This is a genomic window from Streptococcus taoyuanensis, from assembly GCF_029589235.1.
In the GTDB taxonomy this organism is placed as follows: domain Bacteria; phylum Bacillota; class Bacilli; order Lactobacillales; family Streptococcaceae; genus Streptococcus; species Streptococcus taoyuanensis.
On the sequence record NZ_JARQVW010000014.1, the window covers coordinates 1 to 57,264 of the forward strand.

53 protein-coding genes, 1 pseudogene and 1 riboswitch are annotated in these 57,264 nt (G+C 42.3%); of the genes and pseudogenes, 16 read left to right on the plus strand and 38 right to left on the minus strand.

What is annotated here, in order from left to right:
- Positions 1–261: 261 nt before the first annotated feature.
- The 4 genes from P5Y91_RS08445 to rhaB form a co-directional block, all read right to left on the minus strand.
- The gene (locus P5Y91_RS08445; RefSeq protein ID WP_003017649.1) at positions 262–1,413 is read right to left on the minus strand and encodes an iron-containing alcohol dehydrogenase; all 1,152 of its coding nucleotides are present in this window, start codon (positions 1,411–1,413) and stop codon (positions 262–264) included.
- A gap of 150 nt (positions 1,414–1,563) precedes the next feature.
- A complete protein-coding gene (gene rhaD, locus P5Y91_RS08450; protein WP_014713877.1) occupies positions 1,564–2,388 on the minus strand; it encodes a rhamnulose-1-phosphate aldolase in 825 nt (274 codons plus the stop codon).
- A 43-nt stretch (positions 2,389–2,431) separates the two neighbouring features.
- Positions 2,432–3,697 (minus strand): L-rhamnose isomerase, encoded by a 1,266-nt coding sequence (gene rhaA / locus P5Y91_RS08455; protein ID WP_118396487.1) that lies wholly within the window; start codon positions 3,695–3,697, stop codon positions 2,432–2,434.
- A 12-nt stretch (positions 3,698–3,709) separates the two neighbouring features.
- Positions 3,710–5,155 carry a rhamnulokinase gene (rhaB, locus tag P5Y91_RS08460; RefSeq protein WP_151191103.1) on the minus strand — a complete coding sequence of 482 codons (1,446 nt, stop codon included), beginning with the start codon at positions 5,153–5,155 and terminating at the stop codon, positions 3,710–3,712.
- A 107-nt stretch (positions 5,156–5,262) separates the two neighbouring features.
- Between rhaB and P5Y91_RS08465 the strand changes: the two genes are divergently transcribed.
- On the plus strand, positions 5,263–6,219 hold the full coding sequence (locus P5Y91_RS08465; protein WP_118396484.1) for a helix-turn-helix domain-containing protein: 957 nt from the start codon (positions 5,263–5,265) through the stop codon (positions 6,217–6,219).
- Positions 6,220–6,404: 185 nt separating this feature from the next.
- Here the strand turns inward: P5Y91_RS08465 and P5Y91_RS08470 are convergent, their stop codons facing one another.
- The 15 genes from P5Y91_RS08470 to P5Y91_RS08540 form a co-directional block, all read right to left on the minus strand.
- Positions 6,405–6,752: a VOC family protein gene (locus P5Y91_RS08470; RefSeq protein WP_118396482.1), complete on the minus strand. Its 348-nt coding sequence runs from the start codon at positions 6,750–6,752 to the stop codon at positions 6,405–6,407.
- 116 nt (positions 6,753–6,868) lie between these two features.
- Positions 6,869–8,644, minus strand: coding sequence for a pyruvate oxidase (gene spxB, locus P5Y91_RS08475; RefSeq protein ID WP_277839254.1), 1,776 nt, complete (start codon positions 8,642–8,644; stop codon positions 6,869–6,871).
- 502 nt (positions 8,645–9,146) lie between these two features.
- Positions 9,147–11,369, minus strand: coding sequence for a heavy metal translocating P-type ATPase (locus tag P5Y91_RS08480; RefSeq protein ID WP_270299873.1), 2,223 nt, complete (start codon positions 11,367–11,369; stop codon positions 9,147–9,149).
- A 10-nt stretch (positions 11,370–11,379) separates the two neighbouring features.
- Positions 11,380–11,751 (minus strand): cupredoxin domain-containing protein, encoded by a 372-nt coding sequence (locus P5Y91_RS08485; RefSeq protein ID WP_151378957.1) that lies wholly within the window; start codon positions 11,749–11,751, stop codon positions 11,380–11,382.
- 18 nt (positions 11,752–11,769) lie between these two features.
- Positions 11,770–12,165, minus strand: a complete 396-nt coding sequence (locus P5Y91_RS08490) for a CopY/TcrY family copper transport repressor (protein ID WP_277839256.1) — start codon at positions 12,163–12,165, stop codon at positions 11,770–11,772.
- 147 nt (positions 12,166–12,312) lie between these two features.
- Complete coding sequence (locus P5Y91_RS08495; protein ID WP_195326682.1) at positions 12,313–12,945, minus strand: SGNH/GDSL hydrolase family protein; 633 nt, start codon at positions 12,943–12,945, stop codon at positions 12,313–12,315.
- Positions 12,946–13,794, minus strand: coding sequence for an HAD family hydrolase (locus tag P5Y91_RS08500; protein ID WP_070675369.1), 849 nt, complete (start codon positions 13,792–13,794; stop codon positions 12,946–12,948).
- A gap of 139 nt (positions 13,795–13,933) precedes the next feature.
- A complete protein-coding gene (locus P5Y91_RS08505; RefSeq protein ID WP_070675435.1) occupies positions 13,934–14,512 on the minus strand; it encodes an HD domain-containing protein in 579 nt (192 codons plus the stop codon).
- A 310-nt stretch (positions 14,513–14,822) separates the two neighbouring features.
- Entirely contained in the window at positions 14,823–15,539 is a 717-nt protein-coding gene (locus P5Y91_RS08510) for a DUF554 domain-containing protein (protein ID WP_070675372.1), read from the minus strand.
- A gap of 22 nt (positions 15,540–15,561) precedes the next feature.
- A complete protein-coding gene (locus P5Y91_RS08515) occupies positions 15,562–17,226 on the minus strand; it encodes a MutS-related protein (protein WP_277839260.1) in 1,665 nt (554 codons plus the stop codon).
- A gap of 3 nt (positions 17,227–17,229) precedes the next feature.
- Entirely contained in the window at positions 17,230–18,573 is a 1,344-nt protein-coding gene (locus tag P5Y91_RS08520; protein ID WP_201089046.1) for a CapA family protein, read from the minus strand.
- A gap of 193 nt (positions 18,574–18,766) precedes the next feature.
- Entirely contained in the window at positions 18,767–18,970 is a 204-nt protein-coding gene (locus P5Y91_RS08525) for a hypothetical protein (protein WP_082160978.1), read from the minus strand.
- Between the two features lie 34 nt (positions 18,971–19,004).
- On the minus strand, positions 19,005–19,940 hold the full coding sequence (gene msrB, locus P5Y91_RS08530; RefSeq protein WP_247923636.1) for a peptide-methionine (R)-S-oxide reductase MsrB: 936 nt from the start codon (positions 19,938–19,940) through the stop codon (positions 19,005–19,007).
- 274 nt (positions 19,941–20,214) lie between these two features.
- A complete protein-coding gene (locus P5Y91_RS08535; RefSeq protein ID WP_345773221.1) occupies positions 20,215–20,571 on the minus strand; it encodes a helicase BlpT in 357 nt (118 codons plus the stop codon).
- A 278-nt stretch (positions 20,572–20,849) separates the two neighbouring features.
- Positions 20,850–21,785 carry a dihydroorotate oxidase gene (locus P5Y91_RS08540; RefSeq protein ID WP_247923638.1) on the minus strand — a complete coding sequence of 312 codons (936 nt, stop codon included), beginning with the start codon at positions 21,783–21,785 and terminating at the stop codon, positions 20,850–20,852.
- Positions 21,786–22,084: 299 nt separating this feature from the next.
- Here P5Y91_RS08540 and gdhA point away from each other — a divergent pair, with 299 nt between their 5' ends.
- On the plus strand, positions 22,085–23,431 hold the full coding sequence (gene gdhA, locus P5Y91_RS08545) for an NADP-specific glutamate dehydrogenase (RefSeq protein WP_118396459.1): 1,347 nt from the start codon (positions 22,085–22,087) through the stop codon (positions 23,429–23,431).
- 281 nt (positions 23,432–23,712) lie between these two features.
- A complete protein-coding gene (locus tag P5Y91_RS08550; protein ID WP_118396457.1) occupies positions 23,713–24,033 on the plus strand; it encodes a hypothetical protein in 321 nt (106 codons plus the stop codon).
- Between the two features lie 41 nt (positions 24,034–24,074).
- Here P5Y91_RS08550 and P5Y91_RS08555 read toward each other — a convergent pair whose 3' ends face one another.
- Positions 24,075–24,923, minus strand: a complete 849-nt coding sequence (locus P5Y91_RS08555; RefSeq protein WP_277839263.1) for a mechanosensitive ion channel family protein — start codon at positions 24,921–24,923, stop codon at positions 24,075–24,077.
- A 137-nt stretch (positions 24,924–25,060) separates the two neighbouring features.
- Here P5Y91_RS08555 and sstT point away from each other — a divergent pair, with 137 nt between their 5' ends.
- Positions 25,061–26,278, plus strand: a complete 1,218-nt coding sequence (sstT, locus tag P5Y91_RS08560) for a serine/threonine transporter SstT (protein WP_277839264.1) — start codon at positions 25,061–25,063, stop codon at positions 26,276–26,278.
- 53 nt (positions 26,279–26,331) lie between these two features.
- Here the strand turns inward: sstT and P5Y91_RS08565 are convergent, their stop codons facing one another.
- The 5 genes from P5Y91_RS08565 to P5Y91_RS08585 form a co-directional block, all read right to left on the minus strand.
- Positions 26,332–27,663, minus strand: coding sequence for an alanine/glycine:cation symporter family protein (locus tag P5Y91_RS08565; protein ID WP_118396453.1), 1,332 nt, complete (start codon positions 27,661–27,663; stop codon positions 26,332–26,334).
- Positions 27,664–27,764: 101 nt separating this feature from the next.
- Positions 27,765–27,859: riboswitch (glycine riboswitch) on the minus strand.
- Positions 27,860–27,988: 129 nt separating this feature from the next.
- The gene (locus P5Y91_RS08570; RefSeq protein WP_118396451.1) at positions 27,989–29,407 is read right to left on the minus strand and encodes a C69 family dipeptidase; all 1,419 of its coding nucleotides are present in this window, start codon (positions 29,405–29,407) and stop codon (positions 27,989–27,991) included.
- Between the two features lie 441 nt (positions 29,408–29,848).
- Entirely contained in the window at positions 29,849–32,188 is a 2,340-nt protein-coding gene (locus tag P5Y91_RS08575) for an endonuclease MutS2 (RefSeq protein WP_277839265.1), read from the minus strand.
- Between the two features lie 73 nt (positions 32,189–32,261).
- The gene (locus P5Y91_RS08580) at positions 32,262–32,816 is read right to left on the minus strand and encodes a CvpA family protein (protein ID WP_021153876.1); all 555 of its coding nucleotides are present in this window, start codon (positions 32,814–32,816) and stop codon (positions 32,262–32,264) included.
- A 10-nt stretch (positions 32,817–32,826) separates the two neighbouring features.
- A complete protein-coding gene (locus tag P5Y91_RS08585; protein ID WP_003005477.1) occupies positions 32,827–33,117 on the minus strand; it encodes a hypothetical protein in 291 nt (96 codons plus the stop codon).
- Between the two features lie 136 nt (positions 33,118–33,253).
- Between P5Y91_RS08585 and rnhC the strand changes: the two genes are divergently transcribed.
- From rnhC to recD2, 3 genes are all read left to right on the plus strand, one after another.
- Positions 33,254–34,153: a ribonuclease HIII gene (gene rnhC, locus P5Y91_RS08590; RefSeq protein WP_118227825.1), complete on the plus strand. Its 900-nt coding sequence runs from the start codon at positions 33,254–33,256 to the stop codon at positions 34,151–34,153.
- 3 nt (positions 34,154–34,156) lie between these two features.
- A complete protein-coding gene (lepB, locus tag P5Y91_RS08595; RefSeq protein ID WP_003008799.1) occupies positions 34,157–34,807 on the plus strand; it encodes a signal peptidase I in 651 nt (216 codons plus the stop codon).
- 67 nt (positions 34,808–34,874) lie between these two features.
- Complete coding sequence (gene recD2 / locus P5Y91_RS08600) at positions 34,875–37,307, plus strand: SF1B family DNA helicase RecD2 (RefSeq protein ID WP_118396447.1); 2,433 nt, start codon at positions 34,875–34,877, stop codon at positions 37,305–37,307.
- A 231-nt stretch (positions 37,308–37,538) separates the two neighbouring features.
- Here the strand turns inward: recD2 and dinB are convergent, their stop codons facing one another.
- The gene (gene dinB, locus P5Y91_RS08605; protein ID WP_118227823.1) at positions 37,539–38,645 is read right to left on the minus strand and encodes a DNA polymerase IV; all 1,107 of its coding nucleotides are present in this window, start codon (positions 38,643–38,645) and stop codon (positions 37,539–37,541) included.
- Positions 38,646–38,905: 260 nt separating this feature from the next.
- Between dinB and pflB the strand changes: the two genes are divergently transcribed.
- On the plus strand, positions 38,906–41,221 hold the full coding sequence (pflB, locus tag P5Y91_RS08610; protein ID WP_277839267.1) for a formate C-acetyltransferase: 2,316 nt from the start codon (positions 38,906–38,908) through the stop codon (positions 41,219–41,221).
- Positions 41,222–42,109: 888 nt separating this feature from the next.
- On the opposite strand, the gene P5Y91_RS08615 is transcribed toward pflB, so the two are convergent.
- From P5Y91_RS08615 to P5Y91_RS08670, 12 genes and pseudogenes are all read right to left on the minus strand, one after another.
- Positions 42,110–42,421 carry a hypothetical protein gene (locus tag P5Y91_RS08615; RefSeq protein WP_277839269.1) on the minus strand — a complete coding sequence of 104 codons (312 nt, stop codon included), beginning with the start codon at positions 42,419–42,421 and terminating at the stop codon, positions 42,110–42,112.
- A gap of 152 nt (positions 42,422–42,573) precedes the next feature.
- Positions 42,574–42,990, minus strand: coding sequence for a DUF1492 domain-containing protein (locus P5Y91_RS08620; RefSeq protein ID WP_277839270.1), 417 nt, complete (start codon positions 42,988–42,990; stop codon positions 42,574–42,576).
- Between the two features lie 71 nt (positions 42,991–43,061).
- The gene (locus P5Y91_RS08625; protein ID WP_277839290.1) at positions 43,062–43,568 is read right to left on the minus strand and encodes a hypothetical protein; all 507 of its coding nucleotides are present in this window, start codon (positions 43,566–43,568) and stop codon (positions 43,062–43,064) included.
- A 91-nt stretch (positions 43,569–43,659) separates the two neighbouring features.
- Positions 43,660–43,920: pseudogene (locus P5Y91_RS08630) on the minus strand (hypothetical protein); the annotation flags it as partial.
- Between the two features lie 390 nt (positions 43,921–44,310).
- Positions 44,311–45,750: a DNA primase family protein gene (locus P5Y91_RS08635; RefSeq protein WP_277839272.1), complete on the minus strand. Its 1,440-nt coding sequence runs from the start codon at positions 45,748–45,750 to the stop codon at positions 44,311–44,313.
- 79 nt (positions 45,751–45,829) lie between these two features.
- Positions 45,830–46,696 (minus strand): primase alpha helix C-terminal domain-containing protein, encoded by an 867-nt coding sequence (locus P5Y91_RS08640; RefSeq protein WP_277839273.1) that lies wholly within the window; start codon positions 46,694–46,696, stop codon positions 45,830–45,832.
- Positions 46,677–46,964 (minus strand): hypothetical protein, encoded by a 288-nt coding sequence (locus tag P5Y91_RS08645; protein WP_061590859.1) that lies wholly within the window; start codon positions 46,962–46,964, stop codon positions 46,677–46,679. Before P5Y91_RS08645 ends, P5Y91_RS08640 begins: the two co-directional genes overlap by 20 nt.
- Positions 46,957–47,298, minus strand: a complete 342-nt coding sequence (locus tag P5Y91_RS08650; RefSeq protein WP_277839275.1) for an HTH domain-containing protein — start codon at positions 47,296–47,298, stop codon at positions 46,957–46,959. The genes P5Y91_RS08645 and P5Y91_RS08650 overlap by 8 nt, the downstream gene beginning before the upstream one ends.
- Complete coding sequence (locus P5Y91_RS08655) at positions 47,282–47,584, minus strand: hypothetical protein (protein ID WP_277839276.1); 303 nt, start codon at positions 47,582–47,584, stop codon at positions 47,282–47,284. Before P5Y91_RS08655 ends, P5Y91_RS08650 begins: the two co-directional genes overlap by 17 nt.
- A 34-nt stretch (positions 47,585–47,618) precedes the next feature.
- Positions 47,619–48,125 carry a hypothetical protein gene (locus tag P5Y91_RS08660; protein WP_277839277.1) on the minus strand — a complete coding sequence of 169 codons (507 nt, stop codon included), beginning with the start codon at positions 48,123–48,125 and terminating at the stop codon, positions 47,619–47,621.
- Positions 48,126–48,345: 220 nt separating this feature from the next.
- Positions 48,346–48,972, minus strand: a complete 627-nt coding sequence (locus P5Y91_RS08665; protein ID WP_277839279.1) for a Rha family transcriptional regulator — start codon at positions 48,970–48,972, stop codon at positions 48,346–48,348.
- Positions 48,973–48,986: 14 nt separating this feature from the next.
- Positions 48,987–49,184, minus strand: coding sequence for a helix-turn-helix domain-containing protein (locus tag P5Y91_RS08670; RefSeq protein ID WP_277839280.1), 198 nt, complete (start codon positions 49,182–49,184; stop codon positions 48,987–48,989).
- Positions 49,185–49,344: 160 nt separating this feature from the next.
- Here P5Y91_RS08670 and P5Y91_RS08675 point away from each other — a divergent pair, with 160 nt between their 5' ends.
- The 8 genes from P5Y91_RS08675 (at position 49,345) to P5Y91_RS08710 (ending at position 56,901) form a co-directional block, all read left to right on the plus strand.
- Positions 49,345–50,010, plus strand: a complete 666-nt coding sequence (locus P5Y91_RS08675) for a helix-turn-helix domain-containing protein (protein WP_277839282.1) — start codon at positions 49,345–49,347, stop codon at positions 50,008–50,010.
- A 226-nt stretch (positions 50,011–50,236) separates the two neighbouring features.
- Positions 50,237–51,052, plus strand: a complete 816-nt coding sequence (locus tag P5Y91_RS08680; RefSeq protein WP_277839284.1) for an EbhA — start codon at positions 50,237–50,239, stop codon at positions 51,050–51,052.
- A 326-nt stretch (positions 51,053–51,378) separates the two neighbouring features.
- Positions 51,379–52,545: a tyrosine-type recombinase/integrase gene (locus tag P5Y91_RS08685; protein ID WP_277839286.1), complete on the plus strand. Its 1,167-nt coding sequence runs from the start codon at positions 51,379–51,381 to the stop codon at positions 52,543–52,545.
- A gap of 166 nt (positions 52,546–52,711) precedes the next feature.
- Positions 52,712–53,470 carry a threonine/serine exporter family protein gene (locus P5Y91_RS08690; RefSeq protein WP_277839287.1) on the plus strand — a complete coding sequence of 253 codons (759 nt, stop codon included), beginning with the start codon at positions 52,712–52,714 and terminating at the stop codon, positions 53,468–53,470.
- Between the two features lie 4 nt (positions 53,471–53,474).
- Complete coding sequence (locus P5Y91_RS08695; RefSeq protein ID WP_277839291.1) at positions 53,475–53,942, plus strand: threonine/serine exporter family protein; 468 nt, start codon at positions 53,475–53,477, stop codon at positions 53,940–53,942.
- 107 nt (positions 53,943–54,049) lie between these two features.
- Positions 54,050–54,274 carry a hypothetical protein gene (locus P5Y91_RS08700; RefSeq protein ID WP_277839288.1) on the plus strand — a complete coding sequence of 75 codons (225 nt, stop codon included), beginning with the start codon at positions 54,050–54,052 and terminating at the stop codon, positions 54,272–54,274.
- Positions 54,275–54,466: 192 nt separating this feature from the next.
- On the plus strand, positions 54,467–55,639 hold the full coding sequence (locus P5Y91_RS08705) for a hydroxymethylglutaryl-CoA synthase (RefSeq protein WP_277839289.1): 1,173 nt from the start codon (positions 54,467–54,469) through the stop codon (positions 55,637–55,639).
- Positions 55,639–56,901: a hydroxymethylglutaryl-CoA reductase, degradative gene (locus P5Y91_RS08710; RefSeq protein ID WP_155167283.1), complete on the plus strand. Its 1,263-nt coding sequence runs from the start codon at positions 55,639–55,641 to the stop codon at positions 56,899–56,901. The genes P5Y91_RS08705 and P5Y91_RS08710 overlap by 1 nt, the downstream gene beginning before the upstream one ends.
- The last annotated feature ends 363 nt before the right edge of the window (positions 56,902–57,264 follow it).

Here is a 57,264-nt window from a genome sequence, read left to right on the forward strand (position 1 = left end):
AGTAGGGCTGTAAAAGCTGATGAAATCAGCGTAGTAGAGCCCACTCAACCACTGCGTCTTGCTCGACAATCCAAAAACAATTGAGAGGCTAGGACTTTTGTCCCAGCCTCTTTTTAAGATCAATATTTTAATATGAACTAGCACTACAATTCTCAGCTAGTTGCACTTGTACAAATGCATGAGAATCATAAATCGCAAGATTAGGATATTTAATAAAAAACTAGGAGATTGATCTTCATCTCCTAGCATATATTCTAATCATTAAAACAACTCTTTATACAAGGCAATTGTTTCTTCCAAGGTTGGCATAAATGGATTGCCTGGAGCACAAGCATCAATAAGAGCATTCTTAGAAAGGTATTCAAAGTCAAACTCTTCTTCTTTAATATCTAATTCTGTCAATTTTTTAGGAATTCCAACAGTCTCAGATAATTTCTCAATTTCAGAGATGGCGTATTCCGCACACTCGGTATCTGTTTTCCCTTCTGTGTGAAGTCCTAGAGCCTTGGCTACATTACGAAAGGCTACTGGCACTCGCTTAGCATTCTCACGCTCAACTACAGGAAGCAACATGGCACAGCAAACGCCATGTGGTAGGTGGTAAACCGCACCTAATTGGTGAGCCATGGAGTGCACATACCCCAACCCTGCATTGTTAAAGGCCATTCCTCCAAGGAAAATGGCGTTCACCATAGCCTCACGTGCTTCAATATCCTGCCCATTTGCCACGGCACGTGGTAAATACTCTTTGATCAATTCAATCGCTCCAATAGACAGTTTTTTGGTAACATCATAGGCACCTGGTGTAACCAAAGCTTCAATGGCATGAGTAAGGGCATCCATACCTGTTGCTGCCGTTAGATCAGCTGGTTTTGAAAGCATCAGCTCTGGGTCATTGACAGAGATAAGAGCCAAGCTATTTTTGTCAACCATGACCATTTTAACTTTTCGTTCTTCGTCCGTAATGACATAGTTGATGGTAATCTCTGCAGAAGTTCCCGCAGTTGTGTTAATCGCTACAACTGGAAGGCCTTTTTCTTTAGACTTATGAAGGCCTTCATAATCCTGTGGCTTCCCACCATTTGTGGCCATGATAGAGATACAGCTTGCCGCATCCTGTGGAGAACCACCACCTACTGAGACGATAAAGTCACAATTGTTTTCTTTTAACACAGCTAACCCATCATAGACATTCTTACAAGATGGATTTGGATCTACATCTTCAAATACGACATACTCGATCCCATCTGCTTCTAGAGGAGCTGTTACCTTCGGCAAAATGTCGCTCGATGCAATATAGTGGTCTGTAACAATCAAAGCTTTTTTAAAGCCCAATTCCTTCACGTGGCTTCCAAATTCATTGATCACTCCACGACCAATAAGGTTAACTGCTGGTACATAAAAAACTGACATTTCTTTTTCTCCATTTTTCTTATATTGATATAATTATAATACTCAAAAAAGTTTTCTTCAACTATTTTGTGATTTTTTTAACAAAAAATTCCATGATAGAAGGGAGGTCCTGCCTCCCTTAGCTTCATCATCTTTTACTGCCCTTTATCTCTAGTCTACATCCAAGAATCCTTGGTGAGGCGTCATGTTAAAGAAGGTTGCAATTTCTTGCAATTCTTGGTCAGTGATGGCTTGTTTAATGACTCCGCCTTGAGCACCAATTTGTGAATAAATCATCGCAGCTTTTTCAATCACCTCAATCAATCCATAAGTTTCATCTAGCGAAGTACCTGATGCGAAGAGCCCATGGTGAGGCCATAAAACCGCTTGAAACTCTGCCATTTTTGCTGCAGTTGCCTTCCCGATCTCAGTCGTACCAGGTGTCATATAAGGGATCACCCCAATTCCTTCAGGGAAGACAACAATCGATTCCGCCTGCATTTTCCATAGAAGACGTGATAAGTGACGTTCTTCAAGGGGTTGAGTAAAGGACAGTGCAATCAAGTTTGTTGGATGGCAATGGAAAACCACGCGTTGATTTGGATTTACCTTCAAACGCTCTATATGGCTCATCAAATGACTTGGGAATTCTGAAGTCGGCTTACCACCGTCATTGAAGCCCCACACCAATTCTGCATGTTGACCATCTTCTGTGATGCGAACTAAACCAAGATCATTTTCTGGATTTCCAGCTACATTTCTAAAGTAACGCCCAGTTCCTGTAACCAGATAGTAATAGCCCGCTAAAGGAGAAGCATCAAAGCCAAGATCAAGCACTTCTGTCACTTCTGTCACATCCTCAAAAGGAGCAACTTCTTCAGCTGTCAAGCGAAGGGAGACATTTCCTCCATTCCGTTCATCCCAATAGCGTTCATAAGACTCTCGCGTTACTTCTCTCATTTTTGTTACATAGACGGATTCTACAAATTTTGTCATTTTTCTCTACTCCTTCTCCTAAGCTCTTTCGAACTTTTTCATCTTATCCGCGTGTTTTCAAAATCTCAGCCTCATAGTCATGGACTTCTTTTAACCAATCCAAACCAACTGGAACATTGTTCTTCAAGCAGAAATAATTCCAAACATCGCTATATGGGAAGTCTTTCAATTCTTCTGTATAGACTAATCGAGAAGTAAAATCAAAGTCCAATTCCATTTGTTTCAATTCTTCTGTTGGCTCTAACATGGCTTTCAAGAGTGCTTTTTGAGTGTTACGAGTTCCAACTACCCAAGCCGCAATACGGTTGATAGTCGCATCGAAGAAATCCAGGCCAATCGCTGTTTTTCCAAGGAGATCATTGCGAACCAATTCTTTGGCAATTTCCTGCAACTCATCGTCCATAATGACTACGTGATCCGAATCCCAACGAACAGGGCGAGAAACATGCAACATTAATCCTTTACTAAATAAGGCAAGCGAAGATAGTTTATTCGAAATCACTTCTGTCGGATGGAAATGACCTGCATCCAATAAAATGGTCTTATTTCGTGTCAAACCATATCCCATATAAAATTCATGAGATCCTACTGTATAGGCTTCTGCTCCTAGTCCAAAGAGTTTGCTTTCAACAGTATCAACATTGTATTGTTCATCAATCTCCTCAGAGAAAATTTCATCTAAAGATTCCATCAAACGTTTACGTGGTGTCAGACGATCAATTGGGTTGTCCTTAAAGCCATCTGGAACCCAGAAATTGGTGTAACAAGTTTCTCCCAATTCTTTACCGAAGTATTCCGCCACTTTACGACTGCGTTTCCCATGCTCTATCCAATACTCTCGAACTTCTTGGTCTGGACTAGCCAAGGTGAAGCCATCCTTCATCATTGGATGGGAGAAGAAGGTTGGGTTAAAGTCCAATCCAAGTCCTTGTTCTTTGGCCCACTTCACCCATTTTTCAAAGTGACGTGGTTCAATTTCATTGAGATCGACTGTTTCATCGGTATCTAAATAGATGGCGTGTAGATTCAATTTATGCTTCCCTGGAATCAAAGAATAAGCTTTTTCCAAATCCTGACGCAACTGTTCAGGAGTGTGGGCAGCTCCAGGATAATTTCCCGTTGACATGATCCCACCAGTCAATTCGCCATCAGGTGATAAGAAGCCCTTCACATCATCTCCTTGCCAGCAATGCATGGAGATTTTAATTCCTTGTAATTTTTCCAATACAGCATCCGTATCTACTCCGATTGCCGCATAGCGAGTTTTGGCCGCCTCATAAGCTTGTGTAATTTGAGTTGCATTTGTCATTATTCTTTCTCCTTATTGATAATAATTCTGTTGAAAATTTTTTAAATGATCGGTTTCCATTGTAAAATCAGGAAAAAATTCCTTCAATGATATCTCTTCTTTTAAGAAAGCACGTGCTTCTCTAAGATTGCTAAAAGTTCCACTTGCAATCAACTGAACCAATAAATTCCCGATAGCCGTTCCTTCACCTGGGCCAGCGATCACTGGTTTTTGAATCACATTGGCTGTCAACTGATTTAGAAGAGCAACATTAGATCCCCCTCCTACGATATGGAGAGCCTCAAAGGATTTTCCTGTCAATTTTTCTAGTCGTTTCCATTCAGCTCCATAAATAAGAGCTAGATTGGAATACACACACATGGTCAATTCGCCTACGGTCTCTGGAACCTTCTGTCCTGTTTCTCGACAATAAGCTTGAATTTCTTGAATCATCTGTTCAGGGTTAGTGAAGCGCTCATCATTCAGATTGACATACTGTTCAAACGGGGCTACCTGACTGGCTTGTTCAGCCATCTCTGCGTAGCTATATTGATAGTCTAAGCAACGAGCAATTTCTTGTACCGTCCACATACCCGTGATATTTTTAAGAAAACGATAGGTTTGATAAGCTCCCCATTCATTGGTGTAATTTGCTTCCTGACTCTCTTTCGTAACGATCGGTGATGTTAATTCCGCTCCAATCAAGGACCAGGTGCCACTAGAGATATAAGCAACATCTTTGCTTGTCGCTGGAACTCCCACAACTGCTGAAGCCGTATCGTGTGTTGCCACAGCATAAACTTCAACATAAGGAAGTTTGTAATCCTTGAAATTTTCTCGAAGTAGAGGTCCAAGATAAGTCCCTGTCTCCACCAAATCGGGAAGTTGAGAAGCCTTTATCCCAGCTAAATCGAGCAAATCGTAATCATAATCTCTATGATGAATATTTAGCAATTGGGTCGTTGAGGCATTGCTAACTTCTGCTACCTGTCTCCCCGTCAGTCGGTAGGCCAGATAATCTGGAATCAAAAGACTAATATCCGCTTCTTCTAACAGTTGAGGATCTTCACTAACATACTGAAACAAGGTATTAAAATTTAAAAATTGAATGCCCGTTTTCTCATAAATGTTCTTAGCAGGGAGCTTCTGAAACACTTTCTCCATTGCTTTTTCAGTCCGTTTATCCCGATAAGCAATGGGTTGTGCGAGGGCCTTACCATCTTTTAACAACACATAATCTACCGCCCAGGTATCAATTCCTAAAGTACAGTTATCTACTCCTAGCTCTTTTGCTTTCTCTAATCCGACGAGAATCTGGTGGAAGAGCTCCTCTATATCCCAACGATCATGCTGATCCACTCGAGTAAATCCATTTTTGAATCGGTGGATTTCTTGTAACTGCCATTTTCCATCCTGAACATCTGCTAGTATCAAGCGTCCACTTGATGCTCCAATGTCCACTGCTATATGATAGGTCATCTCGGCCCTCTTTTCTTGCTTCTTTCTATCTCTATTTAACTATTTTTTAAAATGTGATACAATATCTCTAAAACAGTAGAATAGTATCAAATATACAGGTGAAACAGATGCAACCCCTAACTGACTTCCTCCATCAAGAAACTGAGATTGAAAAGCAACAAAAAAAGACTGGAACCTTCGTTCCAGACTTTTCTGAAATGAAATCCCAAGCCCCTCATTTAACCAATGATCTCTTTTTTCACAATCGAGACATCTACATTAGTAAACACAATCGCTATGCGCCTTATCCTCTTCATTCCCACCAATTTTTAGAGCTCAATTATATCTATAGCGGACATTGTCAACAAATCATTAATGGTCAGACTTACATGCTTAATCAAGGAGACATCCTCCTGATGGATGTGGGGAGTAAACATCAAATTGAGTGCTTGGAAGAAGAGGATATTGTGATCAATCTACTCTTTAAAGATAACAATATTTCCTTACAAAGTTTGGAAGAAATACAAGGAAATAATAGTCTCTTGTATCACCTACTCCTTAGTCGCCATAGCCATCTAGAAATCAGTCAAAATTTTATTATTCTTCGCTCCGAAGAGATTCCAAAAGTCCCCCAACTGCTCCACCGGATGATAGAAGAGTATTTTTTCCAGAAGGATTTCTCCCAAGAAATTCTCAAACACTCTTTAAGTATTTTACTCTATGAATTGGCTCGTTCCTTGCCAACTGCACAGAAAAAGCTCCTTCAAACCCGACAAGATCCTTTTCTGCAAGTCCTTGAATTAATTGATAGAGACTATAGGGGTCTTACCTTGGCAAAAGCTGCCGATCAATTAAAATTTAACAAAAACTATTTAAGTAATCTCGTCAAAGAAAAAAGTGGTCAAACCTTTACCGAGCTGGTGCATCAGAAGAGGTTAATGTCTGCAAAATTATTGATTCAATCAACAGATTTTTCTATTGAAACGATCTGCCAAACCGTCGGCTTCAGTAATAAAACCTATTTTTACAAACAATTTGCCTTGATGTATGGGATGAAACCCTCTGAAATGAGAAGGAAGTCTTGACCACCTCCAATTTTCTCTCCTTTAAACAGTCACTGCTATCAACACTCTTAAGCAACAGACATATTTTAGAATCAACAAAAAGACACCACTCAAAAAAGATCGGACCAATAAATGGCTCCGATCTTTTAATAGTTCATATTCTCATATTAAGAATAATTATGGTTAACGTCAAATGACTAAGCATCCTAGTTCATTCGATAAAAATCAATCACTAGACCAGCAGGACCTTTAACTAATAAGGACTTTGTTCCCCAATCCGTTTCACAAGGACCGTGTAAAATCTCGACACCGATCTCTTTTAAACGTTGGTAATTCTGATTTAGATCCTCAACCTCGATATGAAGAATGATTCCTGACTGAAAATCTTCCAAAGGAATCAAATGATTTTGGGACAACATGAGACAATGACTGCCAATCGTGAACTGAGCAAAACTATCATCAGCATAATCTGCCTTTTTATCCAAGATATGCTCCAAGTCAGCACAGACTTGGGGAACATCTGACACGATAATATCTATTTGATTTAAATTCATTTACTATCTCCATAAAAAGACCGGATGAATCCGATCTTTTTTCTTAATAGGTTTTACTCTATGAAAATCAAAGCATAAAATCTACACTGTTTACTTTTGATTTTCGACGAGAAGAATTATTTAATTGCGCGTGATTGCAAACCTTCTTCTTCCAAGAAGAGGCGGAATGGTACAAGCTCTTCAGCTTCGTATTTTTCCTTGAAGGCTTTAATCGCTTCTTCTGAGTGTTGTTTTGGATCCAACTCAAGTACTTCTACTGGAAGTGGACGGTGTTGTGTAATGCGGGCATCGATCACAACAGTTTTACCTTCTTTGTTCAATTTAACAGCTTCTGCAACAACTGCATCGATGTCTTCGATACGGTCAACTGTAAATCCTACAGCACCTTGCGCTTCAGCGATTTTCGCATAGTCAGCATTAGGGAAGTCACAACCAAACAAGTGTTTGTTTGTGTCTTCGTATTTGTCCTTGATGAAGGCATATTTACCATTTGAGAAGACAACGTTGATAACTGGAAGATCGTATTGAACGTTTGTGATAACGTCTGGGTAGCACATGTTGAATGCACCGTCACCCATGATGTTCCATACTTGGCGATCTGGATTGTCTTTCTTAGCAGCGATACCACCAGGAAGGGCGATACCCATTGTCGCAAAGAGTGGAGATGTACGCCACATGTTCTTAGGTGTCATGTGAAGGTGACGAGTAGATGTTTGAGTAGTGTCACCGACGTCGATTGAGTAGATAGCATCTTCGTCAGCGTATTTGTTAATAGCATTGTAAACTTGATACAATTGCAATTCACCCTCAGTTTTACCTTCGAGTTTGTTCATGTAATCACGCCAGTTTTGGTTGTTCTTAACGTTTGCACGCCACCATGGAGTAGACTCAACTGGGTTCACTTTGTCAAGGATTGCTTTCGCTGCTTGACCTGCGTCACCAAGGATTGAAGCGTCAAGGGCGTGACGTTTACCAAGTTTGTAAGGGTCAATATCCACTTGGATGAATTTTTCAGTGTTCTTGAATGCTTCGTAAACTTCAGCAAATGGGAAGTTTGAACCAAGGAAAAGAACAGTGTCTGCTTCAAAGACCACTTCGTTGGCTGGTTTCCAACCAACACGGTATGCAGAACCTGTCAAACCTTCGTAGTTCCATTCGAAGGCCTCGAAGTTTTTACCAGTTGTAATGATTGGTGCTTTAATTTTACGAGACAATTCAGTGATCACATCACCCGCACCAACTCCACCGAAACCAGCGTAGATCACTGGGCGTTCAGCATTGTTCAAGATTTCAACCGCTTTGTCGATTTCAACTTCGTTCAAAGCAGGAGCGATGAATGAACGCTCGTATGAACCTGAACCGTAGTATGAGTTTTCGTCGATTTCTTGGAAACCAAAGTTTACTGGAATTTCAACGACAGCTGGACCTTTTTTAGAAACGGCAGCACGACAAGCTTCGTCAATGACTTTTGGCAATTGTTCTGCGTAAGCTACACGTTTGTTGTAAACAGCGATACCGTTGTACATTGGGTTTTGGTTCAATTCTTGGAAGGCATCCATGTTGAGTTCGTTAACTGGACGTGATCCAAGGATAGCAAGGAATGGAGTGTTATCCATCGCTGCATCGTAAACACCGTTAATCAAGTGAGTCGCACCAGGTCCACCTGAACCAACTGCAACCCCGATAGATCCGCCAAATTTAGCTTGCATAACCGCTGCAAGAGCACCAGTTTCTTCGTGGCGAACTTGCAAGAAACGGATATCTTTGTCTTCAGCCAAAGCGTCCATCAATGAGCTAAGTGTTCCTGATGGGATCCCGTAGATGGTATCTACGCCCCATGTTTTCAATACGTTGAGCATTGCTGCAGATGCAGTAATTTTCCCTTGAGTCATTCTAACTCTCCTTTAAATCTATTTTGATCCTTTAAAAATGCAGCATAGCGCTTCTACTTCATCTTTGCGATCAGATTTCGTTTTGAAAATGAGTTTTTTCTGACATTTCTCATGAAAACGATTTACAAAACGATTACAGTATTAATTTATCACAAAGCCTATCACATGTATAAGAATTTGCTCAGAGATGCTCAATCCCTATTACATAACAGATGCTGATTTTGAGAAAAATTCACAAACTATAGTAGAATAGGATATTTTATTATAATTTGCATGCACCTCTAATACTTGTAGCTGTAGGAAATCGAACAAAAAGAGGCTGGGACAAAAGTCCTAACCTCTTAATTGTTTTTGGATTGTCGAGCAAGGCGTAGTGGTTGAGTGGGCTCTACTACGCTAATTTCATTAGCTTTTACAGCCCTACTCAACTGTGCGGAGGTGGGACGACGAAATCGAATTCTAACGAATTACCGATTTCTGTCCCACTTTCTTTTTGTTTCATTTAATCAATTTTCGCAACATTGAGAAGCAGTGAGCTAGTCAAAACAGACACAGAACTAAGGGCCATAGCAAGACCTGCTAGTTCTGGATTGAGGGTCAATCCCAGTCCTACAAAGACTCCAGCAGCAATTGGAATCCCAAGGATATTGTAGATAGAGGCCCAGAAGAGATTGAGTAAGATCCGACGGAAGGTCTTTTGACTCATGTCAAAGGCGCGCACAACGCCAAGCAAATCATTTTGCGTGAGCACGATGCCACCGGACTCGATCGCAATATCCGTTCCAGATCCCATAGCAATTCCGACATCGGCGATCGAAAGAGCTGGAGCATCATTGATCCCATCTCCCACAAAGGCTACCTTACTGCTTTCTTGCAGTTTTTGGATGGCGCTAGCTTTTTCTTGAGGGAGCACATCAGCGATCACGGTATCAATGCCCACTTGCTTAGCAATAGCTTGGGCCACCCGTTCATTATCCCCTGTTAACATGACCGTTTTCAAGCCCCGTTCTTTGAGCTTTTTGATCGCTTCTTTTGAGCTGGCCTTCGGAGCATCTTGAATGGCAATCAAGCCAATCACTTGCCCATCCACAGACAAACTGATCACTGTTTTGGCCTGCTCTTGCAACTCTACCATCCGTTTTTCAAGCTCCGGATCCATCAATGTCCCGTCATGAAGTTTGCCATTTCCCAAGGTCACCAACTGCTGGTCGATCTGACCTTGGACCCCTTTTCCTTCAATCGCTTGGAAGTTTTCCACAGGGGTTAGCACCAAACCTTTTTCTTCTGCTCGTGATAAGACCGCTTGCGCTAGGGGATGTTCTGAAAAAGTTTCAAGACTAGCAGCCAGTGTCAAGACACGCGCTTCATCTCCTACAACATCGGTTACAAGTGGTTGGCCAATGGTAATAGTCCCTGTCTTATCAAACACAACGGTTTGAATCTTTTGCACTTCTTGAAGAACGGTTCCATTTTTAATCAGAACCCCCATCTTGGCACTACGGCCGGTTCCGACCATCAGGGCAGTCGGCGTTGCCAAACCAAGGGCACAAGGACAGGCAATAATGAGGACAGAGACTGCATAGAGCATGGCCTCTTGGAGCGACGCGCCCAGAAGCACGGACCAAACCCAGAAAGTCGCAATGGCCAAAATCGTCACCACTGGAACAAAGATACCTGAAATCTTATCCGTCAAATCTTGAATAGGAGCACGACTGGATTGGGCCATTTTGACAAAGTCCACAATTTGAGATAAGAGGGTCTCACTACCGACTTTTTCAGCCTTAAAGAGAATGGTCCCATTGCTGTTGATAGTGGAGCCGATAACTGCATCACCAACTGATTTTTCCACAGGCAAGCTTTCACCTGTCACCATCGACTCATCAATGGTCGTACTTCCTTCTACAATCGTCCCATCAACCGCGATCTTTTCCCCAGGACGGACCCGAATCAAATCACCAATGTGGATATCTTCCGCCGCCACCTCGACATAGTTCCCATCACGAAGAACTTGAGCCGTTTTTGCCTGCAAATCCAACAATTTTTCCACAGCCTCGGAGGCATTGTTACGCATCCGTTCTTCAAAGATTTGCCCTAAGAGGATAAAGAAGATGATAAAACCCGCAGCCTCAAAGTATACTGGCTGACCAGTAAAAAGGGCAAATACACTATAGACATAGGCTACCAGGGTTCCAAGTGCTACCAAGGTATCCATATTGGAATGGTGCTTCTTAAATGAGGCCCAGGCACTCTTGATAAAAGGAACTCCTGCTACCAACATGATCGGCGTTGTCGCTAGAAAGTTTCCCCAGCGATTGACTGGATGGGAGACAAGTCCTGCCCACATCCCGATCATCAAGATTAATAAAGGAAGGGTAAAGATACTAGTAATCCAAAAGCGATCCCGTAAACTTAAGACACGACGGCGTTTTTCCACAACCGTGTAGGAACCCTTTTGCATCTTCATTCCACATGAAAACTCAAGGTCCCCTGTTTCTGTCGGGGTAAAGGATATCACTTTATCCACACCGACTTCCAAAGGCTCTAAAATCCCCTGATCTTCAAACAAAATTTCCTTGTAACAGCCGGAAGGATTGACCCGATGGAAGGTGATTTCAGCAGGGATCCCTTTTTGAAGTTGAAATTCTTTGGGACTATAGCCCTTTTCTGCTGTAATACGGATCTTTTGCACTCCGTTTTCCACAACTGCTTTTTGTTTTTCTACCATACCTACTCCTTTATTCCACAATCATTTGACCATGCATCATGTTCATTCCACATGAAAACCCATATTCGCCCGCTTTTTCTGGCGTAATTTCAATGACATGTTTTTCACCTAAAGGCAAATCTTCATGAACGCCAAAATCTGGAAAGATCACTTGAGCCAGACATGAAGATGGATCCTTGCGATTAAAGATAATCCGGGCAGGAACATTCTTTTTCAGGACAATGGTTTCAGGCGAATAGCCCCCCATGACTTCGACTTCAATTTCTTGATAACCTGATTTCTGACGAGCGTGGCCGCTTACCTTTTCATGCTCTGCAAAGAACCACCAAGCAATAAAGACAACCACAAGTAAACAAACAATACTAATCACAAATCCAAACATAGAATTTCCTTCTTCCTACTACATACAATTGCAAGGTACTGTTTCAACAGCCTCTGCTTTCTTTTCTTCAAGGACCCGCTGCAGCTGATTAAGATCTGCTAGCGTAAAGTCACTCGCCTGAATCAAGTTTTCAAGCACCTGGACAATCCTTTTTGAACAAACCTTGTCCTTCACATCCTCAACCACCAAGTCTAAACTTTGGTCCTGCTTCAACAAAGCCGAGTAGACAAAGGCTTTGCCAGATTTTTCTCTGGTCAGACAGCCTTTCTCCACCAAGCGCGTCAAGAGGGTCTTGATGGTCGACTTCGACCAGTCAAAGCGCTCGGACAAGACGGCGATCAAATCCGTGCTGGTCTGCTTGCCTTCCATCCAGATAATCTTCATGACGCGCCATTCCGCATTGGAAATTTGCATGGCTTCTCCTTTCTGAATCTACATTTGTAAATCTTATGATGCTATTTTACACCTAAGATTTACATTTGTCAACCAAAAGTTTTTAAAAAAACAAATCTTCCTTTGAAGATTTGTCTGGTTGGGCTTTTTTCGCTCCTATTTTTGTCTCTATAATGTCTCCTGCAGAGCTTGGGCTAGGATGCGGTAACCTGCTACACTTAAATGGAGGCCATCAGTCGTATAGGCTTCTGCCAACTGCCCCTTTTCATCCAATAAAGACGAATACACATCGACATAGCTGACCTGGTGGTAGGCCTGGGCCAATTCTTGATAGGCTTGATTGAGGGCTTGAATTTTTTCATTGGTCCGCACATAGACCTTTTGCTTGTAGCGCTCTTCTTGACTCACCGGTAGAACCGAGATCAGGTTGATGTGGGTCAGCGGAAAGTCCCGCATGATCGCTTGTAAGACCGCTTCTAGATTGTCCAAGGTTTCCTTTTGAGGAATTTCTTTTCCGATATCATTGGTCCCGATCAAGAGAAAGATCTGATCCACCGCCGTTCCAAAGACATGGGCGTCTAGATGCTCACGAAGGAGATCCGTCTTATAGCCTCGCACTCCTCGATTGACCATGTGTTTGGGACTTTGTAATAGTTCATGAATGGGGAAATACTCCACGATAGAGTCTCCGATAAAGATCAAACCAGGCTCCTTCAGAGGGGCTTGATTGAGCTCCCGATAGGTTGTTACGATCTTCTCCTGCTCCTTTAAGAGCCAGTCTTCTAACAGTTGTACCGCCATCTATTTCTCTCCCTTCACTTGTTCCCAGGGGGTCAATCCTAGATACTCTTCGATCACCTGGTAGACACCGCCTTCTTGATGGCTAGGCGCTAGATGATTGGCGACAGCTTTGACAGCTTCTTCTGCATTAGCCACAGCATAGGAGTGACCCGCCATTTCAAGCATTTCGATGTCGTTTCCGCTATCCCCAAAGGCCATGACCTGGCTGGCATCAAGCTGCCACATCTCCATTAATTGAGCCAGACCCCAAGCCTTGTGAATGCCTGCTTGTAAGAGATCCATGCTGCCAAAACCGCTCGAAACCGCCATCAGCTGATCTCCAAAAGCCCGCTGGACTTCTTGGCTCACTTGATCGAGACGATCCAAGCCAACCACCAAGCTCATTTTAAGCACCTGATCAAATAGATCTGCTGTCAATTCCGGAACAAACTTCATCCGCTTGTACAAGGCTTCAATCACTTCCGGCTGCATGAATTTCTCAACTTCTGTAAAGACCGTGCCTTCCTTGACAAAGCCACCATTGACAGCTGAGACAACCAGCTGGTCTGAAATTTCTCGCCCCTTAAAATAATCAAGAACCGCCTCTACAAGTTCTCGATCCCAGAATTTTCCTAGAATCATCTGATCATCCTCAAAAATCCGAGCTCCATTGGCTACGACCAGAGTCACCCGTTTGACCAAAGGACCCAAGAGCTGGCGCATGCGATGGATTTCATTTCCTGTCGCAATGACAAAGCGAATCCCTTTTTGATCCAAGTGGTCCAAAAGCCTTTCCAGACGCGGAAGATCCACCTCTCCTCGCTCATCTAATAAGGTTCCATCCATATCTGTTGCAATCAACTTAATCATACAATCTAACCTTTTCCCTTTCAAAGGGTGTAAATTATCTGGTTCCATTATACCACAGATCAAGCCAGTCAAAACCACCCGTGAAAACAGGTGTCTACCTCTTGGGCTGAAGGTTCCTACTAAAGGACAAGGAATCTTCTTATAAATATAAGCCCTTTTCTACACTTTCCTGAATTAACTCTTCTGTCAGTTTCCATAATTCTTCCGATTCACTTTTTATGAACTTTTTCTTTTCTAATACCATCTCTGAACGGATATGATCGGGATTATAATCGACTTCTGATACTTCCAAGTGATTGATCAGTGGTACCAATGCGTCAATCACTCTTGCATATCTTGCCTCAGGACTCTGCCCTTTTTCAAACTCCAACCAAGAATTTTTCATATTCAAATATGTTTCTTCTGGAAGGAGGCTCATTGTTTTTTCTATAGATGCTAGCTCTCTATCATGAGCATGAAGCTTTTTTTCATCATCAAACACCCAAGTATCTCCAGCATAAATCTCACCTAAATCATGGATCAGTAACATAGAAATCACCTTTTCCATATTCAATTTTTCAGGATAATAATCTTGAAGAACCATCGCAGCTATCGCACCCTGCCAGGAATGCTCAGCGCTATTTTCAAACCGTCCATCAAGGGTTCTATTAAACCTTGTTACCGACTTTAATTTCTCGATTTCTTTAATAAATTTAACTGTCTGATTCAAATCACTCATGGCGACTCCAACCTCCCTATTCGAAATTACGACTATCATACCAAAAATCGGATTTTCCATAAATGAATTCCCGTATTTGCAAAAGAAAAGGAAAATAATTCAGATTGGATACAAAATTATCTTAGAAACTTTCCGTTGTGAGAAAAGTGCCTGAAACAACAACGTTTCAGGCACTCGGAATTATTGAGACCCTAGGCTCAATAATTAGTCATGGAACTTCGTAGAAGTTCGCTGACGTCCGTACTCACCTAAGGAAAGTTTTTAATATGACTTTGTCTTAAATCTGAAGCTACTGCTTAGCTTCTATTTTTCAGCCAACAAAGGCCCAAATAATGGCAATCAGCACTGCCGGAAGGAGATTGGCGACCTTGATTCGTTTGCCCCAGATGAGATTGATCCCTACACAGAGAATGAGGCTGGAGCCAACTAGGGACAGATTCGAAAGGGCTTGTGGAGTCATGATCGGTGCGATCAAATGGGCCAACAGCGTGATCAAACCTTGAAGGATCACAAGTGGAACCACCGCAAAGATTGCGCCTTTTCCTTTTGAAACGGTCAAGACCAGAACGATAACCATATCCAGAATAGCCTTGGCCAACAAGGTCGAGGTGTCGCCTGTCAGGCCATCCTGGACAGCTCCGACCACCGCCATAGCCCCGATACAAATGGTCAAGGCCGTGGTCATAAAGGCATCAACAAAGCTGGTATCGCCTTGATTGCCCGTCTTTTCCTTTAGCCAGGTTCCCAGACGCTCAAAGCCCTCCTCAATCTTCAAGAGTTCCCCGATAACGGTCCCGATCACTAGACTCAGAATCAACATCATACTGCCGTGACTTTCCACATGACTTCCATGCACCACCAGCATCTTTTCCAAGGTCCCTGCGATGCCCAAGACAAAAACAGCAACACCCGTCACTTTCAGAAGGGTCTCATGAAAATCTTCTGATAAACGTTGACCGATGAGCAATCCTAAAAGCCCACCAAATACGACCCCTAAAGCATTATAGAAGGTCCCTAAACCGATCATTTACAAACTCCTTCGTCCATTTTCATTCTTTTTCAATTTCTTTCAAAGACCAGTGTCCCGTCTCTTCATACTGGTCAATCAAGTCCTTGGCTGTTTGCGTAATCTCCTCTGGATAATGCAGACTTTCTAGCGTATTTACCGCATTCTTAGTCACAGCTGACCCTGGCTTAATCTGGTAGTCAAAGACGATCTTGCCATCCACATAGCGACTGTCAAAATGGTAATTATCATTGACCTCACCAGAAGCTGCGACCAGCTCAATATCATGACTGGAAATCATGTAGAGGCAGTTTTGAGCAGCTAACCAGCGGACAATTCCAAGGCCTGATCCGATCCGCTCGATGGTATTGGTCCCCTTAAAGAGCTCGTCAATAAAGAAGTAGTGAAAACCTGGCTCTTTCAGATGCTGAATCATGCGCAAAATAGCTTTACTTTCGGTGATGAAGTAGCTATCTCCAACTTCAATATCATCGCTCACATCCATAGCCGTTAGGACATGACCGTAAGGAAGGGCCAATCTTTCTCCATAGGCAAAGCCTAATCCTTGAGCCAGAATGGCGTTGATGGCGACAGTTTTCAAATAGGTCGATTTCCCAGAAGCATTGTCCCCACTGATGACCATATTTTTTTGAAAATGCACATCATTCGCAATCGGATTGGACAGCAAAGGATGATAGAGCGTCTCACCTTCAATCCCACCCGTCTCTGTAAAGACCGGCTGACAGACCACTTCAAGATCCCGCTTGTGGCGCAAGAGGCTAATAGCGACTTCCATCTCCCCTAGCAGATCCAGAAGCTTCTGGGCCTCTTTTTGATGAGCCTTCACCTGATTGTAAATATAAACCTGAGCGATCTGCGGGAGTAAAAAGAGGACGTTGAGGTAGAGGAGAATAATTTCCATTTCCGAAGTCCCCGTTGGACTCTGCAAGACACTGGCAAGGATCCGCGTTTTCTTAAAGGGTTTGACCGCTTGCTTCAATTCTTCTTGTTGTGGCAAGGCTAGATGGCTCAAGCGTTCTGCCGAAGCAAAGATGCGGACCAGATAGCTAACATTGTCCAGACGGATTTTGTTGGACCAATTGCGCAAACTCGAAAAGACGATATTAAAGACCACACTGATAATCAAGAGGGTGATCGCCCCAACTGGTTCAAAGGGAATGGCAAAGAGGCAGACAATGGGAAGACAGGCCAAGGCTAGATAGAGGGGTAAACCTGCATAATGCTTGCCGGGATTTGCGACAATGCTCCGCGCCATGTTGTGGTTTTTCTTGCCCAGTTGGTTGAAAATGACCTGGACCTTGAGGCGCAAATCAGGATGCTCTTCAAAGAAGGCTTCTAAGTCATGGAGCTGATCCTGAGGCTGGAATTCCAGCAGGCGCATCTTTTGATAGAGAGCCTCTGCTCCAAGGCTCGATTGGGTATAGTTGAGCTGATCAAAGACCGCATCCAAAGCCAAATCATGCCAGGTCTGATCATCCACTTGGCTATCGATCGTCTTTCCCTTAGCTGGATAAGCCAGACTATCTATCAAACTTTCTTCTGTGTCTTTCTTGCGAAAGAAAGGCGCTCCATCCCAAGCCTTCTTCAGCTTTTGCTTGAGGCGGATAGCCGTAAGAAATTTGGTTGCCCAAATCACCACTATCAAACCTAGGATCCCAAGCGGGAGCCAGTTCACATTTCCTTCCATGCTCTATTCCTTTCCACTCTGAGGCCAGTCCAAGTGAACATGTTCCTTCATTTCTCGGTAGGCCGTGTCCACTCTCTCCTTGGTCTCCTCATCCAGCTTGTCGCGGTATTTGCCACCCTGGATAAAATCTTCCAAAATATAGGTCTGGTACTTGTACAAGTCATAGCCTTCAGGAGAATAGGTTCCCTTCGGAGTCCGACTAACCCAGGTTGGATGAGCAGTAGCCGTCTTAATCCGTGTCTTGCGACCAACCTTTTCGATGGTCACATCCATCAAGACCCCTCGCTCTGTCCATTGGGCAGTCTCTACGTCCCCCATCGTTTCCAGACGCTGATTGGAAAGGAAATTCCCCATCGAGTAGATGATGAGCTTGTTTTGACCATCTTTATTGACCACTTCAGCAGGCTCTACAACATGGGGATGACCGCCAAAGACGATATCAGCTCCCCAAGAAACCATCTTGTGGTAGAGTTCTTTTTGCTCTTCTGTCGGCTCCAACTGGTACTCGATTCCCATCTGAGGCATGACAATAGTAATATCTGCCTCTTGCTCTGCCTTTTGGATCTCCGCCTTCATCCGCTCTTCATCCAGATCAGACAAGACATCCGCCTGCTCTTCTGGAGTGAGCGTCGTTTCCATCCCATTAAAGCCGTAAGCATAAGCTAGAATAGCAATCTTGATGCCATTCACTTCCTTGATCACCAAGGGGGCCTGGCCTCTCTTTTCATGCGTGTAGACACCGACAGGTGTGATGCCTGCATCTTCAAAGGCCTTGGCTGTCGAATAGACCCCTTCTAGACCTGAATCCAAGATATGGTTATGTCCCAAATCCATGACATCATAACCAGCATCCTTGATGGCTGGTACGACTTCGCTCGGCGCATTAAAAAGAGGATATCCTGACAAATAATAATTGGGGTTAATGGTTCCCTCAAAATCGCCCAAGGCTAGATCCGCTTTTTGTAGCCAGGGTTTGACATACTCATAATTTTCATGAAAATCATAGCTTCCATCTTCTTTTTGCGCGCTCATATAAAGCAAATCATGGTAGAGCTGGTCTCCATTAGCCATGATCCGCGCTGTATGAGGAATCTGATCAGCCGGTGTTTTTGCCTTGTACACAACCTCTGGCCGTTCGGTTGCGGTGATCGGAAAGCCTTGGAATTTTTGCACCCACAAGATAGCATTGGCCACGATGAAAACAACAGACAAGAGCACATAGACAAACTGTTCATTGGTCAGCTGAATCCTTGAAAAGAGACGATCAAAAGCCCAATCAAAGGCTGCCGATAGCTCTTTTCCCATCGTTTTGATGGTTCCTTTCACACTCTCCCACTTCTCTAACATTCCTACCTCTTCTTCGTATCTAATTTCTCCAATGATCCGCCAACAGATTGAGCTGTCATTGAAATACTTTCTCTTCATTGTATCACAATTTTTAAGAAGAGAAAAAAGAGAGCAGGACAGAAGCGCCATTGTTTAGAACCGCTTCATCGTCCTGCTCCTGCACAGTTGATTAATTCATGTAAATGATCGATCATCACTTCTTATCGTTTGATTTGGACAAGCTAATCGCAACCATGACAAGACTTAGGAAAAAGGCCGAAAGCAACCCTTTTGTCGTCCGATTCATAAAAGGTTGATGGAATACAAAATGATTATAGGCAGTAAATCCTAATCCAATCAGAGTTACCATAGCCGAAAGTGAAAAAATTGTTAACCACAAATTTCTATTTTTCATCATAAACTCCGTTTTTCGATCTACTAGAAAGGCCCTCTTATTTCAAAGCCTTTAACAAATAACCATAACCTTCTTGCTCCATTTCCTCTTTTGGAATAAAGCGCAGAGAGGCCGAATTGATACAATAGCGAAGGCCACCTTGGTCTTTGGGTCCATCGGTAAAGACATGACCTAGATGGGCATTGCCTGAGCGGGAACGAACTTCGATCCGCTCCATCCCGTGGCTATGGTCCTGGTAATATTGGACAACATCTTTGGCAATGGGACGAGAGAAACTTGGCCAGCCACAGCCAGACGCAAACTTATCCTTGGCAAAGAAGAGAGGCTCACCAGTCGTAATATCCACATAGATGCCCTCTTCAAAGGTCTGATCATAGGCATTGTGGAACGGACGTTCCGTCGCACTTTCTTGGGTGACTTGATACTGCTCTGCTGTCAGTTTCGCCTTTAGGGTTTCTTGATCTGGCTTCTGATAGGCTGCTGGATCAATCAAGGGCTGCTCAGCATCCGTCACATCGATATGACAATAGCCTCCGGGATTCTTCTTAAGGTAGTCTTGGTGGTAGTCCTCAGCTAGGATGTAGTGGCGCAAAGGCTCTTGCTCAACAGCTATTTTACTGCCCAGTTGCTTCTCTTCTTCCGCAAACACTTGGGCAATCACCTCACGATCTGTCTCGTCTGTATAATAGACACCGGTCCGATATTGGCGGCCTCGATCATTTCCCTGCTTGTTAATGGACAAGGGATCGATCACCCGGAAATAGTAGAGCAGAATCGCTCGTAGGGTGATTTTATCTGGATCGTAGATGACCTGAACGGTCTCTGCATGATCCGTTTCCTTGATCAGTTGGTAATTGGTTGTTTCTACCTGGCCATTGGCATAGCCCACCGTCGTCTCTTCTACACCGGGGATCCGTGAAAAATATTCCTCTAAGCCCCAAAAACAGCCACCTGCTAGATAAATCTCTGCCATCTTTTTCCTCGCTTCCTGCATTCCCCACAAGGAACGCTTCTTATCTATTAGCTCCATCATAATCCAAGAGCCTCAGATTTTCAAGGATTCTGCATCAAAAATCCCTTCTACTATATGTAAAAGGGATTCAATCCTTCTTATTTTTCAAATAAGAAAAAGAGCGAGTAATAGAAGTTCCAAAACGATAAGGTTAACTGATGTAGAAAATCATGAAGGACTACCATGACCAACACCTCCTCTGAATATCTGTGGACAAGCACCAGGCTAGTATCAACTACAACACCACCGTCGGTCCGTAGACCTGTAACTGAGGCTTCACAACCTCGTAATGCCAGTGATCATAAGCTCGCCAATCTTGAAAGGCCTCTTCGTTCAAAGCTAGCCCACCCAGACCAATCAATAGACTGGCGGTCTGATAAAACTTTTCCAACTCAATCAACAGACGATTGTCTACCCGCCTAGCCTTTCGTAAACCTTTCAACATCTGATCTAGATTTTCTCGAAATCGAAGGGTATCTGGACTAGGGGTGAATCCCTTAGAAAAGGCTGTTTGAAGAAGGGTGATCGTCGTTCTTGCCTCTTGAATCACATCCCTTTCTTCCATAGAAATCACCTTCCTTTTCACCTCCATTGTACACCTTTTTCTCTCTATAAAAATGGAAAATTCCTAAAACTAGGAACAGAATGAGGTTGGGTCAAAAGTCCTAGCCTCTCAATTATTTTTGGATTGTCGAGCAAGACGCAGTGGTTGAGTGGGCTCTACTACGCTGATTTCATCAGCTTTTACAGCCCTACTCAACTGTGCGGAGGTGGGACGACGAAATTGAATTCTAACGAATTACCGATTTCTGTCCCACTCTCATAAAAAACTTCCCCAAGTTTCCACTTGAGGAAGTTCTTTTCGAAAGATTAGTCAATGTAGTGCAATTTCCCACGGAAGTCTTCCAGGCTTTGGTATCCTTTTTCTTCCATGATGGCTTTGAGCTCCGCAGTGATGCGTTCAAATGCTCCTACTCCTTCTTTATGCAGCGTCGTTCCGATTTGCACCATACTAGCCCCACAAAGGATATGCTCAAAAGCATCGCGACCAGTCAAGACACCACCTGTCCCCACAATCTGAATTTCTGGGTTCAGACGTTGGTAAAAGGCATGGACATTGGCGAGAGCCGTTGGCTTGATGTATTCTCCACCAATCCCGCCAAAGCCGTTCTTCGGACGGATCACCACGGATTCATCCTCAATGTAGAGGCCATTTCCGATCGAATTGACACAGTTGACAAACTTGAGCGGGTATTTGTTAAAGATCGCTGCTGCCTGATCAAAATGAACGATATCAAAATAAGGTGGCAACTTGATCCCTAGAGGTTTGGTGAAATAGGCAAAGACCTCAGACAAGATCCGGTCAGTCGTATCAAAATCATAGGCAATCTGAGGTTTTCCAGGGACATTGGGACAAGATAGGTTCAACTCTGTCAAGCCTTTAAAATCACTGTCTTGCACCTTTTTCAAGATGGTATGAGTTTCTTCAGGAGACATGCCGACGAGAGATAGGAAGAAAGTCCGATCAGGATCCGTTTCTTGCAACTCCAATAAGTAATTCAAATAATAGTCCAACCCTTGGTTAGGTAGCCCCATCGAATTGATCGAACCAAGCGGCACATCTTGGTAGCGTGGCTCTGGATTACCAGCACGGAATTCTAAGGTCGCTGTCTTGGTCACAAAGGTCCCCGCAGCTGAGTTCTTCACTTCTTCCAATTCCTCAGTGGTCATACAGGCTACACCTGCCGCATTCATCAAGCAGTTGTCAAATTCAAAACCAGCAATTTGCGTCTTTGTCGTTACCATCTTGTACTCCTTTTTTGAAACACCACCAACAGAATCGTTCGGGATGCTCTCTACTTTCTTCTTTCATTATACCATCACTTGGAAGCTTCCGGACAAACAAAGCTAAAAATTCTTCCAAACATTCGGACTTTCCTAGTCGTGATAAAATTTTCAGAAAATTCAACTTTTTTCTTTACAAGCCAAAAAAAGTCTGCTATAATGATCCATGTAAAAAAACATGACATTGTTTGTCAACTGTCTCAAAGCCACTCCCCTAGCGGGTTTGCTGGTTTTCGTTTCATTCAAAAAGGAGAATTAACATGACAACTGCTAAAGAATATATCCAAAGCACTTTCGAAACTGTAAAAGCTCGCAACGGCCACGAAGCTGAATTCCTTCAAGCTGTTGAAGAGTTCCTCAGCACTTTGGAACCTGTTTTTGAAAAACATCCTGAATACATCGAAGAAAACATCTTGGCTCGTATTACAGAACCTGAACGCGTAATTTCTTTCCGTGTTCCTTGGGTTGACCGTGAAGGAAACATCCAAGTAAACCGTGGTTACCGTGTTCAATTCAACTCTGCTGTAGGTCCTTACAAAGGTGGTCTTCGTTTCCACCCAACTGTTAACCAAGGGATCTTGAAATTCCTCGGTTTCGAACAAATCTTCAAAAACGTCTTGACTGGTCTTCCTATCGGTGGTGGTAAAGGTGGATCTGACTTCGATCCTAAAGGAAAAACAGACGCTGAAGTAATGCGTTTCTGCCAAAGCTTCATGACTGAATTGCAAAAACACATCGGTCCTTCTCTTGATGTCCCAGCCGGTGATATCGGGGTTGGTGGACGTGAAATCGGATACCTTTACGGTCAATACAAACGCCTTCGCCAATTTGATGCTGGTGTCTTGACTGGTAAACCTCTTGGTTTCGGTGGTAGCTTGATCCGTCCAGAAGCAACTGGTTACGGTTTGGTTTACTACACTGAAGAAATGCTCAAGGCCAACGGCGACAGCTTTGCTGGTAAGAAAGTCGTGATCTCAGGTTCTGGTAACGTTGCTCAATACGCTCTTCAAAAAGCAACTGAACTTGGTGCAACTGTTATCTCTGTATCTGACTCAAACGGTTACGTTATCGACGAAAACGGTATTGACTTCGACCTTCTTACAGACGTGAAAGAAAAACGTCGTGCACGTTTGACTGAATACGCTGCTGAAAAACCAACTGCTACTTACTACGAAGGTTCTGTATGGACTTATGCTGGTAACTATGACATTGCTCTTCCATGTGCAACTCAAAATGAAATCGATGGCGATGCTGCAAAACGTTTGGTCGCTCAAGGTGTGAAAGTTGTCTCTGAAGGAGCAAACATGCCAAGTAACATCGATGCCATCAACGTATACAAAGAAAATGGTATCCTTTACGGACCTGCTAAAGCAGCTAATGCTGGTGGGGTTGCTGTATCTGCTCTTGAAATGAGCCAAAACAGCCAACGTCTTTCATGGACACGCGAAGAAGTGGACGGACGTTTGAAAGACATCATGACCAACATCTTCAACACTGCTAAAACAACTGCAGAAATTTACGGACTTGGTAAAGATTACCTTGCAGGTGCCAACATCGCTGCCTTTGAAAATGTCGCAAACGCGATGATTGCACAAGGTCTTGTATAATCAATCGATATTTTTCTTTGAGACCTTCGGGTCAAAGCCTCTCAACTCCTGAAACCAATGTGTTTCAGGAGTTTTTTGTAGCTACTGATCTCTTTAAGGACAATTGGTTCCAAGGGAGGAAAATCATTTTTAAAGAAGGGAATCTTAACCGTCATTAGTGGTGAGAAATTTGAGCCATCTCTATTTCTGTATCTTTTTCTAAAAAAATTTTATTTTTTTTACTTTACCCCCTTGCATTTTTAATAAATTAGTATTAAACTATAGCAAAAGGAGGTGCGCTTATGTTTTATTTTGCTCAAGACAAGTCAACTACCATTGAATTCCTTAAGTCTGAATTGATGCAACTGCTTTCTGATATGCGTCAGGAGATTGCAGCAAGCCGTCAAGCACAGACTTGTACTGCTTGCCAGCACATCCAACACTGCATTAACAAGATCCAAAGGGCAAAAAGTTCCGTAGCCATAGCCCTCCCGATCGAATCATTGGATCTCGAAATCACCGCCCTATTGCGCAAGCAATTATTGATCTTGCCACCTGAGGCTCGAAAGATTTGGGATCAGATTAAATATTTGGATGACAAATACTGCCACTTAAGATCGTAACATCGATTAAAAAAGCTCAGAAAAATATTTCTGAGCTTTTTTTACATGATTCCGTTATTTCCTGTTGGAAGGTTGATTCCTGCTTCCATCAAGGCATCATGATAGAGTTTATAGTAAGTATGGTAAACAGTAACCTGGGTTCCATTTTGAGCGGTCATCGCAATACGGAAGGAGTAGCGACCATTTTTTTCAATCTGTGGGCCTAAAATGGTAGGACCTGTCAACACTTCTGGGTGTTTGTCTTGTTGAGACTGGTTGACCTGAGCGATGACCTGGTAGATCTTGTCAAGATCAGTATTCGCATCTAGTGGAATATCCACCAGCACGCGCATATCTCCACGCGAGAGGTTGCTGACGACGGTGATGTTGCGATTCGGAACAAAGTGGAGAGTCCCATCAAAGTCTCGCACCTGGGTCGTCCGAATCCCGACACTGCTGACGATGCCGGCAATATTAATAGACCCATTCGTGAGACGAACATTGTCTCCCACATCCAGCTGGCGTTCTAAAAGGATGAAGAAACCATTGACCAAATCGGAAAGAAAGCCCTGGGCTCCCATCCCAATCGCCACCCCAGCAATCCCAGCACCAGCCAAAAGACTAGAGACCGGAAGACCTAGAATCGACAAAATCCAGTAGATCAAGATGAAATACAAACAATAGTTTAAGAGGCTCTCAACCAAACGGAGAATCGTATTTTTACGGGCTTCATCCTGCACCGTATACTTAAAGGATGGGGTTAATATCCGCTTAACCAGGCTATGGATGACCTTTTTAGCAATAAAAAATAAAAGAAAGACAAAAATCAGAGAGATACATTTTGATATCAGATCATCAAAAATCTTCGTCCAGTCTATTTTACTGAAATAACGTTGGAAAGCTTGACTCATTTATTCGGGCCTTTCTAAGAAAGAATAGTATGATTATATCAAATATTCGGAAATAAGGCTATTTTTTAAAAATTTCATTGCTTTTCCCCCCTAACTATCGTATAATATTCCTTAATTATTTTTTAAGGAGGTCCTACATGATTCATCGATTGATTACCACTTGGAATAAAACCAACCTTATGAAAAGGATCGCAATCGGGATTGTACTTGGAGTCATCCTAGCACTTATCTTCCCGAAAGCAACTGGCATTGGACTCTTAGGAGAGTTCTTTGTTGGGGGGCTCCGTGCGATCGCACCTCTTCTGGTCTTTGCGCTCGTCGCAAATGCCCTCTCCCAACACCAAAAAGGGACAGAGACCAATATGAAAAAGGTCATCGTCCTCTATCTCCTAGGAACCTTTGCAGCCGCCTTCGTCGCTGTTTTGGTCAATTACATCTTCCCCATCACCATTACCCTGACTGGAAAGGCCGCTGAAGGATCCTCTCCAAACGGGATTGGCGAAGTGATTAGTAACCTCTTGCTCAAGATCGTCGACAACCCGGTCAACGCCTTGCAGCAAGCCAACTACATTGGGATCCTTTCTTGGGCCACTGTGTTTGGAATTGCCATGAGAGAGGCGAGTGAACATAGTAAAGACCTCCTACAAACCCTAGCAGACATCACTTCAAAAATTGTCGAGTGGATTATCAACCTAGCTCCATTTGGGATCTTAGGTTTGGTCTTCACGACCATCGCTGGCCAAGGACTCAGTGCCCTTAGTAACTACGGGATTCTCTTGGTAGTATTGGTGGGAACGATGGCTTTTGTCGCTCTGGTCATCAATCCATTGATCGTCTTTTTCATGATCCGCAAAAATCCCTATCCCCTTGTTTTTAAATGCCTTCGCGTCAGTGGGGTGACCGCCTTCTTCACCAGAAGTTCTGCAGCCAACATCCCTGTCAACATGCGTCTCTGTGAAGAATTGGGGCTGAATCCAGATACCTACTCTGTTTCTATCCCTCTTGGATCGACCATTAACATGGCAGGTGCAGCGGTAACTATCAATACCTTAACCCTTGCAGCAGCCAATACTTTAGGGATTCAGGTTGACTTTGGAACAGCGCTTATCCTCAGTGTTGTGGCAGCCATCTCAGCCTGCGGGGCATCCGGAGTTGCGGGAGGATCTCTCCTTCTCATCCCTGTTGCTTGTAGCCTCTTTGGCATCACCAATGATTTGGCCATGCAAGTCGTCAGTGTCGGCTTTATCATCGGGGTCATTCAAGACTCTTGCGAAACAGCTCTCAACTCTTCGACAGATGTGCTCTTCACTGCTATCGCAGAAATGAGCAGCTGGCCAAAAGAAAAACGCTATTAAAAGATCCTATCTCAAATAGACTAGAAAACCCAGACCTCGCGATCTGGGTTTTCTTATTTCTTAAAGTAGCGTTTGCTTTCTTTGATAATGACAGGTGACAGAGCTAGTAGGGCAATCAAGTTGGGCAGAGCCATAAGCCCATTAACGATATCCGCAATGACCCAGACCAGATCTAATTTTAGGAAACCGCCTAGTCCAACCATTAAGACAAAGAAGATCCGGTAGAGATTGATATGTTTGACACCAAACAGGAATTCGAAACACCGTTCTCCATAGTAAGACCATCCAAGAATGGTCGTTGTCGCAAACAGCACCAAGCACAGCGTTAAGATAATGCCTCCAACTGGGCCAAAGACTCCTGTAAACGTATCCTGGGTCAAGGTACTCGTGCTGCCCTTCGCCATCCACTCACCTGAAACCAAGAGCGAAAGTCCTGTCAAACTACAGATGATAATGGTATCAATAAAGGTTCCTGTCATCGAGATCAAGCCCTGCTCGACAGGTTCATTGGTCTTCGCCGCCGCTGCTGCAATGGGTGCAGATCCGAGACCAGATTCATTGGAGAAAACTCCACGCGCCACCCCTTTTTGGATGGCCATTTTGACCGTTGCTCCTGCAAAACCTCCCATGGCTGCAGTCCCTGTGAAGGCACCTGAAAAGACCGATTTTAAGGCTGGAAGCAATTGATCAAGATGCAAAACAATAATTGCAACCGTCGCAAAGATATAGGCAGCAGCCATAAAAGGAACCACTTTTTCAGAAACTTTTGAAATCCAGTGAATCCCACCAAAGATGATGGTCGAAACCACCAGAGCAATCACTACACTGGCCACTTCTGGAGCCGTACCAAAACTCGCTTGGAGAGATCCCGTAATGGAATTGACCTGGGTCATGGTTCCGATCCCAAAGAGAGCCACCAGAACACCTGCAACCGCAAAGAAAATAGCTAGGGGTCGCCACTTCTCCCCCATCCCGTGAAGAATGTAGTACATCGGACCACCTGAGATGTGGCCATTGTCATCCTTGGTCCGATAACGAATGGCTAAGAGCCCTTCTGCATACTTGGTCGCCATTCCAAAGAAGGCCGCCATCCACATCCAAAAGAGGGCCCCTGGACCACCTGTCTGAATCGCTGTCGCTACCCCTACGATATTGCCTGTTCCCACTGTGGCAGCTAGGGCCGTCGCAAGGGCTCCAAAGCTCGAGATATCCCCATGCCCCTCATCTTCTGTAAAGATCAAGCGAAAGGCTTTTGGAAGATAGCGTATCTGAAGCAAGCCCAAACGAAGGGTCAGGTAGATCCCTGTCCCTACCAAGAGCACCAAAAGTGGGGCGCCCCATACTAAATTATCGAGTTGCTGAAAAAACTGCAATACATGATCCATTCTCTGTCTCCTTTTTATCGACCGCTCGACAGAAATGAGAAAAAGAAAGAGTACATGTCAAACATGTACTCTGGTCCTGCTTAAAATAGGGGACTTCCCCTATTTTTCGCTCTGTCCTTTTACCTGAGAGTTTGAGTAGATGCATCCTCTACCTTGCCCCTTCGGTGCCATTTCTGGTCTCTCCAGAGTTCCGTCCATTCACAGTCACTCACGCTCCTGCAAACTTCATTCGGTCGTATGTAATTTTCTCTATTTTAATCGATTTTCAATGCTTTGTCAACGATTCATGAAAATATCTTGCAAGGTTTCTGCAAATGTACGGTTTTTAATCACTCAAAGAGAAGTGATTGGTCATGAGGTTGCTAGCATCGAGCAAAATCTTGTCCAAGAGTTGATCCGTCGCTTCTTGAATCTGATCACTCATGGCTTGGTTTTCAGCCTCAAAATCGACGGTTTCACCTGCTGCAAGGGCACGATCAACTTTATTGATACGTGCATGTCCCCAGGCCATTGTCGATTCTTGGTAATCATCTAGATCCCCAACATGGTGGGCATAGTGAGGATCTGCTAGTCCTGCAATAATCCGGTTAGCCCAGTAGAAGGAATCCGTTGTCACCTTAGCCGTAGTATTGGCAAAGTAATCTGGCGTTGTATCCACTTGGGTAAAGAAAGGAACGGCTGTATTGTAAGGCATCGAACCATAAGAAATCCATTGGATGCCTGTCGTTTCTTGTGGTTTATTGGGACGCAATTGCAGAATCGCTGTCTGGCTGGTCCGGTTGATCCCAATTGTTCGGAAAGTCCTCTGACTCACGTGATCTCCTTCCGGTCCATAAGGATCGTAGATGGTATCTTGGTAGTGATTGCTCAAGACATATTTCACATCCTCAATCGTCACCTTGCGATAGGGTTTTTGACACCAAGGAATCTCAAAGCTCCGTGGATCCTGCTCAATTTCAGGATTAAGGAAACGCTGGATGGCCCAAGCCCGCGGTGTATTGTAGTGACGGTCCTTGTCTTTTTGGCTACCAAAGGCATAGCGTGGATTAAAACCTTTTCCTTCTTGATCCAGAATCAAATGGTGCTCTGTGACAAAATTTTCAAGATCTGGGTCACAGAGAAACTCGCCTGGATTTCCAAATTCAAAATAATCACTTCCCAGTTGGTTCGGGTTGGTCACATAGGCATCATCTGGAACACGGCGCGCCATCCAGTGGTGACCTCCGATGGTTTCCAACCACCAGATTTCATTCACATCTGAAATCGCAATCCCGTTAGATTCATAGGTTCCGTACTCTTCTAAAATCTTTCCGAGACGCAAAACCCCTTCGCGGGCAGTCTTGACATAAGGCAAGACCAAGGTCAGCATGTCTTCCTCACCGATGCCACTCTCTACAAGAGGATCGGCCCCTAGCACACGGCTATTGGTCGTAATGGTCTCTGTCTCACTCATGGCGACATTATAGATATTGATCCCAGCTTCTCCCCAGATCCCGTCTTTAGGAATGGCATCTGGAACCGCCGTATAGCGAACTGGATTATCTGGCAAGTCGATTTCAAAAGATGATAAAATAGACTTGTAATGACGCGGTTGATCTTCTGGTTTGACCACGATTAATTTCTTAGGCGTAAAAACGCCATTTTGAGAATCCTCTGTTCGTGCTACAATGGTCGAACCATCATAGCTAGCATTTTTTCCGACTAGAATCGTTGTACACGAATCTGCACTTTCACGTTTACGCATGCGTATCCTCCCAAATCATTCATTGCCTCTATTATAGCACTTTTAAAAGGGAGAACCTACTGAAAATCAGATTTGAAAACGGATCGCTTTCAATATTTTTCAATCATTTTCATTTTATAAAGTTTTAAAAACCCTAGCTGATAAACAGCTAGGATTTAGAATGTAGATAAAATTTTTACTTAAAACAACTTAACTGATATAGAATAATTAAAATTGATACATACTAATAGGCTCATTCAGACAAATACTGAAACTTTCCGCCGTGAGAAAAGTGCCTGAAACATAATTGTTTCATGCACTCGGGAGTTTTGAAACCTTAGGTTCAAAACTAAGTCATGGAACTTCTTCGAAGTTCGCTGACGTCCGTACTCACCTAAGGAAAGTTTCTAAGATAACTTTTTCTTCAATCTGGATCTAGCTGATGAACAACTAGGGCTTAACTTAGCCTTTAAACGTGACAATGGTTGCGCCGCTTCCACCTGCATTTTGTGGGGCATATTCAAAACTCTTGACATGCTTGTTGCGGCGGAGGTATTTTGTCACCCCTTCACGGATGACTCCCGTCCCGATCCCGTGGATGATATCGACTTGGGCCATGTTGTTGAGCAGAGCCTGATCGATAAAGCCATCTAGCTCTTGCATGGCCTCTTCATAGCGTTTTCCACGGAGGTCCAGACGCGCTCTCGGCCCACTCGTGTTCGAACGTTTGACGACATTCACCTGGCGTTTCTTAGGTTGAGCCGCTTCTTTTTCAGCCTTGATGAGGTTGAATTCTTTTTCTTCCAAGGTCATCTTGATCAAGCCGACTTGCGCCTCCCAGCGACCATCTTTGAGTTGCTTGACCAGGGTTCCGCGTTGGCCATAGCTGATAACCAAGATTTCATCTCCTACCTTAGGAGCACGCGCCTTTTTGGCTTTTTTCAAGACCTTGTTTTTAGAAAGGTCGACGGTTTCAGGCGCTAGTTTTTTCAACTGAGCCTTGGCCTCAATGATCTCATGTGGTTTTAACTGGGATTTAGCGTGAAGCCCTTGAAGGATACGGTCACTCTCTGAGAGGGCCATGTCCACAATTTCCTTGGCCTCTTCTCTCGCCTTATTGAGCTCTGTTTCTCTCTCTCGGGTCAGTTCGTTATAGAGTTTTCGAAGAGCGCGATTGAATTTGAGATTTTCTTGTTCGACCTCTTGAATGGTATCCAAGCGCTTGCGACTTTCTAAGGTCTGCGCCTCTAATTTTTCAATAATCTGATTGACATCATTATCCGTATTGGTCATCTTCATGGCATCCTGGATAATGGTCTCAGACAAGCCCAAACGGCGGGCAATTTCAAAGGCATTGGAGCGACCAGGAACTCCTTGCATGAAGCGATAGGTTGGACGCAGACTCGCTGTGTCAAATTCCATACTGGCATTTTGCACTCCTGCAGTCTCAATTCCGTAGGCCTTGAGCTCTGGATAGTGGGTTGTCGCCATGGTCTTAATCCCGCGTAAACGCAGGTCTTCTAGGATAGCAATCGCAAGGCCCGCCCCCTCTTGAGGATCGGTTCCAGCCCCCAACTCATCCAGAAGGATCAAGGAGGCGGTATCCACTTGATTCAAGATAGATACGATATTGGTCATATGACTGGAGAAGGTCGACAAGCTCTGCTCGATCGATTGTTCATCTCCAATATCTGCAAAGACCTGTGAGAAGATGCCCACACGACTACCTTGATCCGCTAGGATGGGAAGACCAGACTGGGCCATAATTTGCGCTAGTCCCAGCGTTTTTAGCATGATGGTTTTACCACCTGTATTGGGACCGGTAATCACAATTTCTGTCAAGTCCTCAGTAAAATGCAGGTCATTCGCGACGGCATTTTCAATCAAGGGATGACGTAGTTGCAAGAGCTGAATAGAGCGATTGCTGCTAACCTCTGGTACCACTGCCTTATAATCGCGCATAAAGCGATACTTGGCCTTGATCAAGTCCAAATGACCGATAATCCAAGCGTTGTTAGCAATCTCTGCTGCGTGAGGGCGCAGGGTGTCAGACAATTCCTCCAGAATCTGAATGATTTCATACCGTTCATCTGCTCGATGGTTGGCAATTTCTTCATTAAGATTGACGACTGCTCGAGGCTCGATATAAACAGTATTCCCGCTGGCTGAGATATCGTGGACCACCCCTGCAATCCGGTTGCGATAGGTATTTTTTACGGGTAGAACATTGCGGCCATTCCGACTAGCAATCACAGCATCCGCCAACATATCGGCCTTGCTTTTCAGCAGATCTTGTAGAATCTCTCTGACCTGGTGTTCATTTTCCTGGATTCGACGACGAATTTTGGCCAATTTTTCGCTGGCAAAAGACTCGACAAAACCTCCTTCGTTGATAGCTTGAAGCCCACCTTGTAGGCGTGGTAAATCCACCAAGTTGTCAAAGAGGCGATTGAGCCTTTCCAGACGGACATTTTCCAAGTTGTCGTAGAAATCCTTAAGCTCATGTGTCACCCGAAGAACAGCTTTTAGCGCTAGTAATTCATCGATATTGAGGGATGCCTCCATCTCCAAACGCTTGGCCACTGGACGGACATCTTGAATGGTCGACACGGCAAAGCGAGGCTCTTCCAAGAGGATCTGTTCCATATCTTCTAGCTCCATAAAGGCCGTTTCGATGCTTTCTTTTTTATCAGTTGGAGTAAGGGCTGCTAGCTCCATCTCCCCTTGTTCTGTCTGTAGATAGGGTTCAAAGAGTTGCTTGATCTTGTCAAACTCCAGAATATCTAAGATTTTTTTGTTCATATTTCTCCTACAAAAAAAGTGAGCGTCCTTCTTTAAATCGGACTTGTCTCACTCCTTTCTTCATTTTTGCTCCTTAAGCTCCGATAATCGCAGTCACCCACAAGTTGTGGAACAGACTGGAACTGATCGGGGTATGAAGGATGATAAAGCGGATCAATCCACTTGCATTGAGTCTATTTTGGATGGAAGCCATGGGAACCGTTGAGAGGACAGTCAAGCCCATTTGAATGACCAAAAGAGTTATCACGACGGCGATCACCCCCGCTCCAATTTGATACTTGCGATCCTCCAGTTTTTCTGGCTGGGGTACCAAGTGCATAAAGATCCCGATCACACGACCAATCAGGTAGATCATCGCAAAAATCAACACATAAGCTAAACCTGCATAAAAGATGTCATCTAATTGAAATAGGTAGCGGTTGGCATAAAAATAATTCACCGATTGCTGGGTGGGACTCGAAAAAGGAACCCATAGAGACAACACCTTGGCCAGTCCCTTGTAGCTGCCACCTGCAATCAAGAGGGCCACTAAGGTCACTAGAAAATAATAGGACTGGAGGATAATCCCTCTTGCATAGCCAATATAAAAGCTCCATGCCAAAATCAATAAGATTAAGAAAGTTAACATGTATCTCCTCTTATTTGGATGATTTATCCTTTAAGTCGTCTAAAGCCTTGCGACGAAAATCATCTAATTCTTTTTCTTTGTCGTCAAACTCGATCTCGCGATTTAGTTGCATGGACAAACTATTTACTGCCAATAGGATCGCGATGGTTTCATCATCTGCCTCTGGCATTTGTTCCTTAATTGCTTGGTATTTTTCTTTCGCAACACGTTCGACTTCTTCCATAAACAAATTATCATGGTTGGTTGTTAAAGTGAGCGCTTTGTTTCCAAATGTAAATTTATATCTATTTAAGCTCGCCATAAAAATCACCTCACGGTATTATATCAAAAATGGCTAGCTTTGTCAGTAGCAAAGCCCCTCTTCACAGGGATTTTCCAGTGGATTCTTTCTTTCTTTTTGCTCCCTCTCTCCCTGAATTTGTGGTACAATAGTGGTTATGGAAAGTATGACACTCACTCCAACACAGGAGCAAATCCTTGATTTTGTCCATACCTATCGCCGTTCTCTCTCTCAAAGCAAGAATCCTCATATGGATTATTTCTTTCGACTAGAGGGAGCGACCGTTTCGATCTACAAGTCTGGAAAAGTCTTGCTTCAGGGCAATGACCTGACTCCTTACCTGGCCTTTTTCGGGCAAGATGCTGAGAACCCTAAAGGTTCTACTACTTCATCTGCAGGACAAGATTTAGCCATGATCGGAACCGACGAGGTTGGAAACGGCTCTTATTTTGGTGGACTCACCGTCGTTGCATCCTTTGTCACACCTGACCAGCACGACTGGCTAAAAAAGCTCGGTGTTGGGGATTCAAAGACCTTGGATGATCGAAAAATTCAGCAATTGGCTCCTCTCCTTGAGGAAAACATCCAGCACCAAGCACTCTTATTGTCTCCAAAGAAGTACAATGAAGTCATTGCTTCTGGCTACAATGCTGTTTCGGTCAAAGTGGCCCTGCACAATCAGGCTATCTATCTTCTATTGAATAAAGGAATCCAAGCAGAACGAATTGTGATCGATGCCTTTACGACGGCTAAAAACTACCAAAAATACGTGAAAGCTGAAAAAAATCAGGTCACCCAAGCCATTGAGTTGGAAGAAAAAGCAGAAAGCAAATATTTAGCGGTTGCAGTTAGTTCCATCATCGCCCGCAATCTCTTCCTTCAAAATCTAGAAGATCTGGGCAAGGAACTGGGCTTTAATCTCCCTAGTGGAGCAGGGGCGAAGTCAGACCAAGTCGCTGCTAAATTGCTTCAGACCTACGGGATGAAGGCTCTGGGTTATTGTGCCAAACTCCATTTTAAAAACACAGAAAAAGCAAAGAAATTACTAGAAAGATAAGTTATGTCAAAAAGAAGTTCAAAACAGTCATCTAGCTCACCAGTGGTGAGATTCCTTAAAGAATGGGGCCTCTTCAGTATTATTGTTGGTCTCATTATCGCCTCTCGCATCTACCTCTGGGCTCCGGTCAAGGTGGACGGCCATTCGATGGATCCAACCCTAGCAGATAGCGAGTATCTCCTTGTGGTCAACCACCTCTCAATTGATCGTTTCGACATTGTCGTTGCCAATGAAAAAGACGACGACGGCAAAACCAAGGACATTGTCAAGCGGGTCATCGGTCTTCCTGGAGATACCATCCAATACGATAACGATACCCTCTACATCAATGGGAAAAAGACCAATGAGCCCTATTTGAAAGACTACATTGCTCGTTTCAAAAAAGATAAATTGCAATCGACCTACACTGGAAAAGGGTTCGAAGAAAACGGAGAACTCTTCCGCCAATTGGCCAATACAGCCCAAGCTTTTACAGTAGACAAGGATGGCAATCCTAAATTTACCTTGAAGTTGCTCGACGATGAATACCTCCTACTTGGAGATGACCGGATCGTTTCAAAAGATAGCCGTCAGGTCGGAGCTTTCAAGAAAGAACAAATCAAAGGGCAAGCCGTCTTTAGACTATGGCCGATCTACCCTTTCAAAACTTATTAGTATAGATTAACAGACTGAGGCTGAGACAAGTATGTCCCAGCCTTGCTTTATAAAAAGGAAAGAAATGATGGAATATTATTTTTCTGGTACTATTGAGCGCATTATTTTTGAAAATCCTAGCAGTTTTTTTCGAATCCTCTTGCTCGATATCAGCGATACCGATGCCGAAAACTTTAATGATTTTGAGATTATTGTGACGGGCACCATGGCAGATATCATGGAAGGCGAAGACTACACCTTCTGGGGGGAGCTGGTCCATCATCCTAAATACGGAGAGCAGCTCAAAATCAGTCGCTATGAACGTGCCAAACCCTCTAGCAAGGGCTTAGTGAAATATTTTTCTAGTGATCACTTTAAAGGAATTGGTCTCAAAACAGCCCAAAAAATCGTGGACCTCTATGGGGACGATACCATTGACAAAATTTTGGAGGCCCCTGAAAAATTAGAAGAAATCACAGGCCTCTCCAAGAAAAACCGCCTGGCTTTTGTAGAAAAACTCCGTCAGAATTACGGGACAGAGCGCATTCTCGCCCAACTAGCCAACTATGGCATTCCCAATAAATTGGCCTTTCAGATCCAAGACTTTTATAAAGAAGAAACCCTCCAGATCGTGGAGCAACAGCCCTACCAATTGGTGGAAGATATCCAAGGCATGGGCTTTAAAATCGCGGACCAATTGGCAGAAGAATTGGGCATTGCTAGTGACGCTCCTGAGCGTTTCCGCGCGGGTCTGATCCACAGCCTCTTTAGCTACTCTATCGAGACTGGAAATACCTATATCGAAGCCAAGGATCTCCTGCGCTATACCATTGACCTGTTAGAATCAGCTCGGCCAATAGAATTGGATCCTTCCACTGTCGCCCAAGAATTAGGACGCCTCATTGAGGAAGACAAGGTTCAAAATGTGGACACCAAGATCTTTGACAACAGCCTCTTCTTTGCGGAGGAAGGCATTCGCAGCCATATTGGTCGATTGTTGGAAAAAGGAAAGCAAGCTTCATTTGAAGCCGAGAAAATCAACCGGGCTATCGAGGCGGTTGAAAAAGATCTGGGGATTCGCTACGATGCCATTCAAAAAGAGGCCATTCACCAGGCTATCCAAAACAAGGTCTTTATCCTCACTGGGGGTCCTGGGACAGGAAAGACTACCGTTATTAATGGGATGATCAGTGTCTATGCCCAACTCCACCAACTGGATCTTCGCAAGAAACAAGACCTGCCGATCCTCTTGGCTGCTCCAACGGGACGGGCAGCTAGGCGCATGAATGAGCTGACAGGACTTCCGAGCGCCACCATCCACCGCCATTTGGGGATGACAGGAGATGATGACACCAGCCACTTAGAGGACTATCTGGATGCAGACTTTATCATTGTGGACGAATTTTCCATGGTTGATACCTGGCTGGCTAATCAATTACTTAGCAACATTGCAACGGATACGAAACTCTTGATTGTGGGAGATGCCGACCAATTACCTTCCGTCAGCCCTGGTCAGGTCTTGGCTGATCTCTTGCAGATTCCGAGCATCCCTCAGACCAAACTGGAACATATTTTCCGACAGAGTGAGGACTCGACCATTGTCTCACTAGCAGGAGATATTCGCCAGGGCAAGCTTCCTCAAGATTTCACAGAACGAAAAGCCGACCGCTCTTATTTCGAAGCCGGAAGCGAACACATCCCTAAGATGATCGAACAAATCACTTCTGCTGCCCTTCGTAGTCAAATCCCTGCTCGAGATATCCAAGTCTTGGCACCCATGTACAAGGGCCAGGCCGGCATTGACAATATCAATACGCTCATGCAAGACCTTCTCAATCCAGCTGTCAAAGATCAGGTCGTCTTTGACACGCCAGACTGCCAATACCGCGATGGAGACAAGGTCATCCATCTGGTCAATGATGCAGAAAGCAATGTCTTTAACGGAGATATCGGCTACATTACCGATCTTCTCCCAGGAAAATATACAGAATCCAAGCAAGATGAATTGACTATCCAATTTGATGGCAATGAAATCGTCTACCCGCGCAATGAATGGTACAAGATTCGCTTAGCCTATGCGATGAGTATTCACAAATCGCAAGGAAGCGAATTTCCTGTGGTGATTTTACCCATTACCAATCAAAGCCACCGGATGTTGCAGCGTAATTTGATCTATACCGCCATCACGCGCTCAAAGAGCAAGCTGATTCTCTTAGGAGAATACAGCGCCTTTGATTTCGCTACTAAAAATACAGGTACAGCGCGCAAGACCTACTTGGTGGAGCGCTTCAAGGACCTGGATGGAGGTGAGGCAACCAAAGACTCTTCTCCAGCTGTTGCCACAGCTTCTGCTACAGTCGAATCCGCACGAAGCAAGGAAGGGACTGTTGTAAAGAAGGCTGAGCCTGATGAACCGACTGTCTATCGACTGACTGAAGATAATCTCCACACCATCTCTCCTATGATCGGACTGACTGAAGAAGAAATTGCAGCCTTTTTTGATGTCAAACAACCTAATTGATACCCCAAAAATTAAAATAATATATTTTTTAAGGCTCATTCAAATACAGCTGAAACTTTCCGCCGTGAGAAAAGTGCTAGAAACACTATGGTTTCTAGCACTCGGGAGTTTTGAAACTTTAGGTTCAAAACTAAGTCATGGAACTTCGTAGAAGTTCGCTGACGTCCGTACTCACCTAAGGAAAGTTTCTAAGATGACTTTGTCATCAATCTTAGGCGACTAGTGAACAAACTAGTCGTTTTCTTTTTCTTCCACTAAAGGCAACTCGGTATGATCCACGAAATTGGTCATGGTGACACCCAAGAGGCGGATTCCAGTATTTGTCGATTCGATTTCTTGAAAAATTTGGCGAGCGGAACGATTGATCCGCTCAGCCTCTCGTGTTGGCTCCGTCAATGTCATTCGCTTGGTCAGGGTGGTGAAGTCTCCATAGCGCACTTTTAAAACCAAGGTCTTTCCTTGCTTGCCGTGTTTTTCCAGCGATTGGGCTACCTTACTGGACAGATTGGCAATTTCTTCTACAATATCATCTTCAGCATAAAGGAGCTTGCGGTAGGTCCGCTCTTTTCCGATCGACTTGCGGATACGATGGCTCTTGACAGGGCTATTGTGAATCCCTCGCGCCTTACGAAAGAGATCATAGCCAAAGCGCCCAAATCGATCGATCAAGGTCATCTCCGAAATGGCTAAAAGATCCGCGCCAGTATAGACCCCCATCTCATGCAGCCGCTCCACTGTCTTCTTTCCTACCCCGTGAAATTTGGCAATGTCCATCTTGCTAAGGAAATCCTCGGCATCCTCCGGCAAGACCACCGTTAGGCCATGGGGTTTCTGATAGTCACTCGCCATCTTGGCCAAAAACTTATTATAAGAGACACCTGCTGAAGCTGTGAGATGCAGCTCTTCCCAGATCGCATGCTGAATCAAGCGAGCGATTTTGACAGCTGATTTGCTCTGGATTTTATTTTCCGTCACATCTAGATAGGCTTCGTCAATACTCATGGGCTCGATGAGATCTGTATAGCGCTTGAAAATCTCACGAACCTGCTCGCCCACTTCTCGGTATTTTTCATAATTTCCAGAGATAAAGATCGCTTGGGGACAAAGATCCAGCGCTTCTTTGGAACTCATAGCCGAATGAATGCCATATTTCCTTGCTTCATAGTTACAGGTCGAGACCACACCTCTCCCTCCTGATTGACGAGGGTCCTGGCCAATTACAACAGGCTTCCCCTTTAAACTAGGGTTATCTCTTTCTTCGACGGCAGCAAAAAATGCATCCATATCAATATGAATAATCTTGCGACTCGTATCATTCACCAATGGAAATATCAGCATTTTTCAACCTCCTTTTTTCTATTATAAGAAGAAAATTTTAGAATTGCAAAAATCGGCCCTTCCTAAAAACATGAAAATTGATGGAAATTCGTGTTCATTTTCAAAAATGTAGTACAGTATCACAGAAGAATTGAAACTGTATTATAAAAGAATCTGCTATTTTTCGCAATTTGTCTTTGTGTAACCGGTTTCTGTATGGTATACTACTATTGTAAGTGCAACAGATATAGTTGCTAGAAAGACAATAGAGGAAAATAAAAATGGTTGTTAAAACAGTCGTTGAAGCACAAGATATTTTTGACAAAGCCTGGGAAGGCTTCAAAGGTGAAGATTGGAAAGAAAAAGCAAGCGTTTCTCGCTTCGTTCAAGCTAACTACACACCTTATGATGGAGATGAAAGCTTCCTAGCTGGTCCAACTGAACGTTCTCTTCACATCAAGAAGATTGTTGAAGAAACAAAAGCTCATTACGAAGAAACTCGTTTCCCATACGATAACCGTCCAACATCTATCGCTGATATCGCAGCTGGATATATCGACAAAGAAAACGAATTGATCTTCGGTATCCAAAATGATGAATTGTTCAAATTGAACTTCATGCCTCGTGGTGGTATCCGTATGGCGGAAACTACTTTGAAAGAAAATGGATACGAACCAGATCCAGCAGTTCATGAAATCTTCACAAAATACGTTACAACTGTAAACGATGGTATCTTCCGTGCTTATACTACAAACATCCGTCGTGCACGTCACGCTCACACTGTAACTGGTCTTCCAGATGCATACTCTCGTGGACGTATCATCGGGGTTTATGCACGTTTGGCTCTTTACGGTGCTGACTACTTGATGGCTGAAAAAGCAAGCGACTGGAACTCTATTACTGAAATCGATGAAGAATCAATCCGTCTTCGTGAAGAAGTAAACCTTCAATACCAAGCACTTCAAGAAGTTGTTAAATTGGGTGACCTTTATGGTGTAGATGTGCGTCGTCCTGCCTTCAATACAAAAGAAGCAATCCAATGGACAAACATCGCCTTCATGGCTGTCTGCCGTGTGATCAACGGTGCTGCTACTTCTCTTGGACGTGTGCCAATCGTTTTGGATATCTACGCTGAACGTGACTTGGCTCGTGGTACATTTACTGAATCAGAAATCCAAGAATTCGTTGACGATTTCGTTATGAAATTGCGTACTGTTAAATTTGCTCGTACAAAAGCTTACGACCAATTGTACTCAGGTGACCCAACCTTCATCACAACTTCTATGGCTGGTATGGGTAACGACGGACGTCACCGTGTTACGAAGATGGACTACCGTTTCTTGAACACTTTGGACAACATCGGTAACTCTCCAGAACCAAACTTGACAGTTCTTTGGACTGACAAATTGCCATATAGCTTCCGTCGCTACTGTATGCACATGAGCCACAAACACTCTTCTATCCAATACGAAGGTGTAACAACAATGGCCAAAGACGGATACGGTGAAATGAGCTGTATCTCATGTTGTGTATCTCCACTTGACCCAGAAAACGAAGAACAACGCCACAACATCCAATACTTCGGTGCTCGTGTTAACGTTCTTAAAGCTCTTCTTACTGGTTTGAACGGTGGTTACGACGATGTTCATAAAGACTATAAAGTATTTGACATCGATCCAATCCGTGACGAAGTTCTTGAATTCGAATCTGTTAAAGCAAACTTCGAAAAATCTCTTGACTGGTTGACAGACACTTACGTAGATGCTTTGAACATCATCCACTACATGACTGATAAGTACAACTACGAAGCTGTTCAAATGGCCTTCTTGCCAACTCACCAACGCGCTAACATGGGATTCGGTATCTGTGGATTCGCTAACACTGTTGATACTTTGTCAGCAATCAAATACGCTACTGTTAAACCAATCCGTGACGAAGATGGCTACATCTACGATTACGAAACAATCGGTGAATACCCACGTTGGGGTGAAGATGACCCACGTTCTAACGAATTGGCAGAATGGTTGATCGAAGCTTACACTACTCGTCTTCGCAGCCACAAACTTTACAAGAACGCTGAAGCAACTGTTTCACTTCTTACCATCACTTCTAACGTTGCTTACTCTAAACAAACTGGTAACTCACCAGTCCACAAAGGGGTATACCTCAACGAAGATGGTTCTGTGAACTTGTCTAAATTGGAATTCTTCTCACCAGGTGCTAACCCATCTAACAAAGCGAAAGGTGGATGGTTGCAAAACTTGAACTCACTTTCTAGCCTTGACTTTGGTTATGCAGCTGACGGTATCTCATTGACAACTCAAGTATCACCTCGTGCTCTTGGTAAAACTCGAGACGAACAAGTTGATAACTTGGTAACCATCCTTGACGGTTACTTCGAAAACGGTGGACAACACGTTAACTTGAACGTTATGGACTTGAACGATGTTTACGAAAAGATCATGTCTGGTGAAGATGTTATCGTTCGTATCTCTGGATACTGCGTCAACACCAAATACCTTACTCCAGAACAAAAAACTGAATTGACACAACGTGTCTTCCACGAAGTTCTTTCTATGGATGATGCATTGAGCTAAGAGTTATGCAAATCATTTAAACCAGTCGGAAACGGCTGGTTTTTTTCATCCCCATCGCAAGACTATTCTGAATTTTGAAAGAGTTTAAAAGCGCGCAGCATAGATTTTGACAGCGCTTTCTCTAAGTGTTATAGTAGAGCTGTAAATAAAATAGAAGGGGTGGTCCTATGTTCTTAACATTTATTTTCGCTATTATTTGGCTCTTTATTCTGATTGCACTGATCTTTTTAGCAACCCTTCTCGTCCAGGATACGACGGTGCAGCATCACCACCCGAGTTAACGAAAAAGCTAAACGAATAGCTCTCTAAAAAGAATTCATAAGGACAAGAAACAAACTAGAATTGTAAGATTTTAGTTCTTTATTTCTTAAAACATTTATTAGAGTACATTAAGAGGCTGTAACCCTTGATTTAATAGCGTTTTTCGGTTTTTAAAGGCTCATTTAGTATCCTTAGACTTCCATTCAAACTCCACAAATCACTGAACAAAAAAATACCCCGTAGGGTATCTATTAATTAACGAGTTCAGCAGGCAAGATCTAGCACCCCTCAAAGGGTGCTTTTTTTATCTTGAAAAATGGTAGGCGTCCGCGTACCAATGGGTACTCGAAGGCCTACCACCTACTTGAATTATATCATATTTTGTACACTTTTCACATTTTAAAAGTCTTTAAAAGAATTTTAAACACAAAAAAGGCGCGTGCTTTTGATATATCATATCAAAAAATGGTAGGCCACCGCGCACCAATGGGTGCTCGACCGCCTACCACATAGTTAAATTATAGCATATCTTGACCGCTTTTTCATGTCTATATAAATTAGACCATATCACCCCCTGCTTTATTATTCGTAAAAGAAAAGAAAAAGCACTCAGATTTCTCTAGGTGCTTAATATTCATAGCCGATTTCTTTTTTTATTTTGTCAAATTCTTGCTTCACTTTCGTGTCGGATATATAGCTTTCAGCAAGTGGACCATAACCAACTCCTTGAGGGTTGGCTAAAATACTTTTTACATTATCAACATCTTCCTCAATGTAGTTATCCGAAAAGCTCAGCCATTTTAAAAATGAATCCAATAAAACCTCGACAACAAACCCTTTACGCTCTAAATCAACCAAAGCGCAACGTCCGTCTGTTAGTGTAACTAGAATGTTGTTACGACTGTCGTCTATACCTATGATTTTATTTAACTCGAACAATTTGTAACCTTCTTTCACAACAAGATAAATAGAAGAGGTAATGGTGTTTCACAGTGTAATTATATCATTTTTGATAGATTTTTGTTTCTCCAAAAAGGGAATTTTTCGTACAAAAAAGGGCGCGTCCTCTTTCTGAATGAACTATAGCCCCGTTATTTAACAACAGGGGCTAAAATAGCCTCTAAATTACGAATTGCGCTACTTTTAACACGGCTGATTGTGCTTGCTGAACGGTCTAGCGTTCGTGCTGTTCTTTCCCTTGAATAACCATGAATATAGAAATACCTTAATACAAGTTTCTCTAGTGGATCTCCCAGCCTCTCAATCGCTTCTACTGTTTCTGTTCGCTCATCTAGTAACTGCTCAATTTTTTGATAGATCTGATCCGATTTATCGATTATACTGACATTTAATTCTTCCGTTTTGTTCCCTCTCTTTGTCCTTATTGGATCATGGGAAAGAACTTGTCCTTTTAGAACTAATGACTTTAACGCTATCAATTCATTATTTAACGTTTCTACGTCTGTCTCATAGTTTTTCAAGCGATTTAATCGCTGTTTTGCATTCATGTTTCATCTCCTATCCCAACCATTTCTCTTGGTTCGCTCGTGGTTCAAACCTAGACTACTAAAACAATCTATTAAATTTTAGCTATCCCAGATAACCAGAGACTATCACCTTTTCTAGCGTAGTTTATAAACTTCCGATAGTGTCTATAATACTTGCTTTGTCTCATATACTTTGGCCTTTCGGGGAAACTATCAAACATATATCCACCACGTTTGGGGCTCCAGTCTGGTTCTACTTTTCTAGCTTCTCTTAAGGCTCTCTCCCAATAGTATTGGCAATCTGTCTTACTACGGTTTAGAGTATCTTTATATACCTGTTGACATATACCACAAGCATAAAGTAAAGACCTCTTATATAGTTTTCTGCATTGCCTATCACAAACTGGACAAATGAAGAAATAGCGATAACCGCCCATAGTTCCAGACAACCGTGCTAAATCAATATGATTCTTACCAAAAGTGATAAATAAATTATCTAGGTTTATCTCTAACCTTTCCCCGTCTAACTCACCAATACCATGGGTTAGCTTTTTATTTTTCATTGGCTTTATCAATGCCTCTATAGAAATAGATTTTATATTTTCCATTCGTTCAAAACACCTCCTATATATAGAAAACCCAAATCTATTGCCTGAATGTCAAAAGGGGATTGCTCCCCCTTCCTGTGTTTTATTGACCAGAATAATCAGCAAGGCCTTTATATTCGCCCTCTACGTCCAACTTTTGGAGTAGGCTAATACTTTCATCGTCCAGCATTTCCAACGTGCCAAAAGCGGTCATAGAGTCCATAGGGATAGGCTTATCAGAAAGCAAGCGATCAGCATAGTCTAATAGCTCCAGCTCGTAGTCTGTGACCTTATTCAGCAAGCTCTCAAAATCCTCTGACTCTTTGAGTTGAGCCACGCGCTCCCGTTTGTAACGTTCTTCAAAGTATGAAACTGTTTTTAATGTCATGTTGTTTTTCTCCTATTCTTATTTTAAGGTAAATTATGTGATTATTTTACGATTTGTTACCTTCTTTGGTGATTTTGTTACCTTCTAGGTAACATAGTCCAGTCCTACTGCCACAAGGATTTAGACCACTTTGTTACCATGTTACCTTCTTTTGAAGTCCTTACCCTTATATATAAAATATATCTTTTTTTCCTATATAGAGAGTTAAAAAGAAGGTAACAAGGTAACATTTTTCTCAAAAAGTCAGTCGTATCAAGGGTTCAACTGCGTTACCTTCTTCGTAAACAAGGTAACAAGAAGGTAACATTTTGCGTTAAAAACCTATATGTATCAAGGGTTTATGGCGATTCAAAGAAGGTAACATTTTCAATCTTTAACTATCGCATGATTGGTTTTAGATAGTTTAGTTCTCTCAAACTCTAATGGATCCAATTTATCATAATCTTCAATCTTAACACGCGCCCTTTTAAGTCTGTATCGATAAGGTGTTAACTGTTGTAAGTATCTGATAGTGTCTTTTCCAGCCCCGTAAACGTTAGGTTTTGGTATTCCCATATCTTCAGCATAATGCTTTAGTGATCTTGTCAGGATAAAAACAGGTACTACGTCCAATTCATGCCAACCTTTTTCCATGTATTCATGCTTAACCCACGAAAGCAAGTAGTCGTTATCCTCTTGGTATTCTTCTAACAAGCCTTTGACTGCTTGGGGCTCGATAAAGTGAGTAAATAGCTCTTGATTGATAGCTTTGTATAGAGCATATTCTAGCACTTCCTTGTTTGCTAAAAACTCGTTTTTTATCCATGGCTTTTCCTTTTCCCCGTTAAAGTCAGCGTTAAAAGGTACGATCATAATTCTACGATACCAGCCTTTTGTCTTATTCCCACCATTGGGGATATAGTTACCCGAAAAGATATTGAATAGCTTAAAAGTAGCTTCAAAAGCTGGGCGACCTTTGGGATTTACTAGAACGGTATCACCGCTGGTGATACTCATAAGATCAGACGGATTTTTCAAGTATTCGTTAGGTGCTTCATCTCCAATATTGCAAACTTTACCTACCAAAGTTTCAAGGTTGTGCTTCTCAGCAAACTGAGCAGGCTTTAGGGCTGAAATATTGCTTTCTCCTATCAGATTGATAAGAAAACGCTGGAATGTTCCCTTACCATTGTTACCGTCCCCGTAGAAGATAGCAAACTTATTCCGTGTATGATTGGGATTGATGGCCTCTAGAATAATCTGCCAAAATAACGTTACTAACTCCCTATCATTGCACGCGATTGAGTTCAGCCAATCATCAAACGTTTTTCCTTCCCTATCTGTTGGGACTTGTTTAGGCGCGTGATAAGCCGTGCTTATCTTACTCGTAATTACATATTTAGGACTAAAAGGGAGTAGTTCCTTTGTTTTTAAGTTAATAATCCCGTTATTCACGGGTATAAGATCAGCACTTTCTAAGGGTTTTTGTATCTTTGTCAGTGTTCTGACCATTAGCTTAATCTGAGGCCACTCTCTGGGTTTAATTCTCACATCAAAAGTTTTACATAAGAAATTAAATAGATCATTACTAGCGGTATATATTCCCTCGTCTAAATCATAGATATAGAGTAAGCTATAATCAGGTATATTGCTCTTGCTGATAAAAGTAAACGTGACAATATCACTTAGTATTTTAGCAACTGTGAAGGTTTGAGGCATAGCGACTTTCTCGCTAACGTCTCCAGTAGACTCGTTTACCTTAGTTTCAGTATGTTCTGCCCGCCATTTTTCACCAGCCTTGAAAATAAGGTTTTCTAATTCCTTCATTGTTTTCGGTGGTCGCTCTTGGTCACGCGCTTCATTGATTTCACTTTCAAGGCTTTTTAGTTCTTCTTTTTCTATGGCTCTATCCTCGCTTTCTATATTCTGCCCGTGCTATGCTGGTAAAAGTACGGTCTAGTTCTTCAATCGGTAATGGTTCAGCCGTAACACTATTAGCTATCTTAGTCAGCTCATAAGCCGTTTCAAGGTCACAATCAACCCACTTATTAAAGAGTAAGCCCACAAAGCGCGTGAGAGCCATATTACGTCCTCCCTCGTCTCCAAAGCCATTAAAAAGCGTATCTATCACCCTCATAGTGATAGACCGCTTGCAACTGGAGCGCTGGGGTGTTTGAGATCGCACACCTTGGCTAATTCTTTGGTTCTGGTTTGATTTTGGTACAGGATAATCTAGCCCATGAACTACAATTTTTTGATAGTCTGCTGGGTTTCCTGTTGTAACTGGTAAACCCTGAAGTTGTGACCATGTTAGACTGGCCATATCAAAAGGTAGTCCTATCTTGTCAGCTATCTCTTGCACTACCTGCTTATATGTTTCTTCATTCATAACGTTCTTAGGCTTCACTACAAGGCGATAACGAGGCTTTTGAGCGGTGTGCTTGATAGTCGGGTATAAGATATAGGAATAGCCAAATAAAGCTCTAGAAACGGCTTTTATGAAGCTCTCAGACGTGCATTGAATATCGTCATAGTCAAGAAATATCAGATCCCGATATAACAAGCTAGTATTATTACGCTTATAGCTCCCATTGCTCTTAGGGGTTACTTTCCCACTGATACAATAGGGAGCTTGTGTACGTTTATATTCCTCTATGTTTACACCCTCAGGAACTACTAGAGGCTTAAAGTGTTCAATATACTGAAATGGCTCAATCTTATCGAATGGATAAACTAGATTATTTTGAAATCCTCTAGCCTCGTAAATTACCATTTTCAACCCCCAAAAAATTCAAGATATCACTCACTTTATAATAGACTTTCCGTGTATCTTCTAGCGGGGGTTGGTAGCGTCTCAGTCCTGCATTCTCCCACTTTTGTAATGTTTTATACTTTATGTCCAATTCTTCCATAGCTACCTGAGCCGAAATTAAACCCGTTAAACGTGGTTTGATTGTATCACGCGCCCCTAAGTAATTCTCAACGAGGTCTAAAACGCCATGAGCTAACTCTTGCTCGCTCTCTTTACTGAGACTAAACATATTCGTTATCTCCTTTCAGTAATGGCTTATAGCTCTCTAAATCAGCATTTAAAAGGATGTTTAGACGCTTCTGCTCTTCTTGTACTTGGTTATAGAAGGCCTTTGCACCGTCCAATAGCTCTTCCTGATTGGCTGGGATAAAATACCCTTTAAAAGCTCCATTGCGTACACCAACGATAGGAACACCGTAGCGCGTGATCAGACGGCTAATACTATCCTGTACGGCTCTTTTTGATATTTTGGTGATTAGGCTGATTTCTGCCCCTGTAATTGAGTTCTCAGCCCCTACTTTTATTAATTTTAATACTCGCTTGTCATTAATGGTTAGATTCATTCATTTCCCCCTTATCAGCTTTATTTAAAAAGGCTATTTGCCCACTCATTACCCCATAAAGTATGGTTTCTTGATTTTTCATGATTGTATCTATAGTACTTTGGATAATACCCATTACCTGTTGATCTATCTGATTAAAAGATAATAAGCCTCTGGTTACTGCTAATTTTTTTACATCACTCAAACACATATTTAGAAAAATCTCTTTAGTAAAATATGGCTTATCTGGCATTTTTTCAGGATTAGGATATAATTTTAGGACACTGTTTGAACCTTGTTCATTCATGTTATTTAACTCCTTTACTGTCATAGCCTTAACCTTATTTCTTATCTTTAGCCATTTTATAAAGTACGCTATCTTCTTCGGTTTCCAATTTTGCAAAGTCTTGCTTTATCAATTCTAAAACATAATCACTTATCATTTTGTAGGTCACTTTTGGATTTATACTTTTCATTGTCTTATAAACAACTTGTTCTAATATCGTATATCGGGTATTTGAAAAAGGGCCTAATTTTTGAAATTGTTTCTTAATAGATACCCTATAATCAAAGAAATTTAACAGTCCCATCAAAACCTTTACGTTGCCTGTTATAAAATCAGCATGACTCTCCGTTTCTTTTCTCCAAGTACTTGCCTCGCTGTTTGTTGTAATTACCAAAAGTTCTATTTCCTCAAGAATGCTTTTGTATTTTTGTTCTAATTCAGAATAGCTTTCATCACCTTCAAGAGTGTAGTCTTGGCGAAGTCGTTCCAATCGCTCAGCGTGTTGATATAAAGTAGTTCCAGATAGTCCTTCAACTTCTAGTGTTACATTTGTTGCTACCATTTTTTATTACTCCAATTCTTTACAATACAATTCAATGACACCAGTTTAAAGAGTTAGCGCTCTCTGTATGGTCAAAGTGTCCTAGATATGCTATAATCTAGGTATAAATCTTTACTAAAACCTCTTTAATAATAGCTTGCCTGCTTTTTTGTTAATTTCGTTTTAGTGATAGTGTGAAAGGCTCTGCGGTGTGGTTATTGCTAAGCCTTTTTTGTTGCGATCACGCGCCTTTTAGGCGTGTTTTTTTATTTCTGAATGCCATAGCTTTGATTTCCTGATAGCTCATATTCAAGCTAATCATAGCTATCGCCATATCCTCAAAAGCTTGGTACTGTTCCAACTCCTCGCTGGTCAAGCTATCAATACCATTATTGCCCCCACGTTCTTCTACTAACTGCTTAGCGTTCCTGTTGGTCACTGCCTTTAGTAGTAAGTTATTCATGGTGCTGTGCGCGTGCTTTGGGGCCTGTTTCCAGTTCTCAATGCTGTCATGCAGTGTTTTTCTTTTTGGCTTTTCTAGCGCCCTCTGCATACGAAACTTAGAAAGCTCCTCACGCATTTCAAAGAATGCTTTGACTAGGTTCTTTTTGAACTCTTTGACGGGTTCGGTATTTCGTAAATAAGTGATAAGCAATGTTGCTTGTTGCTCATTCAAAATATAGTCCCGTACATTTTGCCCACTCTCTGAAGGTGAAATTTTAAATTGCACCTTTCCGAAACTCTCAAAATCGTCCCGGTGTTTATTCAGCAAAACCTTCAAATGTCTATGCTTAATTTCTGCGCATTCTGCCACGATACTACTCAGTGTATACGGCTCTTTTTTACCGTCCATATAAACCAGTTCCATTGGTTCCCCCTTTCTCACTCCTCTGGTGTCAATAATTCATCAATAGTTACACCAAGATAATCAGCAATCTTTAGCAAAGTTTCTGCTTCAGGATTTTTTGTACGTTCATAATACAAACTAGTAAGTGTAGTCTTTGAAATTCCTGTTGCTTTATACACGTCTATAACTTTTTTACGTTGTTTTGCTAAAAGAACTCTTAAGTTATTTTTCATACTATCGCCTCTTTTCTAGACTTTTGTTATATATGAGTGTTGTCACTTATATTTTGTATATTACACTATTTTGGTTTATTTGTCAATAGTTTGGTATATTTTAGTGTTATTTGTATTTTTGTACAACGTTTGTTATAATACCTAATATGGAGGAGTTAAAATGATTAAAACTAATTTTGCTGTGTTAATTGCCGAAAGAGGCTTAAAAATAGCTGATGTTTATGAAAGCACAGGGATCTCTAAAACTACTTTAATGGCTCTCGCTGAGAATACTGGTAAAGGGGTACAATTCGATACCGTTGATAAGCTATGTAATTTTCTAGATGTAGAATTAAAAGATTTCTTTGTTTACGTTCCATATATTTGGGATATGAAATTCAAACAAAATACTGAGAGTGAGGGATCCGACTATATAATTATTAAATTAAAGACTAATCAAAGTGAGAAAGATTATTTTTTAAACACTTATTTTCTATATCCACAGAATTATGATTTTCCATTAGATGATGATAGTTTCTCCTTATGGATTAAAATTGACCTTGAAGGAAGTGAAGCATATTCAACAGAAGACTTTTTCCAATTCTTAGGTGATTTACCAGTTTCGATGAAAACAACTTTTTTTAACCAGCTACTAGATACATTAAAATCAAATATTTTAATTAAAAATAAAAGCATAACAACTTATAAAGAGACTTTTGATAATACAAAAGATGGATTGAAAAAAATCACTTTAAATGAGAACAGTAAAGTTTATATAAGCTTTTTCAATGATCCTTCGATAAAAAAAGACAAAAAATTTGAAAGTTCGAAAATTATTACTGTTTAATTTGTCAACAACGAAAAAAAACTCTCATTTGAATTAGAAAAGAGGTAAGGCATTGAAAATAATGAACTGTTTGAATGGTTCTTGCTTGCTGGTGCGATCATTACCTTTGGCGCTATGCTGTTTGCATTTCATACGCTAGACAAAGAGGGGAAAAAGGCTCTTGAAAAGAAAAAATCATCTAATAGATAATTAATTCAGATAAATGAAGATACTTAGGAGAAACATTATGAAAAAGAGAATTATCACTACTGCTGTTGTTTTAGCTCTTGCTACTGGTGGAGCGGGATACTATTTCTTATCTTATGCCCCTCACCAAACTGCTGTAAGCCATTTTGAAAAATCTGTAGATACTCTTAAAGAAAATAATAAAGCAATTGAAAAACAAATCGCTGATACTGAAAAAATCATTAAAGAAAAAGCTGAACCATTAGAAGCAAAGACTTTAGACGATTTAAAAACTGCTGTTAAAGAAGCAAAAAACTCGATTCGTAAAGCTCCAAAAATGGAAAGCGATACACAAAAAATTGAAGATCAAGCAAAAGAAATTGCAAAACCTGTAGATTATTCTAGCGTACAAAAAAACATTACTGAGAAATTAACAGCGTATCAAAACAGTGTGAAGCAACTCGCGCAGATTACAAACCCTAAAGATTCTTTTATTGAGGAACGATTGAAAGAAGTCGATACAATTCAAGAAGTGCAACATGCTACAGAAGAAAATGACCCTAATGGTTTATTAAATAAACAAGGTGGCTATACTGCTTCTATCTATTTTGCAGATAGTCAAGTAACAGAACCTGTTGAGGGTGCTAATCTAGTAGATAAGGGAACTGAAGCAGGAGGTGCTATTGAAGTATACAAGACCAAAGAAGAAGCTGAAAAGAGAAATACTTACCTATCAGCATTTGACGGTGGAGTATTAGACCCTGGATCTCATTACGTATATGGTACTATCGTAATTCGTACCTCTCACCACCTCACTGCTAGCCAACAAAAAGCCTTAACTGAAAAAATTTACAATAAATTAATTGAATTGAAGTAATTCTTACAAAATAGATATTTTCGCCTATTTTTAAGTAAAGACTTATTTATGTCAAATCGAAAGTAAATGTTGGCATTTAAAAAGCGACCTATAGCATATCACGCGCAACAATGTCTAACAAAATCGGCACTTTCGGCTCCCCTAAAAGAGCAATTTAGATTGAAGCGCGTGATTTCTCTTTGTTCGCTCGAAGTTCAACACCATAATTCTAGAAGATATAAAACGAAAATAAAAAGCTTCTTGTAAGTTAAAGCATGATATAAACCACACACTAAAACCTTTTTAATAATAGCTTGCCTGCTGATGAATTAGAAAGGTTTTCGATCATGAAAATTACAGAACACAAAAAGAAAGACGGTACAACTGTGTACCGTGCTAACATTTACTTAGGGATTGACCGAGTAACGGGAAAAGATGTAAAAACTAGTATTACAGCTAGAACTAAAAAAGAGGTCAAGCTGAAAGCTAAAGAAGCTGAAATAGACTTCATTCAAAATGGTTCTACTAGATTCAAAGAAACGACAATTAAAACTTATAAAGAACTCACTGAATTATGGTGGGAAAGCTATAAGCATACAGTAAAACCAAATACTGAATATAGTGTTAGAAAATTATTAAATAATCATATTTTACCTCTATTTGGTTCTTATAAATTCGACAAGCTAACTACCCCACTTATCCAAAATATAGTCAATAAACTTGCTGAAAAGACCAATAAAGGGGATTCAGAGGCTTACTTACACTATGATAGGATTCACGCGCTTAATAAGCGTATCTTACAGTATGGTGTTACTATGCAGGCGATACCGTCCAATCCTGCGCGTGATGTTGTTTTACCTCGTAACACTCAGAAAGCAAAGCGCCAAAAGATTAAACACTTTGATAATATTGAGTTAAAAACGTTTTTAGATTATCTAGACAACTTGGATAGTAACAGATACCGCTATTTTTACGAGGTCACTCTTTACAAGTTCCTGCTTGCTACTGGTTGCCGTATTAATGAAGCATTGGCGCTGGAATGGTCTGATATTGATCTAGATAGCGCTGTTGTCCACGTTACAAAGACACTAAACCGCGAACAAAAAGTAAATAGTCCTAAATCAAAATCTAGTTACCGTGATATCGATATTGACCCCAAAACGGTTACAATGCTAAAACAGTACAAACGTAGACAAACCCAAGAGGCTTGGAAAATTGGACAAACTGAAACCATAGTCTTTTCAGATTTTATCAATGGTTACGCTAAAAACGGTAGCCTTTTTACAAGATTAAAAACACATTTTAAACGTGCTAAAGTACCTAATATTGGTTTCCATGGTTTTCGCCACACTCACGCTAGTTTGTTATTAAATGCTGGAATACCATATAAAGAACTTCAACATAGACTAGGACACGCTAAGTTATCCATGACAATGGATACATACAGTCACCTCTCAAATGAGAGTGCAAAAAAAGCCATTTCATTCTATGAAACAGCTCTAGGGAGTTTGTAACTGAACAAATAACTGAACAAAATCAGAATAGAACGTATTACGACAAGAAAGAAAGCCTATATCAATAGGCTTTCTGGTACCTTAATCTTCAACTTACAAGATTTTAGTTCTGTCTCTCGTCCTTTTTTGCTATAATAGAGACAGATTATTTAGTAAGAAGGAAATTATGGAAGAGTCAAAACAGATCAACCAAGTGATCGACGTCCTGATGTTGGCTGGAACCCTCCTTATTGAGAGTGGTTCTGAGATTCACCGGGTCGAAGATACCATGATCCGGATCGCCCATTCACAGGGAATCCTCGATTGCAATGTTTTAGCGATGCCAGTCGCTATTTTCTTTTCAATTGAGAATGCCAATGTGACGCGAATGAAACGGATCTTACGGACGAATTATAACATCGAAAAAGTCTGCGATGTCAATCAGATCTCTCGTCAACTGGTTTCTGGAGAGATGGATATCGACCAAGCCTACCAGGCCTTGAGCGAATTGAAAAGCAAGCGTGTTCCTTATACCAATCTCCAGTTGACCATTGCGGCAACTCTTAGTGCGCCTTTTTTCTCCATTATGTTTGGCGGGAATTTTTATGATGCAATAGGAGCAGGTATTGCGACCGTCTTTGCCTTTGCTTTCTCTCTAGTAGTTGATAAATATGTTCGTATTCCTTTTGCGACAGCCTTTGCGGCTGCCTTTGTCTTTGGCTTTTTAGCCCATATTTGGACGCGCTATAGTGGTTTTCCTTCGAATACCGATCTCATCATTGCTGGCTGTGTCATGCCCTTCGTTCCTGGAATTGCCATGACCAATGCTGTCCGCGATCTCATGAATTACCACCTAAACTCTGGGATGAGTAAGCTCTTTGAGACTCTCCTCATTACTCTTGCCCTCGGTGCCGGAACAACCGTCGCCCTTGTCCTTATGAAATAAAATGATGAACCTAACTGAATTTTTAATCCAAGCGGTGGCCAGCCTGATTGCCATCATCACCTTTTTAATCGTCCTCAATGTCCAGCGATCCATGCTGATTCCTGGAGGTATCCTCGGCATGGGGATTTGGCTCCTTTACTATGTACTAAAAGGGCCTACCAATGTCATAGTAGCAACTTTTATCGCAGCCATTGTCGGCTCCTGCATTAGTCAGATTTTAAGTATCGTCTTAAAGACACCTGTCGTTGTCTTTATGTTGGCTATTCTTGCCCCCTTGGTTCCTGGATACATTTCTTATCGAACGACTTCCTTCTTTGTCAGCGGCCAATATCGACAAGCAGTGACTAGCGTGAGTCTGGTTGTTATTCTGGCCTTGGTTATCTCTATCGGGATGGCTAGCGGATCTGTCGTCTTGAAACTCTACCATTCTTACCAACGCTATCAAAAACGAAAAACGACCAATGCCAACTAGCATTGGTTTTTTAAAATTTTATAAGTGTAACCACTTGTATTTCTGTTTTAAAGGAGTACAATAATAGTGAAAAAACAAATCCTTTAAAGTATGTGAGGTGCTGTATGATGATAAACAAGTATATCAAGTATCTTCCTTGGATGATCCTAGGAGCCCTCCCCTCCTATCAATCAGCGACTTACTATGCCCGTAATTCATTTGACTTGTTCTATCTGACTTTGAACTTTCTGATTGTGTACATCGCTATCATCGTCTTCTACGAAAGGGTTCTAAAAGATAAATGTAAAGAACTCTTCATACGAATCATGAGCAACCCTAAGAAAGATAGCTAATCATCAGAGTTGAAAAGTCATCTGAGGATGGCTTTTTTTATAGATTCTCTATTTTTTCTTTGAAACATTGCAAAATCGGTCCCAAGAATGATTTCCTTGCTGATCTAGTTTTTTCAAGGGAGTTTTACCCTTAAATATGGTAAAATAGTAAGGAAATATACTAGTAGATATCAAATAAAAAAGAGGTTAAGAATGACAATTGGGATTGATAAGATTGGTTTTGCGACAAGCCCTTATGTCTTGCGTTTAGAAGATTTGGCGGCTGCTCGTGATACCGATCCTGAAAAATTAAGCAAGGGTCTTCTCTTAAAAGAACAAAGTATTACACCGATCACTGAAGACATTGTCACATTGGCTGCAACTGCAGCAGATGGCATTTTAACAGATGAAGATAAACAAGCGATCGATATGGTGATTCTTGCGACGGAATCTGGGATTGACCAGAGTAAGGCTGCTGCTGTTTTTGTACATGGTTTACTAGACATCCAGCCCTTTGCCCGCTCTTTTGAGATGAAAGAAGCCTGTTATGCTGCGACTGCTGCCTTGGATTATGCTAAACTCCATGTTGAAAAATTCCCTCAGAGTAAGGTTTTGGTCATTGCCAGTGACATTGCTAAATATGGAATTGGAACTCCTGGTGAACCAACACAAGGTGCCGGAGCAGTTGCTATGCTGATCAGCCAAAATCCTCGTATTCTATCTTTTAACGATGACAATGTCGCCCAAACACGCGATGTCATGGATTTTTGGCGTCCAAATTATGCAACAACTCCCTTTGTGAATGGGATTTATTCGACGCAACAATATCTAGATTCTCTGAAAACAACCTGGGTGGAATACCAGAAACGGACTGGCCTTGCCTTGACAGACTTTGCAGCCGTCTGCTTCCACCTGCCTTATCCGAAATTAGCTCTCAAGGGCTTGAAAAAAATCTTGGATAAGTCATTATCAGAAGAGAAAAAAGATCAATTACAATACAACTTTGATCAATCGATTCTATACAGCCAACGCGTGGGAAATATCTACACTGGATCTCTTTTCCTAGGCTTGCTGTCACTACTGGAAAATGACCCCCAACTCAAAGCTGGGGACCGAATCGCCCTCTTTAGCTATGGAAGTGGAGCGGTTTCTGAGATCTTTAGCGCCAACCTTGTTCCTGGTTTTGAGCAACTCTTAGATCACAAACGCACGGAAAAACTGGACCAACGTACGGTTCTTAGTGTTGCTGACTACGAACGACTCTTTTATGAGGAAGTAGATCTAGATCCTAGTGGCAATCAAGTGTTTGAGCCTGCTACGCATCAAACTTTTGCTTTGACAGAGATCAAGGAACACCAACGCACTTACCAGAAAGTAGAAAAATAATGGCACGATTACCAGGTTTTGCAAAACTTTCTCCCACAGAACGCATAGAGGCCTTACTGAAGGAAGGCCTCTTAACTTGGGATGAAGCACAGATCTTAAAAGAACAAAAGGGACTCCCCCTCTCTATTGCAGATCAATTGACGGAAAATGTCTTGTCGACTTTTGACTTGCCCTTTAGCCTTGCTCCTTATTTCCTGATCAATGGTCGTGACTATGTCCTTCCCATGGTCACAGAAGAACCATCCGTGGTCGCGGCTGCCAGCTTTGCTGCCAAGCTCATTCAACGTTCGGGGGGTTTCACCACCCAGGTGCACCAGCGCCAAATGATCGGTGAGATTGCTCTGTCAGATGTTAAGGATGTAGAAATGGCTACCAAGCGCATCCTAGAGGACAAGGAAACCCTTCTTCAGTTGGCTAATGAAGCCTATCCTTCTATCGTCAAGCGTGGAGGTGGAGCGAGGGATCTTTGGGTCGAAAACAAGGGAGACTTTCTTATTGTCTACTTGGCGGTTGACCCTAAAGAAGCCATGGGGGCCAATATGCTCAACACGATGCTGGAAGCGCTGACCGATCGCATCCAAGAACTCTCTGGTGGACAGGCCTTAATGGCGATTTTATCCAACTTAGCCACGCGCTCTTTGGTGAGTGCACGGTGTGCCATCGATTTTAAAGCACTGAGTCGAAATCCTGAAGAAGCCATTGAGATTGCCCACCGAATGGAGCTAGCTAGCCAACTGGCTAAAGTGGATCCTTACCGTGCAGCCACACATAACAAGGGAATTTTTAACGGGATTGATGCCCTGGTCCTTGCGACAGGTAATGACTGGCGGGCCATCGAAGCAGGAGCCCATGCCTATGCTGCACAAAGTGGTTCTTACAAGGGTTTGAGTCACTGGACAAGTCATCCGGAAGAGAAAAAACTCTATGGAGAGATCACCCTACCAATGCCGGTTGCGACAAAAGGAGGCTCGATTGGCCTCAACCCAACAGTTCAAGTCAGCCACCGTTTGCTAGGAGAGCCTTCTGCTATTGAATTAGCAGGTATCATCGCTTCTCTCGGTTTAGCACAGAATTTCGCTGCCTTGAAAGCCTTAGTGACTACAGGGATCCAAGCAGGACATATGAAACTCCAAGCACGCTCCCTAGCCCTTCTAGCAGGAGCTAAGGAAGAGGAAGTTCCCCGATTGGTCAGCCAACTCCTTGAAAACAAACCCTTTAATTTAGAAAAGGCACAAACACTCTTACAAGAATTGAGAAAATAAAAGAACTAAGATAAGGTTTTCGTTTTCAGATTGAAGACAAAGTCATTTTTGAAACTTTCCTTAGGTGAGTACGGACGTCAGCGAACTTCGAAGAAGTTCCATGACTTAGTTTTGAACCTAAAGTTTCAAAACTCCCGAGTGCTAGAAACAATCCTATTTCTAGCACTTTTCTCACTGCGGAAAGTTTCAGTGTATGTTTGAATGAGACTATTGGTATGTATCAGTTTTAATTATTCTGCATCACTTAGCTTGTTTTATGTAAAAAAACAGTTTGTTTACATTCTAAAAGAGGCTGGGACAAAAGTCCTAGCCTCTCAATTATTTTTGGATTGTCGAGCAAGACGCAGTGGTTGAGTGGGCTCT

Bases quoted from the DNA above. Each gene is read 5' to 3' on its own strand.
- P5Y91_RS08445 (WP_003017649.1), bottom strand. From the start codon at position 1,413: ATGTCAGTTTTTTATGTACCAGCAGTTAACCTTATTGGTCGTGGAGTG.
- rhaD (WP_014713877.1), bottom strand. From the start codon at position 2,388: ATGACAAAATTTGTAGAATCCGTCTATGTAACAAAAATGAGAGAAGTA.
- rhaA (WP_118396487.1), bottom strand. From the start codon at position 3,697: ATGACAAATGCAACTCAAATTACACAAGCTTATGAGGCGGCCAAAACT.
- rhaB (WP_151191103.1), bottom strand. From the start codon at position 5,155: ATGACCTATCATATAGCAGTGGACATTGGAGCATCAAGTGGACGCTTG.
- P5Y91_RS08465 (WP_118396484.1), top strand. From the start codon at position 5,263: ATGCAACCCCTAACTGACTTCCTCCATCAAGAAACTGAGATTGAAAAG.
- P5Y91_RS08470 (WP_118396482.1), bottom strand. From the start codon at position 6,752: ATGAATTTAAATCAAATAGATATTATCGTGTCAGATGTTCCCCAAGTC.
- spxB (WP_277839254.1), bottom strand. From the start codon at position 8,644: ATGACTCAAGGGAAAATTACTGCATCTGCAGCAATGCTCAACGTATTG.
- P5Y91_RS08480 (WP_270299873.1), bottom strand. From the start codon at position 11,369: ATGGTAGAAAAACAAAAAGCAGTTGTGGAAAACGGAGTGCAAAAGATC.
- P5Y91_RS08485 (WP_151378957.1), bottom strand. From the start codon at position 11,751: ATGTTTGGATTTGTGATTAGTATTGTTTGTTTACTTGTGGTTGTCTTT.
- P5Y91_RS08490 (WP_277839256.1), bottom strand. From the start codon at position 12,165: ATGCAAATTTCCAATGCGGAATGGCGCGTCATGAAGATTATCTGGATG.
- P5Y91_RS08495 (WP_195326682.1), bottom strand. From the start codon at position 12,945: ATGGCGGTACAACTGTTAGAAGACTGGCTCTTAAAGGAGCAGGAGAAG.
- P5Y91_RS08500 (WP_070675369.1), bottom strand. From the start codon at position 13,794: ATGATTAAGTTGATTGCAACAGATATGGATGGAACCTTATTAGATGAG.
- P5Y91_RS08505 (WP_070675435.1), bottom strand. From the start codon at position 14,512: ATGAGTGATTTGAATCAGACAGTTAAATTTATTAAAGAAATCGAGAAA.
- P5Y91_RS08510 (WP_070675372.1), bottom strand. From the start codon at position 15,539: ATGATCGGTTTAGGGACCTTCTATAATGCTTTAGGGGTCGTATTTGGT.
- P5Y91_RS08515 (WP_277839260.1), bottom strand. From the start codon at position 17,226: ATGGAAGGAAATGTGAACTGGCTCCCGCTTGGGATCCTAGGTTTGATA.
- P5Y91_RS08520 (WP_201089046.1), bottom strand. From the start codon at position 18,573: ATGTTAGAGAAGTGGGAGAGTGTGAAAGGAACCATCAAAACGATGGGA.
- P5Y91_RS08525 (WP_082160978.1), bottom strand. From the start codon at position 18,970: ATGATGAAAAATAGAAATTTGTGGTTAACAATTTTTTCACTTTCGGCT.
- msrB (WP_247923636.1), bottom strand. From the start codon at position 19,940: ATGGCAGAGATTTATCTAGCAGGTGGCTGTTTTTGGGGCTTAGAGGAA.
- P5Y91_RS08535 (WP_345773221.1), bottom strand. From the start codon at position 20,571: ATGGAGGTGAAAAGGAAGGTGATTTCTATGGAAGAAAGGGATGTGATT.
- P5Y91_RS08540 (WP_247923638.1), bottom strand. From the start codon at position 21,785: ATGGTAACGACAAAGACGCAAATTGCTGGTTTTGAATTTGACAACTGC.
- gdhA (WP_118396459.1), top strand. From the start codon at position 22,085: ATGACAACTGCTAAAGAATATATCCAAAGCACTTTCGAAACTGTAAAA.
- P5Y91_RS08550 (WP_118396457.1), top strand. From the start codon at position 23,713: ATGTTTTATTTTGCTCAAGACAAGTCAACTACCATTGAATTCCTTAAG.
- P5Y91_RS08555 (WP_277839263.1), bottom strand. From the start codon at position 24,923: ATGAGTCAAGCTTTCCAACGTTATTTCAGTAAAATAGACTGGACGAAG.
- sstT (WP_277839264.1), top strand. From the start codon at position 25,061: ATGATTCATCGATTGATTACCACTTGGAATAAAACCAACCTTATGAAA.
- P5Y91_RS08565 (WP_118396453.1), bottom strand. From the start codon at position 27,663: ATGGATCATGTATTGCAGTTTTTTCAGCAACTCGATAATTTAGTATGG.
- P5Y91_RS08570 (WP_118396451.1), bottom strand. From the start codon at position 29,407: ATGCGTAAACGTGAAAGTGCAGATTCGTGTACAACGATTCTAGTCGGA.
- P5Y91_RS08575 (WP_277839265.1), bottom strand. From the start codon at position 32,188: ATGAACAAAAAAATCTTAGATATTCTGGAGTTTGACAAGATCAAGCAA.
- P5Y91_RS08580 (WP_021153876.1), bottom strand. From the start codon at position 32,816: ATGTTAACTTTCTTAATCTTATTGATTTTGGCATGGAGCTTTTATATT.
- P5Y91_RS08585 (WP_003005477.1), bottom strand. From the start codon at position 33,117: ATGGCGAGCTTAAATAGATATAAATTTACATTTGGAAACAAAGCGCTC.
- rnhC (WP_118227825.1), top strand. From the start codon at position 33,254: ATGGAAAGTATGACACTCACTCCAACACAGGAGCAAATCCTTGATTTT.
- lepB (WP_003008799.1), top strand. From the start codon at position 34,157: ATGTCAAAAAGAAGTTCAAAACAGTCATCTAGCTCACCAGTGGTGAGA.
- recD2 (WP_118396447.1), top strand. From the start codon at position 34,875: ATGGAATATTATTTTTCTGGTACTATTGAGCGCATTATTTTTGAAAAT.
- dinB (WP_118227823.1), bottom strand. From the start codon at position 38,645: ATGCTGATATTTCCATTGGTGAATGATACGAGTCGCAAGATTATTCAT.
- pflB (WP_277839267.1), top strand. From the start codon at position 38,906: ATGGTTGTTAAAACAGTCGTTGAAGCACAAGATATTTTTGACAAAGCC.
- P5Y91_RS08620 (WP_277839270.1), bottom strand. From the start codon at position 42,990: ATGAATGCAAAACAGCGATTAAATCGCTTGAAAAACTATGAGACAGAC.
- P5Y91_RS08635 (WP_277839272.1), bottom strand. From the start codon at position 45,750: ATGAAGGAATTAGAAAACCTTATTTTCAAGGCTGGTGAAAAATGGCGG.
- P5Y91_RS08640 (WP_277839273.1), bottom strand. From the start codon at position 46,696: ATGGTAATTTACGAGGCTAGAGGATTTCAAAATAATCTAGTTTATCCA.
- P5Y91_RS08645 (WP_061590859.1), bottom strand. From the start codon at position 46,964: ATGTTTAGTCTCAGTAAAGAGAGCGAGCAAGAGTTAGCTCATGGCGTT.
- P5Y91_RS08650 (WP_277839275.1), bottom strand. From the start codon at position 47,298: ATGAATCTAACCATTAATGACAAGCGAGTATTAAAATTAATAAAAGTA.
- P5Y91_RS08655 (WP_277839276.1), bottom strand. From the start codon at position 47,584: ATGAATGAACAAGGTTCAAACAGTGTCCTAAAATTATATCCTAATCCT.
- P5Y91_RS08660 (WP_277839277.1), bottom strand. From the start codon at position 48,125: ATGGTAGCAACAAATGTAACACTAGAAGTTGAAGGACTATCTGGAACT.
- P5Y91_RS08665 (WP_277839279.1), bottom strand. From the start codon at position 48,972: ATGGAACTGGTTTATATGGACGGTAAAAAAGAGCCGTATACACTGAGT.
- P5Y91_RS08670 (WP_277839280.1), bottom strand. From the start codon at position 49,184: ATGAAAAATAACTTAAGAGTTCTTTTAGCAAAACAACGTAAAAAAGTT.
- P5Y91_RS08675 (WP_277839282.1), top strand. From the start codon at position 49,345: ATGATTAAAACTAATTTTGCTGTGTTAATTGCCGAAAGAGGCTTAAAA.
- P5Y91_RS08680 (WP_277839284.1), top strand. From the start codon at position 50,237: ATGAAAAAGAGAATTATCACTACTGCTGTTGTTTTAGCTCTTGCTACT.
- P5Y91_RS08685 (WP_277839286.1), top strand. From the start codon at position 51,379: ATGAAAATTACAGAACACAAAAAGAAAGACGGTACAACTGTGTACCGT.
- P5Y91_RS08690 (WP_277839287.1), top strand. From the start codon at position 52,712: ATGGAAGAGTCAAAACAGATCAACCAAGTGATCGACGTCCTGATGTTG.
- P5Y91_RS08695 (WP_277839291.1), top strand. From the start codon at position 53,475: ATGAACCTAACTGAATTTTTAATCCAAGCGGTGGCCAGCCTGATTGCC.
- P5Y91_RS08700 (WP_277839288.1), top strand. From the start codon at position 54,050: ATGATAAACAAGTATATCAAGTATCTTCCTTGGATGATCCTAGGAGCC.
- P5Y91_RS08705 (WP_277839289.1), top strand. From the start codon at position 54,467: ATGACAATTGGGATTGATAAGATTGGTTTTGCGACAAGCCCTTATGTC.
- P5Y91_RS08710 (WP_155167283.1), top strand. From the start codon at position 55,639: ATGGCACGATTACCAGGTTTTGCAAAACTTTCTCCCACAGAACGCATA.